57 protein-coding genes (2 of these 57 running past the window's edge) are annotated in these 54,539 nt (G+C 70.4%); 17 read left to right on the top strand and 40 right to left on the bottom strand.

Features of this window, described 5'->3' with window-relative positions; translation table 11 throughout:
- Positions 1-985 carry the 3' portion of an alpha-hydroxy-acid oxidizing protein gene (locus AAME72_RS14140; protein ID WP_348787192.1) on the top strand. 329 nt of this gene lie to the left of the window's left edge, so 985 of the gene's 1,314 nt are visible here — the last part of the coding sequence; the start codon falls outside the window, past its left edge; the stop codon is at positions 983-985.
- Positions 986-992: 7 nt separating this feature from the next.
- On the opposite strand, the gene AAME72_RS14135 is transcribed toward AAME72_RS14140, so the two are convergent.
- The 4 genes from AAME72_RS14135 to AAME72_RS14120 form a co-directional block, all read right to left on the bottom strand.
- A complete protein-coding gene (locus AAME72_RS14135; protein WP_348787191.1) occupies positions 993-1,400 on the bottom strand; it encodes a hypothetical protein in 408 nt (135 codons plus the stop codon).
- A 17-nt stretch (positions 1,401-1,417) separates the two neighbouring features.
- Positions 1,418-2,344, bottom strand: a complete 927-nt coding sequence (locus AAME72_RS14130; protein WP_348787190.1) for an NADP-dependent oxidoreductase — start codon at positions 2,342-2,344, stop codon at positions 1,418-1,420.
- A gap of 338 nt (positions 2,345-2,682) precedes the next feature.
- A complete protein-coding gene (locus AAME72_RS14125; protein ID WP_348787189.1) occupies positions 2,683-3,711 on the bottom strand; it encodes a 6-phosphofructokinase in 1,029 nt (342 codons plus the stop codon).
- Between the two features lie 114 nt (positions 3,712-3,825).
- Entirely contained in the window at positions 3,826-4,452 is a 627-nt protein-coding gene (locus tag AAME72_RS14120; RefSeq protein ID WP_348787188.1) for a CYTH domain-containing protein, read from the bottom strand.
- Between the two features lie 75 nt (positions 4,453-4,527).
- On the opposite strand from AAME72_RS14120, the gene AAME72_RS14115 reads away from it, so the two are divergent.
- Genes AAME72_RS14115 through AAME72_RS14100 form a run of 4 tightly spaced genes read left to right on the top strand, consistent with a single transcriptional unit; the run spans position 4,528 to position 7,027 of the window.
- Positions 4,528-4,923, top strand: a complete 396-nt coding sequence (locus tag AAME72_RS14115; RefSeq protein WP_348787187.1) for a DUF3224 domain-containing protein — start codon at positions 4,528-4,530, stop codon at positions 4,921-4,923.
- A gap of 34 nt (positions 4,924-4,957) precedes the next feature.
- Positions 4,958-6,151 carry a sensor histidine kinase gene (locus tag AAME72_RS14110; protein WP_348787186.1) on the top strand — a complete coding sequence of 398 codons (1,194 nt, stop codon included), beginning with the start codon at positions 4,958-4,960 and terminating at the stop codon, positions 6,149-6,151.
- A complete protein-coding gene (locus tag AAME72_RS14105; protein WP_348787185.1) occupies positions 6,148-6,777 on the top strand; it encodes a response regulator transcription factor in 630 nt (209 codons plus the stop codon). The genes AAME72_RS14110 and AAME72_RS14105 overlap by 4 nt, the downstream gene beginning before the upstream one ends.
- A gap of 58 nt (positions 6,778-6,835) precedes the next feature.
- On the top strand, positions 6,836-7,027 hold the full coding sequence (locus AAME72_RS14100) for a hypothetical protein (RefSeq protein WP_348787184.1): 192 nt from the start codon (positions 6,836-6,838) through the stop codon (positions 7,025-7,027).
- Positions 7,028-7,050: 23 nt separating this feature from the next.
- Here AAME72_RS14100 and AAME72_RS14095 read toward each other — a convergent pair whose 3' ends face one another.
- The 3 genes from AAME72_RS14095 to AAME72_RS14085 all read right to left on the bottom strand — a co-directional run bounded on the left by AAME72_RS14095 (position 7,051) and on the right by AAME72_RS14085 (position 10,226).
- Complete coding sequence (locus tag AAME72_RS14095; protein ID WP_348787183.1) at positions 7,051-9,204, bottom strand: DEAD/DEAH box helicase; 2,154 nt, start codon at positions 9,202-9,204, stop codon at positions 7,051-7,053.
- 183 nt (positions 9,205-9,387) lie between these two features.
- Entirely contained in the window at positions 9,388-9,723 is a 336-nt protein-coding gene (locus AAME72_RS14090; RefSeq protein ID WP_348787182.1) for a DUF6804 family protein, read from the bottom strand.
- Between the two features lie 74 nt (positions 9,724-9,797).
- Positions 9,798-10,226 (bottom strand): RbsD/FucU domain-containing protein, encoded by a 429-nt coding sequence (locus AAME72_RS14085; RefSeq protein WP_348787181.1) that lies wholly within the window; start codon positions 10,224-10,226, stop codon positions 9,798-9,800.
- Positions 10,227-10,473: 247 nt separating this feature from the next.
- Here AAME72_RS14085 and AAME72_RS14080 point away from each other — a divergent pair, with 247 nt between their 5' ends.
- From AAME72_RS14080 to AAME72_RS14070, 3 genes are read left to right on the top strand one after another with little or no spacing between them, the layout of a single operon-like run.
- Positions 10,474-10,752 (top strand): metal-sensitive transcriptional regulator, encoded by a 279-nt coding sequence (locus AAME72_RS14080; protein ID WP_271178103.1) that lies wholly within the window; start codon positions 10,474-10,476, stop codon positions 10,750-10,752.
- Between the two features lie 2 nt (positions 10,753-10,754).
- The gene (locus AAME72_RS14075) at positions 10,755-11,282 is read left to right on the top strand and encodes an O-acetyl-ADP-ribose deacetylase (protein ID WP_348787180.1); all 528 of its coding nucleotides are present in this window, start codon (positions 10,755-10,757) and stop codon (positions 11,280-11,282) included.
- A gap of 59 nt (positions 11,283-11,341) precedes the next feature.
- Entirely contained in the window at positions 11,342-12,616 is a 1,275-nt protein-coding gene (locus AAME72_RS14070; RefSeq protein ID WP_348790138.1) for a M20/M25/M40 family metallo-hydrolase, read from the top strand.
- An 85-nt stretch (positions 12,617-12,701) separates the two neighbouring features.
- On the opposite strand, the gene AAME72_RS14065 is transcribed toward AAME72_RS14070, so the two are convergent.
- The 5 genes from AAME72_RS14065 to AAME72_RS14045 are packed head-to-tail and all read right to left on the bottom strand — an operon-like array spanning position 12,702 to position 17,758.
- Positions 12,702-13,295, bottom strand: a complete 594-nt coding sequence (locus tag AAME72_RS14065) for an SGNH/GDSL hydrolase family protein (protein WP_348787179.1) — start codon at positions 13,293-13,295, stop codon at positions 12,702-12,704.
- 52 nt (positions 13,296-13,347) lie between these two features.
- The gene (locus AAME72_RS14060) at positions 13,348-14,208 is read right to left on the bottom strand and encodes an aldehyde dehydrogenase family protein (RefSeq protein WP_348787178.1); all 861 of its coding nucleotides are present in this window, start codon (positions 14,206-14,208) and stop codon (positions 13,348-13,350) included.
- Positions 14,205-15,746, bottom strand: coding sequence for an aldehyde dehydrogenase family protein (locus AAME72_RS14055; RefSeq protein ID WP_348787177.1), 1,542 nt, complete (start codon positions 15,744-15,746; stop codon positions 14,205-14,207). The genes AAME72_RS14060 and AAME72_RS14055 overlap by 4 nt, the downstream gene beginning before the upstream one ends.
- A 16-nt stretch (positions 15,747-15,762) precedes the next feature.
- Positions 15,763-16,785, bottom strand: coding sequence for a deoxyribose-phosphate aldolase (deoC, locus tag AAME72_RS14050; RefSeq protein WP_348787176.1), 1,023 nt, complete (start codon positions 16,783-16,785; stop codon positions 15,763-15,765).
- Between the two features lie 7 nt (positions 16,786-16,792).
- Positions 16,793-17,758, bottom strand: coding sequence for a sugar-binding domain-containing protein (locus AAME72_RS14045; RefSeq protein ID WP_348787175.1), 966 nt, complete (start codon positions 17,756-17,758; stop codon positions 16,793-16,795).
- A gap of 47 nt (positions 17,759-17,805) precedes the next feature.
- Here AAME72_RS14045 and AAME72_RS14040 point away from each other — a divergent pair, with 47 nt between their 5' ends.
- On the top strand, positions 17,806-18,783 hold the full coding sequence (locus AAME72_RS14040; RefSeq protein WP_348787174.1) for an ROK family protein: 978 nt from the start codon (positions 17,806-17,808) through the stop codon (positions 18,781-18,783).
- 48 nt (positions 18,784-18,831) lie between these two features.
- On the opposite strand, the gene AAME72_RS14035 is transcribed toward AAME72_RS14040, so the two are convergent.
- The 6 genes from AAME72_RS14035 to AAME72_RS14010 are packed head-to-tail and all read right to left on the bottom strand — an operon-like array spanning position 18,832 to position 23,422.
- Positions 18,832-20,049: an MFS transporter gene (locus AAME72_RS14035; protein ID WP_348787173.1), complete on the bottom strand. Its 1,218-nt coding sequence runs from the start codon at positions 20,047-20,049 to the stop codon at positions 18,832-18,834.
- Positions 20,046-20,987, bottom strand: coding sequence for a bifunctional riboflavin kinase/FAD synthetase (locus AAME72_RS14030; RefSeq protein WP_348787172.1), 942 nt, complete (start codon positions 20,985-20,987; stop codon positions 20,046-20,048). The genes AAME72_RS14035 and AAME72_RS14030 overlap by 4 nt, the downstream gene beginning before the upstream one ends.
- Entirely contained in the window at positions 20,984-21,460 is a 477-nt protein-coding gene (locus AAME72_RS14025) for a hypothetical protein (RefSeq protein WP_348787171.1), read from the bottom strand. Before AAME72_RS14025 ends, AAME72_RS14030 begins: the two co-directional genes overlap by 4 nt.
- Positions 21,461-21,513: 53 nt before the next feature.
- On the bottom strand, positions 21,514-21,882 hold the full coding sequence (locus AAME72_RS14020) for a hypothetical protein (RefSeq protein WP_348787170.1): 369 nt from the start codon (positions 21,880-21,882) through the stop codon (positions 21,514-21,516).
- Complete coding sequence (truB, locus tag AAME72_RS14015) at positions 21,879-22,787, bottom strand: tRNA pseudouridine(55) synthase TruB (protein ID WP_348787169.1); 909 nt, start codon at positions 22,785-22,787, stop codon at positions 21,879-21,881. Before truB ends, AAME72_RS14020 begins: the two co-directional genes overlap by 4 nt.
- A complete protein-coding gene (locus AAME72_RS14010) occupies positions 22,784-23,422 on the bottom strand; it encodes a TetR/AcrR family transcriptional regulator (RefSeq protein WP_348787168.1) in 639 nt (212 codons plus the stop codon). The genes truB and AAME72_RS14010 overlap by 4 nt, the downstream gene beginning before the upstream one ends.
- Positions 23,423-23,504: 82 nt before the next feature.
- Between AAME72_RS14010 and AAME72_RS14005 the strand changes: the two genes are divergently transcribed.
- Positions 23,505-24,971, top strand: a complete 1,467-nt coding sequence (locus AAME72_RS14005) for a DHA2 family efflux MFS transporter permease subunit (RefSeq protein WP_348787167.1) — start codon at positions 23,505-23,507, stop codon at positions 24,969-24,971.
- 101 nt (positions 24,972-25,072) lie between these two features.
- A complete protein-coding gene (locus AAME72_RS14000) occupies positions 25,073-26,074 on the top strand; it encodes a 2-dehydropantoate 2-reductase (protein ID WP_348787166.1) in 1,002 nt (333 codons plus the stop codon).
- Between the two features lie 25 nt (positions 26,075-26,099).
- Here AAME72_RS14000 and AAME72_RS13995 read toward each other — a convergent pair whose 3' ends face one another.
- Together AAME72_RS13995 and AAME72_RS13990 are read right to left on the bottom strand one after the other, a co-directional pair.
- A complete protein-coding gene (locus AAME72_RS13995) occupies positions 26,100-26,687 on the bottom strand; it encodes a hypothetical protein (RefSeq protein WP_348787165.1) in 588 nt (195 codons plus the stop codon).
- A 9-nt stretch (positions 26,688-26,696) separates the two neighbouring features.
- The gene (locus AAME72_RS13990) at positions 26,697-27,671 is read right to left on the bottom strand and encodes a DMT family transporter (protein ID WP_348787164.1); all 975 of its coding nucleotides are present in this window, start codon (positions 27,669-27,671) and stop codon (positions 26,697-26,699) included.
- A gap of 52 nt (positions 27,672-27,723) precedes the next feature.
- On the opposite strand from AAME72_RS13990, the gene AAME72_RS13985 reads away from it, so the two are divergent.
- Both AAME72_RS13985 and AAME72_RS13980 read left to right on the top strand, forming a co-directional pair.
- A complete protein-coding gene (locus AAME72_RS13985) occupies positions 27,724-28,278 on the top strand; it encodes an ABATE domain-containing protein (RefSeq protein WP_348787163.1) in 555 nt (184 codons plus the stop codon).
- Complete coding sequence (locus AAME72_RS13980; RefSeq protein ID WP_348787162.1) at positions 28,275-29,138, top strand: A/G-specific adenine glycosylase; 864 nt, start codon at positions 28,275-28,277, stop codon at positions 29,136-29,138. The genes AAME72_RS13985 and AAME72_RS13980 overlap by 4 nt, the downstream gene beginning before the upstream one ends.
- A 19-nt stretch (positions 29,139-29,157) precedes the next feature.
- On the opposite strand, the gene AAME72_RS13975 is transcribed toward AAME72_RS13980, so the two are convergent.
- The 5 genes from AAME72_RS13975 to AAME72_RS13955 all read right to left on the bottom strand — a co-directional run bounded on the left by AAME72_RS13975 (position 29,158) and on the right by AAME72_RS13955 (position 34,956).
- Positions 29,158-30,465 (bottom strand): hypothetical protein, encoded by a 1,308-nt coding sequence (locus tag AAME72_RS13975; RefSeq protein WP_348787161.1) that lies wholly within the window; start codon positions 30,463-30,465, stop codon positions 29,158-29,160.
- Positions 30,466-31,002: 537 nt separating this feature from the next.
- Positions 31,003-31,293 (bottom strand): YciI family protein, encoded by a 291-nt coding sequence (locus AAME72_RS13970; protein ID WP_348787160.1) that lies wholly within the window; start codon positions 31,291-31,293, stop codon positions 31,003-31,005.
- Between the two features lie 9 nt (positions 31,294-31,302).
- Entirely contained in the window at positions 31,303-31,752 is a 450-nt protein-coding gene (rbfA, locus tag AAME72_RS13965; protein WP_348787159.1) for a 30S ribosome-binding factor RbfA, read from the bottom strand.
- A 69-nt stretch (positions 31,753-31,821) separates the two neighbouring features.
- Positions 31,822-34,599 (bottom strand): translation initiation factor IF-2, encoded by a 2,778-nt coding sequence (infB, locus tag AAME72_RS13960; RefSeq protein WP_348787158.1) that lies wholly within the window; start codon positions 34,597-34,599, stop codon positions 31,822-31,824.
- Between the two features lie 105 nt (positions 34,600-34,704).
- The gene (locus AAME72_RS13955; RefSeq protein ID WP_348790137.1) at positions 34,705-34,956 is read right to left on the bottom strand and encodes a YlxR family protein; all 252 of its coding nucleotides are present in this window, start codon (positions 34,954-34,956) and stop codon (positions 34,705-34,707) included.
- A gap of 146 nt (positions 34,957-35,102) precedes the next feature.
- Between AAME72_RS13955 and AAME72_RS13950 the strand changes: the two genes are divergently transcribed.
- The gene (locus AAME72_RS13950; RefSeq protein ID WP_348787157.1) at positions 35,103-37,580 is read left to right on the top strand and encodes a cell wall-binding repeat-containing protein; all 2,478 of its coding nucleotides are present in this window, start codon (positions 35,103-35,105) and stop codon (positions 37,578-37,580) included.
- Between the two features lie 83 nt (positions 37,581-37,663).
- On the opposite strand, the gene nusA is transcribed toward AAME72_RS13950, so the two are convergent.
- Positions 37,664-38,671, bottom strand: a complete 1,008-nt coding sequence (gene nusA, locus AAME72_RS13945) for a transcription termination factor NusA (RefSeq protein ID WP_348787156.1) — start codon at positions 38,669-38,671, stop codon at positions 37,664-37,666.
- Between the two features lie 141 nt (positions 38,672-38,812).
- Between nusA and AAME72_RS13940 the strand changes: the two genes are divergently transcribed.
- Positions 38,813-39,595: a DUF1206 domain-containing protein gene (locus tag AAME72_RS13940; protein ID WP_348787155.1), complete on the top strand. Its 783-nt coding sequence runs from the start codon at positions 38,813-38,815 to the stop codon at positions 39,593-39,595.
- A gap of 21 nt (positions 39,596-39,616) precedes the next feature.
- Here the strand turns inward: AAME72_RS13940 and AAME72_RS13935 are convergent, their stop codons facing one another.
- The 4 genes from AAME72_RS13935 to AAME72_RS13920 all read right to left on the bottom strand — a co-directional run bounded on the left by AAME72_RS13935 (position 39,617) and on the right by AAME72_RS13920 (position 45,070).
- Positions 39,617-41,587, bottom strand: coding sequence for an ABC transporter ATP-binding protein (locus AAME72_RS13935; RefSeq protein ID WP_348787154.1), 1,971 nt, complete (start codon positions 41,585-41,587; stop codon positions 39,617-39,619).
- On the bottom strand, positions 41,584-43,317 hold the full coding sequence (locus AAME72_RS13930; protein ID WP_348787153.1) for an ABC transporter ATP-binding protein: 1,734 nt from the start codon (positions 43,315-43,317) through the stop codon (positions 41,584-41,586). The genes AAME72_RS13935 and AAME72_RS13930 overlap by 4 nt, the downstream gene beginning before the upstream one ends.
- Positions 43,318-43,330: 13 nt before the next feature.
- Complete coding sequence (locus AAME72_RS13925; RefSeq protein WP_348787152.1) at positions 43,331-43,939, bottom strand: TetR/AcrR family transcriptional regulator; 609 nt, start codon at positions 43,937-43,939, stop codon at positions 43,331-43,333.
- A 159-nt stretch (positions 43,940-44,098) separates the two neighbouring features.
- Positions 44,099-45,070, bottom strand: a complete 972-nt coding sequence (locus AAME72_RS13920; RefSeq protein WP_348787151.1) for an aldo/keto reductase — start codon at positions 45,068-45,070, stop codon at positions 44,099-44,101.
- A gap of 120 nt (positions 45,071-45,190) precedes the next feature.
- Here AAME72_RS13920 and AAME72_RS13915 point away from each other — a divergent pair, with 120 nt between their 5' ends.
- Both AAME72_RS13915 and AAME72_RS13910 read left to right on the top strand, forming a co-directional pair.
- Positions 45,191-45,688, top strand: a complete 498-nt coding sequence (locus AAME72_RS13915; RefSeq protein ID WP_348787150.1) for a methylated-DNA--[protein]-cysteine S-methyltransferase — start codon at positions 45,191-45,193, stop codon at positions 45,686-45,688.
- The gene (locus tag AAME72_RS13910; protein ID WP_348787149.1) at positions 45,685-46,317 is read left to right on the top strand and encodes a DNA-3-methyladenine glycosylase I; all 633 of its coding nucleotides are present in this window, start codon (positions 45,685-45,687) and stop codon (positions 46,315-46,317) included. The genes AAME72_RS13915 and AAME72_RS13910 overlap by 4 nt, the downstream gene beginning before the upstream one ends.
- A gap of 496 nt (positions 46,318-46,813) precedes the next feature.
- On the opposite strand, the gene AAME72_RS13905 is transcribed toward AAME72_RS13910, so the two are convergent.
- The 10 genes in view from AAME72_RS13905 to atpB are tightly spaced (at most 51 nt apart) and all read right to left on the bottom strand, a layout consistent with a single transcriptional unit that may run on beyond the window.
- Positions 46,814-47,614 (bottom strand): peroxide stress protein YaaA, encoded by an 801-nt coding sequence (locus AAME72_RS13905; protein WP_348787148.1) that lies wholly within the window; start codon positions 47,612-47,614, stop codon positions 46,814-46,816.
- 1 nt (position 47,615) lies between these two features.
- Positions 47,616-48,173, bottom strand: coding sequence for an ATP-binding protein (locus tag AAME72_RS13900; RefSeq protein ID WP_348787147.1), 558 nt, complete (start codon positions 48,171-48,173; stop codon positions 47,616-47,618).
- A gap of 1 nt (position 48,174) precedes the next feature.
- A complete protein-coding gene (locus AAME72_RS13895; RefSeq protein ID WP_301210689.1) occupies positions 48,175-48,435 on the bottom strand; it encodes a F0F1 ATP synthase subunit epsilon in 261 nt (86 codons plus the stop codon).
- 1 nt (position 48,436) lies between these two features.
- Entirely contained in the window at positions 48,437-49,900 is a 1,464-nt protein-coding gene (gene atpD / locus AAME72_RS13890) for a F0F1 ATP synthase subunit beta (RefSeq protein WP_348787146.1), read from the bottom strand.
- Positions 49,901-49,926: 26 nt separating this feature from the next.
- Complete coding sequence (locus AAME72_RS13885; RefSeq protein ID WP_348787145.1) at positions 49,927-50,826, bottom strand: F0F1 ATP synthase subunit gamma; 900 nt, start codon at positions 50,824-50,826, stop codon at positions 49,927-49,929.
- A gap of 27 nt (positions 50,827-50,853) precedes the next feature.
- Positions 50,854-52,491, bottom strand: a complete 1,638-nt coding sequence (atpA, locus tag AAME72_RS13880) for a F0F1 ATP synthase subunit alpha (protein WP_348787144.1) — start codon at positions 52,489-52,491, stop codon at positions 50,854-50,856.
- Between the two features lie 24 nt (positions 52,492-52,515).
- The gene (locus tag AAME72_RS13875) at positions 52,516-53,307 is read right to left on the bottom strand and encodes a F0F1 ATP synthase subunit delta (protein ID WP_348787143.1); all 792 of its coding nucleotides are present in this window, start codon (positions 53,305-53,307) and stop codon (positions 52,516-52,518) included.
- The gene (locus AAME72_RS13870) at positions 53,307-53,864 is read right to left on the bottom strand and encodes a F0F1 ATP synthase subunit B (protein ID WP_348787142.1); all 558 of its coding nucleotides are present in this window, start codon (positions 53,862-53,864) and stop codon (positions 53,307-53,309) included. Before AAME72_RS13870 ends, AAME72_RS13875 begins: the two co-directional genes overlap by 1 nt.
- A 34-nt stretch (positions 53,865-53,898) precedes the next feature.
- Positions 53,899-54,123, bottom strand: a complete 225-nt coding sequence (gene atpE / locus AAME72_RS13865) for an ATP synthase F0 subunit C (RefSeq protein ID WP_348787141.1) — start codon at positions 54,121-54,123, stop codon at positions 53,899-53,901.
- A gap of 51 nt (positions 54,124-54,174) precedes the next feature.
- A protein-coding gene (atpB, locus tag AAME72_RS13860) for a F0F1 ATP synthase subunit A (RefSeq protein WP_348787140.1) crosses the window boundary here: on the bottom strand, positions 54,175-54,539 show its 3' end. Its footprint extends 436 nt past the window's final position; only the last 365 of its 801 coding nucleotides appear in the window; its start codon lies off the right edge, out of view; the stop codon is at positions 54,175-54,177.

Genomic DNA, 54,539 nt, shown 5'->3' with positions numbered 1-54,539 from the left:
CATCGGCGTCCTGGAGCTCGCCAGGCGCGACGGCGATGTCGCCGCAGCACGCGCCGCGGCGCGGCTCGGCGTGCCGGCCCTGCTCTCGAACCAGGCCTCGGTGCCGATGGAGCAGGTGGCGGTCGCGATGGACGCGGCGGAGCCCGGCGCCGCGCGCTGGTTCCAGCTGTACTGGAGCTCGTCGCGTGACCTCGTCGCGAGCCTGGTCACCCGGGCCGAGGCCAGCGGCTGCGAGGCCGTGGTGGTGACGCTGGACACCCACATCCTCGGCTGGCGTCCCCGCGACCTGTCCCTCGGCTACCTCCCGTTCAGCCGCGGGCTCGGCATCGCCCAGTACACCTCGGACCCCGTCTTCCGGCGGCTCGTCCGCGAGCGCGTGGCCGGGTACGAGCCACGGGAGGCCGCCGCGGTGACGCCCGCCGCGATCGCGGCGTTCGCGAGCATCCTCCGCCACCATCCGGGACCGCTGCGCGAGAAACTCGGCTCCGGCGAGCCGCTGGCCGCGGTCGAGACGTTCCTGGATGTGTTCGCCGACCCCTCCCTCGGCTGGGACGACCTCGCCTTCCTCCGCGAGCTGACCGACCTGCCGATCGTGCTGAAAGGCGTGCTGCATCCCGACGACGCGCGCCGCGCCGTGGATGCGGGCGTCGACGCCGTGTACGTCTCCACTCACGGCGGCCGCCAGATCGACGGGGAGATCGCGGCCCTGGATGCGCTGCCCGGCGTCGTGGACGCGGTGTCCGACCGCCTTCCCGTGCTGTTCGACAGCGGGGTACGCAGCGGCGCGGACGCCCTGATCGCATTGGCCCTCGGCGCCCGCGCGGTCGGGATCGGCCGCCCGTACGCGTACGGCCTCGCCGTCGCCGGCGAGACCGGCGTGCGCGAGGTGCTGCGCAACATCCTCGCCGAGCTCGACATCAGCCTGGGTCTCGCCGGCCTCCGCACGCTCGACGAGCTCAGCCCCGACGTCCTCACCGACGCCTGACGGCGGGTCAGACGACGGCCGCGCCGATCAGCGCGAGCAGCGCCTGCGCGTACGCCGTCGCCGCGTCCGGCTCCTCGAAGTAGCGCTCCTGATCGGCGACGACGATTGTCACGCGGTAGCCGTCCGGCGTCCTCGCGAGGTGCCGGAACGCGCCGCCGAGCAGCTCGCGCAGCTGGTCCTCGCGCGGGATCCACAGCGCGTCCTCCACGGCGAGCGAGTCCAGCGCCCACTCGGTGGTGCCGTTGAAGCCGAGGATGGTGCCGGTGTCGAAGTGGTGCGGCTCGATCGTCATCTCGCTGACGGTGAAGTGCTCGCCTGCCATGTCCGGCCGGTCCACGGCGAAGGTGTCGCCGGAGGCGGGCTGCCAGCGGAGCCCGGCCGCCCGCAGCAGGCGGGCGAGGTTCTCGTCGATCATGATGGCTGCTCCTCCCCTCAGTCGGTGACGACCACGATCTTGCCGCGGACATGGCCGGCCTCCAGCCGGCCGTACGCCTCTCCGACGCGCTCGATCGGATAGATGGAGTCGACCGGGAGCACCAGCTCGTTCTCGGCGAGCAGCTCCGCCACCTCGGCGAGCTCGTCGTTGCCTGCGGCGTACCCGCCGACGGTCTGGGCGCCCTGCGCTTCCGGACCGAAGGTCGCGATGGTGTTGATGCGCTCCACCGGCACCCCGAGCTCGATGCCCGCCTCGATCGTGTCCGGACCGTGGTTGTCGAGCACAGCGGTGACCCGGTCGCCGTCGTCGAGCGCCTCGCGCACCCGGTCGGCCAGCCCGTCGCCGTAGCGAACAGGGATGATGCCGAGCGTCTCGAGGAACTCGTGGTTCTCCTCGCTCGCCGTCCCGATCACGGTCGCGCCCGCGCGCACGGCGAGCTGTGCGGCGAGGATGCCGACACCACCCGCAGCGGCGCTCACGAGCACGATGTCGTGCTCGCCGAGGCCGAGCGAGCGGCTGCTGGCCACCGCGGTGCGGGCGACGACCCCGAGAGCGCCTGCCACCTCGAACGTGAGCGCCTCCGGCTTCTCGATGACCTGACCGTCCGCCGGCACGACGACGAAGTCCGCGATGGCGGCGAACGGCGCGGTGCCGAGCACCGCGTCCCCGCTCCGGAACCGGGTGACGCCGTCGCCGACGTCCTCGACGAATCCGGCGAAGTCCTGGCCGATGCCGCTCGGCAGGGTGACACCCATGCGCGCGGCCGCCTGTTCGCTGCGGTACGCCTTCACGTCCATCGGGTTGAGCCCGGCGGCCATCACCCGCACCAGGATCTGGCCCGGTCCCGGCCACGGCCGTTCACGGTCCACCACCTGCAGGTAGTCGCGGGAGCCGAACTCCTCGAACTGGACGAATCTGGGCATGCAGCGCTCCTTTCCTCCGTAGGAAGGAGCCTACGCCCGCGCGCGGGCCGACATTTGGCACAAAGGTCGATTCCGACCGCAGCGGTGACGGACATTTCGCACAAATGTCTCGTGGGAAAGGGGCCACCTGGGCGCGGGAGCGATCGCGAAGATTTGGCGCAAATGTCGATTCCGACCGCAGCGGTGACGGACATTTGGCACAGATGTCTCGTGGGAAAGGGGCCACCTGGGCGCGGGAGCGATCGCGAAGATTTGGCACAAAGGTCGATTCCGACCGCAGGGATGACGAACATTTGGCACAAATGTCCGGCCCGGGAGGCGGCGGACGGCGTCGCGCGTCAGCCGAAGAGGAGGGCCGCTTCCTCGTACCGTGCGTCGGGCACCGTCTTGAGACCGCCCGTGGCGTCGGCGATGGAGACGTTGACGACGTCGGTGCCGCGCAGCGACACCATCGAGCCCCAGCGTCCCTCGTACGCCGCGTCGACCGCCGCCATGCCGAGGCGGGTGGCGAGTACCCGGTCGTACGCGCTCGGAACGCCGCCGCGCTGCATGTGGCCGAGGACCGTCGCGCGCGACTCGATGCCGGTGCGCTCCTCGATCATCGGCGCGAGCATCTCGCCGATGCCGCCCAGGCGCGGCCGGTTGAACGCGTCGAGGCCCTTGTGCGAGTGCGCCTCCTCCATCGTGTTCAGGTGGAAGCCCTCGGAGACGACGATGACGGGCGCGCGGCCGCGGTCGCGCACCGACTCGACCCACTCGCAGATCTGCTCGATCGACTGCGGCTGCTCCGGGATCAGGATGGCGTGCGCGCCGCCCGCCATGCCCGAGTGCAGCGCGATCCAGCCGACGTGGCGGCCCATGACCTCCACCACCATGCAGCGCTGGTGCGACTCCGCAGTGGTGCGCAGCCGGTCGATCGCCTCGGTCGCGATCTCCACCGCCGTGTCGAAGCCGAACGAGTAGTCGGTCGCGGCCAGGTCGTTGTCGATGGTCTTCGGGACGCCGACGATGCGCAGGCCGGCGTCGGTGAGCCGGCGGGCGGCGGTCAGCGTGCCCTCGCCGCCGATCGCGATGATCGCGTCGATGCCGTTCTCGTCCATCATCCGCTGGATGTTCTCCGGGCCGCCCGCCTCACCCTCGAACGGGTTGGTTCGGCTGGAGCCGAGGATGGTGCCGCCCTGCCGGGAGAGCCCGCGCACGCTGTGCCGGTCGAGCGGCATGATGTCGCCCTCGACGACGCCGCGCCAGCCGTACCGGAAGCCCGCGAACTCGGAGCCGTACACCCGGTCACCCTTGAGGACCGCGCCGCGGATGACCGCGTTCAGTCCCGGGCAGTCGCCGCCACTGGTCAGGATGCCGATCTTCATGCTGCTCCGTTTCTCGTTCGCCCCTACGAATCATGCCGACTCGGTCCGCCGTGCACAAATTCACTCTGGACGACCCCCGCCGTCCGGTGGTATTGGCAGGCGCGCGGTGCCGGATCAGAGGCCGAGCGCGCGCTGGAGCTTCGAGGCGGAGGCGGCGTGGCGGGCGCCCGCCTCCAGCAGGCGCGCTTCGATGCCGTCGAGCAGCGCTGTCCGTCCCTCGCGGGTGTCGGGGGCGCCGCTCAGCAGCTCCACCTCCCACTCGCGCCAGGCGTCCCGGTGGCCGGTGCGCAGGTTCTCGCTGCTCACGTGGTCGTCGCACAGCTCGGCCAGGTCGAAGCCGGCGGCGTCCTGCAGCAGGACGGTGACGCGGGTGTTCCGGACGCGCGCGATCGGCGCCAGCTCCAGCGTGCGCTCCGCGCGCGTGTGCTCGCGGACGGCGTCCAGGAGCTCGGACGGCGGTGTCCGCCCGTCGCCGAGCGGCCAGTGCAGCTCCCGCCGGCCCTCCTGCTCCGGCGGCAGCTTCACGTGCCAGCCCTCGTCGCCGCCGCCGCTGCGGGCCCGAACGGCGATGTGCGCGCGGGCGAGGTCCAGGTCTGCGGTGTCGAAGTACGTGGCGACGAGCTCGTCCGTGGTCGGCTCGCCCTCGACCGCGATCGCGCCGACGCCGACGAGCGCGGGCGGGAGGGTCTCCTCGTCCACGTCGTACTTGCGTTCGATCTCGACCTGGGAGGTGTGCGGCATGTCCCCTGTCTAGTCCACTTCCGCGCTGTCGCGAAATTACAAGCGGACGCGGCGACCGCTCCGTAGGCTGCGGGGATGGACACCGCCACGACGATCATCGCCCGCTTCGAGGTCACCGGCTGGGAGCCGGTCGAGCTGCCGGGCATCAACGGCGACTGGGTCGGCGCCGTCATCATGCGCAAGACCTACACCGACGGCCTCGTCGGCGACTCCGTCGCCCACTTCGTCTCCTCCGGCACAGAGGAGGACGGACGCGGCTACCTGGCGGCGGAGCGGGTCACCGGGCGCCTGGAGGACGGCCGCAGCGGTTCGTTCACCGTCCACCACGGTGCGCTGCAGCACCCGGGCGATTCGTCCGCGTTCGGCCACATCGTGCCGGGCACCGGAACGGGCGACTTCGCCGGTTTCGCGGGCGACGCGCGCATCCACCACGACGAAACCGGACCGTTCTTCGTCTTCACCCTGCGCTGAGCCGGCCCGCAGGAGCGCACCTTAGGCTGGCGGAGTGAATCACTCCGCCCTGACGCCGGTGTTCACCGCGCTGCGGGTCGGCCTGCACGCTCTCGTGATCGGGCTCGCCGGTTACGTCCTCGTGCGATCCTGCGTCTCCGTCGCCGCCACCGGCCGCTGGGCGCCGGAGGGCGTCGTGATCGGCGTCTCCGTGCTCTTCGTGGCGACCTATGCCGTGGCCGGCCCGCTGCGGTCGCGGCTGCGCGGGCCGTTCCGGCTGGTCTGGCTCGCGGCGCTCACCGTGGAGTGGATCGTGCTCGCGGCGCTGACCCCGGACGCCACCTTCCTGGTCTTCCCCCTCTTCTTCCTCGCGCTGCACCTGCTCCCCGTGCCGTGGAGCGTCGTCGCCGTCGGGTGCCTCACGGTCGCTGCCGTGCTGTTCTTCGCCGGGCACTCGGGGTGGACCGCCGGCGGCGTGCTCGGTCCGCTGATCGGCGCGGGCGTCGCCGTCGCGATCGGGCTCGGCTACCGGGCGCTGTTCCGGGAGGCGCAGGAGCGCGAACGACTCATCCGTGACCTGGTGGCGACCAGGGAGCAGCTCGCGGCGAGCGAGCGGCAGGCCGGCACCCTCGGCGAGCGGGAGCGGCTCGCGCGCGAGCTGCACGACACGGTGGCGCAGGGACTGTCGAGCATCCAGCTGCTGCTGCACGCCGCCGAGCGGTCGACGACGGACGCGTCCGCGCTGGACGCCCTCCGGCTCGCCAGGGAGACCGCGGCGACGGACCTGGCGGAGACCCGCCGGTTCATCCGCGAGCTCAGCCCTCCCGCCCTGGATGACCGCTCCCTCCCCGCCGCGCTGGAGCGGCTGGCCGAGCAGACGACCCGGGCGAGCGGCGTCCGGGTGGATGTGCGGGTGAGCGGCGATCCCGCTCCCCTGCCGATGCCGGTCGAGACCGCGCTGCTGCGGGCGGCGCAGGGGTCGCTGGCGAACGTGGTGCAGCACGCCGGGGCCCGCAGCGCCGGGCTCACCCTGAGCTACATGGAGGACGCGGTGACGCTGGACGTGGTGGACGACGGCGGCGGCTTCGACCCGGGGTCCGCCGGGGACGCCGCCCGACATCCCGGCTCCTTCGGCCTGCGCGCCATGCGCGAGCGCGCGGCCGCCCTCGGCGGCGCCGTCGTCGTCGAGTCGGCGCCCGGTCACGGCACAGCGGTCGCCGTCACCCTGCCGATCGGAGGCGGTGCATGATCCGGCTGCTGCTCGCCGACGACCACCCGGTCGTCCGGGCCGGTCTGCGCGCCCTGTTCGCGACGGAGCCGGACATGGAGGTCGCCGGCGAGGCCGCGACCCCGGAGGAGGCCGTCGCGCTGGGGCGGACGCTGCGGCCGGACGTGGTGCTGATGGACCTGCAGTTCGGCGCGGGCGCGGCGGGCGACGGGGCAGCCGCCACCCGGGAGCTCCGCCGCCTCGCGGAGCCGCCGACGGTGCTCGTGCTCACGAACTACGACACCGATGCGGACATCCTCGGTGCCGTCGAGGCCGGCGCCAGCGGCTATCTGTTGAAGGACGCGCCGCCCGCGGAGCTCGTCGCCGGCGTCCGGGCGGCCGCGGCGGGCGAGACCGCGCTGGCTCCCGCGGTCTCCGCACGCCTGGAGGAGCGGCGGGACGAGCAGGGCTCGCGCCCGAGCGCGCGTGAGATCGAGGTGCTCGCACTGGTCGCCGCCGGGCGGACGAACGCGCAGATCGCCAGGGAGCTCTTCCTCAGCGAGGCGACCGTGAAGTCCCACCTGGTGCACATCTTCACCAAGCTCGGGGTCTCGTCTCGGACGGCGGCGGTGGCCGCGGCCACCGAGGCGGGCCTCATCCGGCGCTGACCAGCGACCCGTCCGGATCACCCTTCACGGCCGTTCGGCCGCGCGGTACCCTCGTGCCATGAGCGACACCGAACGCGAACCGGAGGACGACGACTTCCGCGAGGCGCAGGAGGGCGACTACGAGCCGGAGCCGGTCGTCCACGACCCCGACGACCTCCCGGTCGACGAGGACGAGGACGAGGACGACCGCATCCTCCCGGACGACGAACGCCCCGTCCCGCTCGACCCCGACGACGCCGAGATCGCCTAGGCGGTCACTCGGCGCACACCGGCTCAGGCCAGCGCGTCCTCGAGCAGGTGGATGAGCGCGTCCAGCTGCACCGAGTCCGCCGAGCCGACCTCGACGTCGCTGCCGTCGAGGGCGCGCGCCGCGAGTCCCTGCTTGGCGTCGATGAGCTCGGCGATCTTGGAGTCGATCGTCTGCGCGGCGATGATCCGCCACGCGGTGACCGGCTCCTCCTGACCGATGCGGTGCACGCGGTCGATCGCCTGCGTCTGCTCGGCGGCCGTCCACGACAGCTCGGCGAGCACGACGTTCGACGCCGCCTGCAGGTTGAGCCCGACTCCGGCCGCCGTGAGCGAGCAGACCGCGACCGAGACCTCCGGGTCGTTGTTGAAAGCGTCGATCTCCTTCTGCCGCGCGATGGCGGTCTGGTCCCCGCGGATCGAGATCGTCTTGAGGTCGCGGGCGGCGAACGCCTCCTCCGCCGCATCCATCACGTCGATGTGCTTGGCGAAGAAGACCACCTTGCCGACCGAGCGGGCGAGCTGCGCCGTGTAGTCGGACGCCAGCCCCGCCTTCGCCTGACCGATCTTGCGGACCATCGTGAAGACGTTGTCGCCGGTCTTGGCCGACTTCGACTCCTCCAGCTCCGACTGCGCGACCAGCCGGATGAGGTGCCTGCGGTGCGCCTCGTCGTCGCCGTCGAACGAGTCGGGACGCCCGGCCGCAGCGGCGCGGTGGAAGCGGGCCACCAGGCGCGCGGCCAGCTCCTTCTCGGCCTGACGGACGGAGCGACCGAGGTCGTCGTCCAGCTCGACCGGCAGGTCGACGACGCGCCGGCTCGGCAGGTCCGCTGCCACGTCGAGCTTCCGGCGACGGACGATGCCCATGTCGATCACGGACTCGCGCGCCGCGGCGTAGAAGCCGAAGTCGGCCGGGGTGAGGCCGGACTCCTCCAGGCTCTCCATGAGCTCGGCGGTGGGGCGGTCCCCGTCGATCCAGCCGAGGAACTGCCAGATGGCCTTGAAGTCGTCGATGTCGTTGATCAGCGGCGTGCCGGTCAGCGCGATGAGCAGCGGGTCCACGGTCTTCTCGCGGATCGCGTCCGCGAGGCCGAGCACCAGGCGGGAGCGCTGCGAGTGCAGGTTCTTGATGAAGTGCGCCTCGTCGACCACCATGCCCTTGAATCCGAGCGTGCTCAGCCAGGACAGGTGCCGGTCCAGCACCTCGTAGTTGACGACGACGATGTCGGCGAACGCGTCCAGTCCCTCACCGTCGCCGTGGATGACGGTGGCCCGGCGGTGCGGCGTCCAGCGCTCGACCTCGCGCGCCCAGTTCATCTTCACGACGTTGGGGACGACCGCGAGCAGCGGGTACGCGCCGGCGACGGAGGCCGCGAGCACCGACTGCGCGGTCTTGCCGAGCCCCGGCTCGTCGGCGAGCAGGAACGTGCGGTGGCCCTGACGGACGCTCTCCAGGAACCGCGACTGGTGGTGCATGAGCTCGAGACCGGGAGGCGAGTAGCGGTCGATCACGGGAGCGGGCGGAAGCTCCATGCTCGCCGCCTGGCCGCCCGCGCCGTACTCGAACGACTTGAACAGCGGCCCGAGCAGCTCCCACGAGTCCAGCCGCCGGCGCGGCGTCGGCGCCGCAGGGGCCAGCCTGCTGAGGTCGGGGGCAAGGAACGGGTTGGAGAGCTGGCGCGCCTTGACGGACTGCGGCACCACCTGCTTCTGCGCGAGCTCGGGGGGCAGCACGCTCTCCTGGGCGACCGGCCGCTCCACCGTGATGATCAGGTCGTCCGGGCTCAGCTCCGTGCCGGACTCGAGGAGCCAGTCGCGGCGCATCTTCTGCGCCGTCGCGGTGGGCGGCGACTCGCTCTCCAGCAGCGAGATGAGGGAGGTGTCGCGGGCGGCCGTCTTGGCGAGGATGGTCGCGATGCCGTCCAGCCGCTTCAGCTGCTCGGCGCGGGCGGCGTCGGTGAGGTCGGGGTCGGACTTGGCCCGCGCCCGCTCCTCGCGCATGAGGAAGGCGATGACCTGGAACTTCGTCCGGTTGGTCGGGCCGAGCTTCTTGCCGTCGGTCGCCTTCGCCTCCACCTCGCGCACCTTGCGGGCGAGCACGGGGATGAGGCCGTCGTTGTTGGCGTGACGGTTGCGACGCTGCGGTGGGCGGGACGCGCTGCGCTGACCCGAACGAGACATGGTCCTCCAGTGGATGTACCGCGAACTGGCCATCAGGCGCGGCGCCGGTGGGGCGTGAGGGCCGGCGCAGGCGGCGGGAGGGGCACCGAGCGGGCCCGCCCGCGCGTCGTGGAACGCCGGGGACGCGGCACAGGACGGCCGCGCAGCACCCATTTTATCCCACCGCGGGCCGTTCGGGGTGCGTCAGCGACGAGTGTCGGTCGGCACCTTGATGCGGAGCCCCGCGACCACGAAGACGACGGCCGCGGCGAGGCTGATGAGCGGCAGCACGGGAGTCAGTCCCGGGATCGGCCAGATCGGGTTCCAGAGCACCGCGATCGGGATGAGTCCGGCCAGCCACCAGCGCTTCTTCGCCTGCCACGCGAACACGCAGAGGATCAGGGCGAGGATGCTGACGGCGTACAGCACCCAGGTGTACCAGCCGGCGAGAGCGAGTCCGAACAGCAGCACGAGCGCTCCGAGCATCCCGGGCGCCAGTGCGGCGCGGCTGTATGCGGGTTGCTGGGGCGTGTACGGCACCCCTCAACCCTATCCGGCCCCCGGACACGCGTTCGCCGCCGGGGCGGTGCACCCCCGGCGGCGAACGTGTGCTGCTAGAGCGCGCCCCGTCTGAACAGGAATGCGCAGGGCGGAGCGTCCGATCCGACGCTGACGAACACGGCGGATCGGGAGGCGAGCTCGACGAACGGGTCGAGCTCCAGGCGGGTCATCGGGATGCGGCGCAGTTCCGCGTCGGACGCGATGCCGTTGACGGCGAACGCGACATCCGGGACCTCGTACGGCTCGTCGGCGAGGTCCAGGAAGACGATCGGCGACGGGTCGGCGGTGGCGAGCGGGAAGACACTGAGGATCGCTTCGGCTGCGGCCTCCGTGGTGACGTCCTCCCCCAGGTGGACGAGTGGTGCAGTGAGTGCTTCTTCCGGATACCCGCTGCCGACGAGGGTAAGCGTGTCGCCGTCTTTCATGGCGTCCAGGGCGCTCAAGAGCGCACCGGACAGCAGCGGGCTGAGGTTCTTCAGCAAAGTCGGGCCTTTCCTGTAAAACGAATATTTCTCAACCCCTGTTGAGGAGGATAGACCCGACGGTATGTCCTCCCCCACCCCCCGTTAGGGGGAGGGGGATCGACGCGCCGCGGAGAATCCCGCGCGCGGCATACCGATTCTGATAAGCGAGCGTGTCGCTTCCAGAATATGACGATTCGTCATGTATACCAAGGCGAGATGCGGCTACCCCAGAGGGGTATACGCGTATCCGCGGTATCCTGAGGGGGTGATCGCAGACATCAAGAAGCGCGCCATGCACCGCACGCGGATCCTCGAAGGACAGCTGCGCGGGCTCGAGAAGATGATCGAGAACGAGGACTACTGCGTCGACATCATCACCCAGTCGCTGGCCATCCAGAAGTCGCTCGGCTCGCTCAACAAGCTGCTGGTCGAGAACCATCTGAAGACCCACGTCTCGGAGATGTTCGAGGAGGGCGGCAGTCAGCGCGACGACGCGATCCTTGAACTGCTCAAGGTCTACGAGCTCTCGAACAACCGGGGCTGAGGATGTCGGACCCGATCGAGATCGTCCGTGGCGACATCACCGACCAGAGCGTCGACGCGATCGTCAACGCGGCCAACAGCTCGCTGCTGGGCGGCGGCGGGGTCGACGGTGCGATCCACCGCCGCGGCGGGCCGGCCATCCTGGAGGCCTGCCGCGAGCTGCGGGCGACGACGCTGCCCGACGGGCTGCCGACGGGCCAGGCGGTCGCGACGACCGCCGGCGACCTCGACGCGCAATGGGTCATCCACACCGTCGGGCCGGTGTACGCCGAGCGGGAGGACCGCACACCGCTGCTGCAGAACGCGTACCGGTCGTCCCTCCGTGTCGCGCGCGAGCTCGGCGCCGTCACGGTCGCCTTCCCCGCCATCTCCGCCGGGATCTACGGCTGGCCGATGGACGACGCCGCACGCGTCGCGGTGAGCACCGTGCGCGCGGTGCTCTCCTCCGGCGTCGGCTCGGTGGAGCTGGTGCGGTTCGTGCTGTTCAACGAGGACGCGCTCCGCGCCTTCCGCACGGCGGCTGGCGAGTGAGCGACGCGCGGGACGAGGCCGCGCTCGAGCGCTTCCGCACGCTGCTGCGCATCCCGACCATGTCCCGCAACGACGTGGACGAGACGGACTGGGCCGCGTTCGACCGGTTCATCGAGACTCTGCCTGCGCTCTACCCCGCCCTGCACGGTGCACTCGAGCGCGAGCAGCACGGGCACTCCCTGCTGTACCGCTGGCCGGGCAGCGGCGACGGCGCGCCGACCGTGCTGATGGCGCACTACGACGTCGTTCCCGCCACCGACGACGGCTGGACGCATCCCCCGTTCGCCGCGGAGCTGACCGGCTCCGGCGCCGAACGGCTGCTGTGGGCACGAGGCACGCTCGACGACAAGGGCGCGGTCGTCGCGATCCTGGAGGCGGTGGAGGCGCTCGTCGCCGACAGCTTCGTCCCTGCGAACGACGTCTACCTCAGCTTCGGGCACGACGAGGAGACCGTCGGCTCGGGCGCTCAGGCCCTCGTCGCCGCCCTCCGCGACCGCGGGGTGCGGCCCGGGTTCGTTCTTGACGAGGGCGGCGCCGTCGTCGAGCGAATCTTCCCCGGCGTGGCCGCGCCGATCGCGGTCGCCGGGGTGAGCGAAAAGGGCATCACGAGCGTGCGGCTCACCGTCGAGCAGCGCGGCGGGCACGCCTCCACTCCCCCGAGGATGACCGCGACCGTGCGACTCGCGCGCGCCATCACCCGTATGAACGCCAAGCCGTTCCCCGCGCGCCTGAGCGAGACGAACCTCCGCATGGTCGAGACGCTCGGTGCGCACGCGACCGGGCCGCTCCGCGCCGTCTTCGTGCGCGCGCGGAGGCTGCAGCCGCTGCTGCGCGCCGTCTTCGCGCGGCTCGGCGACGAGACACGGGCGATCGTGCGCACGACCACGGCTGTGACGCAGCTGAGCGGCAGCCTCGCCGCGAACGCCCTGCCGGAGACCGCGGAGGCGGTCGTGAACGTGCGCATCGCCGTCGGCTCGTCTGTCGCAGAGACGCTCGAGCACTTGCGGAAGGCGATCCGCGACCCGCAGGTGCGCATCCAGGCCGTCGACCCGAGCGAGCCCTCGCCGGTCTCCCCCAGCTCCGGGCCGGAGTGGGACCGGCTGGCCGGCGCGATCGCAGCGGTGCATCCCCGGGCGATCGTGACGCCATACATCATGCTCGGCGCGAGCGACGGCCGGCACTACACGGCGATCGCCGACGCGGTGTACCGGTTCACCCCGTTCGAGATGAGCGCCGAGGAGCGCGGGACGCTGCACGCGCGCGACGAGCGCATCCACGTCGCCACGTGGCTGCTCGGCATCCGCTTCTACGAGCGTCTGCTCCGCGCGTCCTGACGCGCGCTGCCACGATCGAGGGGCACGTTGTTGTCGGCTTCGGCCCTCGAAAGTGACAACAACGTGCCCCTCGACGGATGGCGGACTACGCGGCGCCGCCGAGGTCGGGCAGCTGGATGGCGCGGCTGGAGGGCGGCAGCTGGCGCACGCGCTCGATCGCGGGAGCGAGCTCGGCCGCCCAGGCCCGGTAGCCCGCCTCGTTCAGGTGCAGACGGTCCTCGGTGAATGCGGGGTTCAGCTCGCCGTCCGGGAGCGCCATCGCCGGCCAGAGGTCCAGCCAGCCGGCGTGCACCGTGGGCGCGAACTGCCACAGGTGCCGGTTGATGTCGCGGATCTGATCGGCGAACTCGTGGCCGCGCGGCAGCACCGACTGGGCGAGGATCCGGCCCTCCGGCAGCTCCTTCCGCAGCGTCACGAGCATCGTCTCGACGTTGCGCACCACGTGCTCGACGGAGCGCCGCCAGGCGAGGTCGTTGGTCCCCACGAGCAGAGCGACCGTCGCGGGTCGCGCCTCGATGACCTCCCACAGCCGGGCGATGACATCGTCGGTCGTGTCACCGGCGACGCCGAAGTTGCGGATGTCCTCCCCCGGCAGCAGCGTCGCCCAGTCGCCGCCCTGGGTCAGACTGTCCCCGACCAGTGCGAGCGCTCCCCGTCCCGAACCGCCGTCATCAGTCATGGCTCCATCCTCCCCCGAATCGGGGGTTCGGGGAAGGACGGCACAGCGGACTCTAAAGGAGCGACTTGGTGTGCCAGACCGTCTTCGTCTCGGTGAAAAAGGCGATCCGGTCGAGCGACGGCGCCGCCGCGTCAGGGCCGTTCTCCGGCGGCAGGACGCGCTTCAGCGTGTCCGCCGCCGCGATCTGCAGGTCGATCCACTCCAGCGCGCCGGCACCGACGAGGTCCAGCGCGTTGACGTCGGCGTGCGAGGCGAGCCACGGCGCGACCTCGGCCGACGAACCGGTGAGGATGTTGACGACACCTCCCGGCACGTCGCTCGTCGCGAGCACCTCGCTCAGGCTGATCGCCGAGAGCGGGAAGCGCTCGCTGGCGACGACGACGACGGTGTTCCCCGCCACGAGCGCCGGGGCGACAGCACTCACGAAGCCGAGCAGGCTGGAGTCCTGCGGGGCGACGATCGCCACGACGCCGGTGGGCTCGGGCACCGAGATGTTGAAGTACGGTCCCGCGACGGGGTTGGCGTTGCCCGCGACCTGCGCGAACTTGTCCGCCCAGCCCGCGTACCAGACCCAGCGGTCGATCGCCTCGTCCACCTGGGCACCGGCAACAGCCGCGGAGACGCCCTCGGCGTTCTGGATCTCGTCGACGAACTGGGCCCGGCGGCCCTCCATCAGCTCCGCGATGCGGTAGAGCACCTGGCCGCGGTTGTAGGCGGTGGCGCCTGCCCAGCCGGACAGCGCGCCGCGCGCGGCGACGACCGCATCCCTGGCGTCCTTGCGCGAGGCCTTGGCGGCATTGGCGAGGAACGCGCCCTTCGCCGAGACCACCTCGTAGCTGCGGCCGGACTCGCTGCGCGGGAACTTCCCGCCGATGTAGAGCTTGTAGGTCTTGGGCACGGCCAGGCGGCTCATTTCGTGGCTCCCTTGCGGGTGGAGGTGCGGGTGGAGGAGGTGCGCGCGGAGGTGGATGCGGTGACCGCCGTGCGCGCCGCAGGCCGCGCGGCCGGAACGGAGCGACCCGGCACCAGGTACGCGCCGAGACCGTGGCGGCCGCCCTCGCGTCCGTAGCCGGACTCCTTGTAGCCGCCGAACGGGCTGGCCGGGTCGAACCGGTTGAAGGTGTTCGCCCAGACGACGCCCGCACGGAGCTTGTCGGCGACGGCGAGGATGCGGCTGCCCTTGTCGGTCCAGATGCCGGCGGAGAGACCGTACGGCGTGTTGTTCGCCTTGGCGATCGCCTCGGCCGGCGTGCGGAAGGTGAGCACCGAGAGCACCGGGCCGAAGATCTCCTCGCGGGCGATCCGGTGGCTGGTGGAGACGTTGTCGAAGATCGTCGGCGCGAACCAGAAGCCGTTCTCCGGGATGGCGCAGTCGGGACTCCAGCGCTCCGCGCCCTCCGCCTCGCCGATGTCGGACAGCTCGCGGATGCGCTGCAGCTGCTCCGCCGAATTGATGGCGCCGATATCGGTGTTCTTGTCGAGCGGGTCGCCCAGGCGCAGCGTGGAGAGCCGGCGCTTGAGGCGCTCGACGACCTCGTCGTGGACGCTCTCCTGCACCAGCAGGCGGCTGCCCGCGCAGCAGACGTGACCCTGGTTGAAGAAGATGCCGTTGACGATGCCCTCGATGGCCTGGTCGATCGGGGCGTCGTCGAACACGATGTTCGCCGCCTTGCCGCCGAGCTCCAGGGTGAGCTTCTTGTCGGTGCCCGCGACCGAGCGCGCGATCTCGCGGCCCACCGCGGTCGATCCGGTGAAGGCGACCTTGTTGACGTCCGGGTGCGAGACGAGGTCGCGGCCGGTCTCGCCCGCACCGGTCACGATGTTGACGACACCGGCAGGCAGGTCGGCCTGCTGCACGATCTCGGCGAACAGCAGCGCGGTCAGCGGCGTGGTCTCGGCCGGCTTCAGCACGACGGTGTTGCCCGCCGCGAGCGCCGGGGCGATCTTCCACGCGAGCATCAGCAGCGGGAAGTTCCACGGGATGACCTGCGCGGCGACGCCGAGAGCGCGCGGAGCAGGTCCGAGGCCCGCGTGCTCGAGCTTGTCTGCCCATCCCGCGTAGTAGAAGAACCAGGCGGCGACGAGCGGGACGTCCACGTCCCTGCTCTCCTTGATCGGCTTGCCGTTGTCGAGGCTCTCGGCCACGGCGAGCTCGCGGGCGCGCTCCTGGATGAGGCGCGCGATGCGGAACAGGTACTTGCCGCGGTCGCTGCCGCTCATCCGCGACCAGACGCGGTCGTAGGCGCGGCGGGCGGCGGCGACGGCCGCATCCACGTCGGCGGAGTCGGCCGTCGAGATCGTGGCGATCCGCTCCTCCGTCGCGGGCGAGATGGTCTGGAACGGTGTGCCACGGCCGGCGACGAACTCGCCGTCGATGAACAGGCCGTACTCGTCGCGCAGGTTCAGGATCGACCGCGACTCGGGGGCCGGGGCGTATTCGAGGAAACTCATTGTCGTCTGCTTTCGCTCAGTCGATCGTCACGTAGTCGGCGCCGGAGTAGTGCCCGGTGCGCAGCTTCTGCCGCTGCAGCAGCACGTCGTTCAGCAGGCTGGAGGCACCGAACCGGAACAGGTGCGGCTGCAGCCAGTGCTCGCCGACCGTCTCGGCGACGGTGACGAGGTACTTGATCGCGTCCTTGGAGGAGCGGATGCCGCCCGCGGGCTTCACACCGATCTCCTCGCCGGTGAGGCGGTGCCAGTCGCGGACGACCTCCAGCATCAGCAGCGTCACGGGCAGCGTCGCGGCGGGCGACACCTTGCCGGTGGACGTCTTGATGAAGTCGGCGCCGGCCAGGATGCTCAGCCAGGACGCGCGGCGGACGTTGTCGTAGGTGTTCAGCTCGCCGGTCTCCAGGATCACCTTGAGGTGGGCGTAGCTGCCGTCGTCGCGGCGGCAGGCCTCCTTGACGGCGACGATCTCGTCGAAGACGAGGCCGAACCGGCCGGAGAGGAAGGCGCCGCGGTCGATGACCATGTCGATCTCGTCCGCGCCGGCCGCGACCGCGTCCGCGGTGTCCGCCAGCTTGACGGGGAGGGAGGCGCGGCCGCTCGGGAACGCCGTCGCGACGGCCGCGACGTTGACGCCGCCGGGTGTCCGCGCCGCGTGGGATGCGCCGAGCGCCTCCACCGCGTACGGCACCATGTCGCCGTAGACGCAGACCGCTGCGGGCCGCGGCGTCGCCGGGTCGCTGGGGTCGGGTGTGAGCGCCTTGGCGACGAGCGAGCGCACCTTGCCGGGGGTGTCCGCACCCTCCAGGGTGGTCAGGTCGATCAGCTCGATCACCTTGTCGAGCGCCCAGGCCTTGCTGGAGGTCTTGATGGAGCGGGTGCCGAGGCCGGCGGCGCGCTGCTCGAGGCCGACCGCATCCACACCGGGGATGCCGTTCAGGTAGCGGCGGAGCGAGCCCTCGGTGAGGTCGCCGCCGAGCACCTCCACGGCGCGGGCGGCCGGTGCGAGCTGGCGCACCGGCGGCGTTGTCTCGATGGTCATCTTCGGTCTACTTTCTGTCGTTCGGCGCGGTGCGGCCGAGCAGGTCGTTCGCGGTCGACTCGTCGGTGATGAGGATGGTGCACAGCCCGCTCGCGACGACGGCGTGCGCGACCTGGTGCTTCGCGTCGCCGGCGATCACGGCGATGCTCGTGCGTGCGGAGCGGAGCTCGTCGAGGCTGAGGCCGAGCGTGCGGCTGTCGAGCTCCGGGTCGGCGACCTGGCCCTCGTCGGTGATGAAACGTCCGACGACGTCGCCGACGGCGCCCTTGTCGGCGAGCGCCTGGACGTCGTCCGGCGACAGGTAGCCGGAGTCGACGTGCACCGAGCTGGTGTCGACGACGCCGGCGCTGAAGAGGTACGCGCTCGCGTCGCGCGCGAGTTCGAGCACGGACTGCACCGACCGGTCGGCCTCGATCGCGCGTCGGGTGGCGGCGTGCTCGAAGATGGCGGGGCTCGGCAGCAGGGTCGCGGTGCCCTGCGCCTTGCGGGCGATGACGACCGCCGTGTCGGCCGCGGCGGTGGCCTGCCGGGTGCTGGAGACGCTGCCGTTGATCTGGACCGGGTTGACGCCGACCGCCCATCCCGGGCGCAGCCGCGCGGCGACGGCGTGCAGGGTGCGGCCCCAGCTCACGCCGAGCGTGCGCGGCACCGGCCGCAGGGTGGTCAGGTAGTCGGCAGCGGCCTGCGCGACCCGCGCCTGCGCGTCGGAGTCGGACTCGGCGGCGGGCACGACGACGGCGTCGGCGAGACCGTAGAACCCGCAGAGCTCGCGCTCCAGGGAGAACCGCCGCGCGCTCGGGTGCACGATCTCGATGCGCACGAATCCCTGCTCCCGCGCCGCCACCAGCAGCCGGCCGACCTTCCACCGCGACACGTTGAGCGCGACGCCGATCTCGTCCTGGGTCTTGCCCGCCTCGTAGTACAGCTCTGCGGCTTTGACGGCGAGGATCTCGTCGGTATCGTTCAGGGCCACCCGTCCAGGATAGAGCGCGTCGCAACGGTTGCGCGGAGTCTGCTCAAATGAGCGGACCCGCTTTCGTTTATCGTTGGGACGTGCCAACTCCCCTCGCTCTCGCCGTCGATTTCGGCGGAACCAAGGTCGAAGCCGCGCTCGTCGACGCCGACGGCCGACTCGTCCCCGACTCCCGCTTCCGCCGGCCGACCGGCCGCACCGCCACGGTCGCGGACCTCGAGGCCTCCGTCGGCGGCGTCGTCCGCGACGCGCACGCCGCACTTCCGCCGGGAGCCGAGATCGTCGGCGTCGGCATCGGCTGCGCCGGACCGATCGACCGCAGGCTCGGGCTCGTCTCGCCGCTGAACGTACCGGACTGGCGGGACTACCCGCTCCGCGACTTCATCGGTTCCGTCGTCGCTTCGCTCGGGCTCGAGGTGCCCGTGACGCTGGAGATGGACGGCGTCGCGATCACGATGGCCGAGCACTGGGTGGGAGCTGCGCAGGGCGTGGACAATGTCATGGGGATGGTCGTCTCCACCGGCATCGGCGGCGGCCTCATCGTCGGCGGGCGCGTGATCACCGGCCCGACCGGCAACGCCGGCCACATCGGCCACGTCGAGGTGGGCGAGATCGTCGGCGAGAACACGTTCGGCAACCCGTCGGCGCTGGAGGCGATCGCCTCCGGCCCGCACACGGTCGCCTGGGCGCGCAGCCAGGGCTTCACCGGCAGCACCGGCGAAGAGCTCGCGGCCGCGTACGCCGCTGGCGACGAGGTGGCCGTGGCCGCGATCGCGCGAACCGGCGAGGCCGTCGGCCGCGCCATCGCCTCGGCCACCGCCCTGCTCGACCTGGAACTCGTCGCGATCGGCGGCGGGTTCTCGCACTCGACGCCCGACCTCTTCACGCACATGCGCGAGGTGATCGAGCACCACTACTTCCCGTTCGTGCGCAAGGTGCGCATCGTCCCCTCCGGCCTCTCCTCAGAGGGGCCGCTCATCGGCGCAGCCGCCCTCATCCACCGCGCGCACCTCCTCCCCGCCTGACGCGCAGGCCTGCCTGCCGGCGCGGCCCCGCAGCGGGGTTCGGAGGCGTCAGCGGTCCTCGAGGGGGACGGGGCGGGCGACGACCGCACCCGCGGCCGCGGCGGCGAGGGCGGTCGCGGTGAGGACGATCAGGGCGGGCGTCCACTCGCCCGTCAGCTGGTGCAGCAGGCCGACCACGAGAGGGCCGAGCGCGCCGAGCGTGTATCCGATGCCCTGCGTGAACCCGCTGAGCGCGACCGACCCGGCGTGCGTCCGGGTCCGGACGTTGATGAGCACGAGGCTCAGCGGGAACAGCAGCGGGCCGAGTCCCGCGAAGGACACCCAGAGCCAGGTCGCCGTCTCCGGCACCAGGATCAGGCCGAGGTAGCCGACCACGAAGAACGCGACCCCGGCGTAGATGAGCACGGCGACGTTGCGCATCCGGGCGGCAAGCAGCGGCACGAGCAGCCCGGCCGGGATACCCATCCCCGCGTACACCGACAGCAGCGCGCCCGCCTCCGCGGGAGGGGTGCCCGCGACATCGTGCAGGATCTGCGGCAGCCACGCGAACAGCGCGTACGCGTTCAGGCTGGACACCGCGAACACGACCGCCATCGCCCAGGCCAGCCCCGAGTGCCAGATCCGGCCGACCGTCGCGCGGTCCGCCTCCTCCACCTCCACGTCGTGCGCGGGATGCGCCGGCCGATGGGTGATCAGGATGCGCAGCCACGGCAGGATCGCCAGCACGCTGACCAGCGCCCACATCCCCACCGACACGTGCCAGTTCGCGGCGTCGGCGACCGGGACGGCGATCAGCGGGGGCAGCAGCGTACTCACCGACATGACCGTCGCGTAGAGCGAGGTGACCAGCCCGATGCGGTCCGGGAAGTAGCGCTTCACGAGCGGCGGCAGCAGCACGTTGCCGACGCCCATCCCGGCGAAGGTGATCGCCGAGCCGATGGCGAGCACCGCGAACGAGCCTGCGGCGGCGCGCACGATGTGGCCGAGCAGCATCACCCCGAGCGCGGCGAGGAGCACGGACTCCAGGCTGAGCCGGCGCGTGAAGGTCGGGGCGAGCAGGCCGAACAGCGCGAAGCAGACCGGCGGCAGCATCCCGAGCAAGCCGACGCCGATGCTGGAGACGGGGAACTCCGCACGGATCTCGGCGAAGATCGGCGAGAGCGCCGCGACGGCGGTGCGCAGGTTCGCCGCCACCAGCAGGATGCCGACGAGCGCGATGGCACGTCCGTGCCAGAGCGGGCGCGCGGCCGCGCCGCCGGCCGTCACGCGGTCTCGGCCGTCAGGATGGCGCGCGCACGGTCGACGTCGGCCGCGATCTGCGCGATCAGCGGGTCGACGCCCGCGTACGCGACCATGCCGCGGATCCGCTCGACGAACGCGACCTCCACCGTGTGCCCGTAGAGGTCGAGGTCCTCGTCGAGCACGTACGCCTCCACCTGCTTCTGCGGCACGCCCTCGAACGTCGGGTTGTTGCCCACCGAGATGGCCGCCGGATACCGGGTGCCGCCGTCGGTCAGCCAGCCGGCGTAGACGCCGTCCGCGGGGATGAGCCCCTCCGACTCCGGCGACAGGTTCGCGGTCGGGAAGCCGAGCTCGCGGCCGCGCTTCGCGCCGTGCACGACGACGCCGGCGACGGTCGGCACGTGACCGAGCAGCTGCGTCGCGTGCGCGACGTCGCCCTCGGCGAGCAGCTCCCGGATCCAGGTCGAGGAGACGCGGCGGCCGTGCTCGGGGCGCACGTCGTCGATCAGCTCGACGGTGAATCCGTACTTCTCGCCGAGCGTTCGCAGCATGGCAACGTCGCCCGCGCCGCGCGCCCCGAACCGGAAGTCGCTTCCGACGAGCACGGCGCCGGCGTGCAGCCGGTCGACCAGGATGCGGTGCACGAAGTCCTCGGGAGAGAGGTCGGCGAGCGTGCGGTCGAAGGTCACCATCAGGGTCGCGTCGATGCCGGTCTCGGCGAGCAGGCTCAGCTTCTGCCGGTTGCTCACCAGCGCGGCCGGGCACTTCTCCGGTGCGAGCACCTCGAGCGGGTTGCGGTCGAAGGTGATGACGGTGGCGGCGAGACCGCGCTCGGCAGCGACCTCGCGCAGGCGCCCGATCACGGCACGGTGCCCGCTGTGGACGCCGTCGAACTTGCCGATCGTGACCGCGCTCGGCCCGTAGCCGTCCGGCACGTCGACGACCGAGGTGAAGACCTTCACGAGGCGTCCTCGCGCGGGTGGTGCCTGCTCAGGTAGAACAGCCCGAGGATCGGGAGGGCAAGCGGGATGAACAGGTAGCCCATCCCGTAGACGGACCAGACGGTCGCGTCCCTTCCGAAGGGGTCGATGTCGTGAAGTCCGAGCGCCGCCGGGGCGAGCAGGCTCAGGGTGCCGATGACGAGCACACCGGCCAGCTCGAAGCTGATGGTGATCCACGCCACCCGGTACCAGACGCGTCCCGGCGCGATCAGCGCGACCGTGGCGACGATGTAGACAACGGCGGCGACGGCGGAAAGCGTGAACGCCACGGGCGCCTCGTGGAACCGGTCGATGATCTGGAAGACGCTGCGCCCGGTCGCGGCGAGCGCGAGCACGCCGTACACGAAGACGAGCACCCGGCCGACGCCGGAGATGCGGCGCTTCGCGGCGGGTTCCCCGGAGTGCTCGCGAGCGGACATGGTGTGGTGGGACATCCCTACGATTCTATTCGCGTCGCACCGGCGGCCCGCACGCTCCGGCTCACCGCTCAGGCGCCCTGGACGAACCAGATCTGGCCCATCCGGTAGACCATCACCGCGATGGCGAGGCAGACGCCGCCGAGGATGACCGTGCTCCACCTGTTGCGCTCGATCAGCGCCCAGAACCCGCCCGCCAGCGGCAGGATCAGCGCCGAGATCAGGTAGATGTAGAACTCGGCGAGGCTGCCGCTCGGCTCGTTCCCCGCAAGCGGACCGACGATCGCCATCACCAGCTGGACGATGAGGAGCAGCTCCACCAGCGCGACGGCACCCATGGTCGTGTCGCCCGGCGCGCGGCCGATGAGCCCCATGACGATGCAGAGCAGGCCGGCGAGGACCGCGACGGCCACCTGGACCGTGACGAACCAGTCGATCATGCGGTGGCGATCTCGTCGGTCGGGAAGTTCACGAGGGTCCTTGCTTCCTTTCCGCGGAACTCGATCAGTCCCACCAGATGCCCGGACGGCGCGATGGCCGCGACCGGCTCACCACCGGGCACCTCCCGGTCGGCGACGTGGATGCGCCTGCCGTGGGTCAGGTCGATCGCCTGCTGCTCCGTGAGCTCGAACCGTTCGAAGAGCCGGGAGGCGGCGTCGGCCGCCGGGATGAGCGCCGTTCCGGGATCGAGCGTATCGAGGTCGGCCGCGTCGCGCACGTCGTACGCGCCGACGCGGGTCCGGCGGAGCGCGGTGAGGTGACCGCCGACGCCGAGCGCCGCGCCGAGGTCGCGCGCGAGCGAGCGGATGTAGGTGCCGGACGAGCAGACGACGCGCACCTCCAGATCGACGGCCTCGGCCAGGCGGTGCGTCCCGAGCAGTTCGAAGGCGCTGATCGTGACCGCGCGCGGCTGCAGCACCACCTCCTCCCCGGCGCGGACGCGCGCGTAGGCGCGCTTGCCGTCCACCTTGATGGCGCTGACGGCGCTGGGGACCTGCTCGATCTCGCCGGTGAGCGCGGCGATGCCGTCGCGGATCCCGTCGTCCGCGACCGCGGCGAGCGCCGCCGGGTCGGCGCGCTGGAGGATCTCGCCCTCCGCGTCGTCCGTCGTCGTGGTCGCACCCAGCCGGATGGTGGCCAGGTACTCCTTGTCGGCGCCGACGATGTAGGTCAGGAGCCGCGTCGACGAGTTGATCCCGAGGATGAGCAGCCCGGTCGCCATCGGGTCGAGCGTGCCGGCGTGCCCGACCTTCCTGGTGCCGGCGAGCCGGCGCACGCGGGCGACGACGTCGTGGCTCGTCCACCCGCCCGGCTTGTCGACGAGGATGAGCCCGCTCGCGATCATGCCCGCTCGCCCGTGACGTCGAGCACCAGCTGCAGCTTGGTGCGGAAGGTGGACTCGAGGATCTCCGTCGCGCAGGCGTCGTGGCCGTACTCGTCCGGGAGGCGCAGGCCCAGCAGGGTGTTCAGCAGCATCCCCTCGGCGAGGAAGGTGCGCGCCTCGTCCGGCGAGAAGCCGACCTGGTCGCGGATCATCTTGTAGATCGCGATGAACCCCTGCCGCGCGCGTTCGCCGATCACGGCGTCGTTGCCCATCCCGAACGCCTGCATCAGCGAGAGCAGGATGCCGCGGTCCTCGATCAGGTTCACGTACGCGAGCCCGAGTCTGCGGCCGATCTCGTGGTGCTCACCGACCGAGCCCTGCTCGCCGGCGGGCGAGCCATCGGCCTTCCAGGCGTCGATGGTCTCCTGGAAGCTCGCGAGCAGCTTGTCGAGCGCCCGCTGCAGGACCTCGACGAACAGGTTCTCCTTGCTGCCGAACATCCGGACGACGTAGGGCTGGCTGATCCCCGCCGCCTTCGCGATCTGGTCGGTGGTCGCGCCGAAGTAGCCGCGCTCCCCGAACACCAGGCTCGCGGCGCCGAGGATCTGCTCGCGCCGCTCGGCCGAGGGGATCCGTTCGCTGATCGCCGAAGTCATGCTTGACAGGTTATCAGTCGATTACTAAAGTGCGATGTAATCATTCGATTACTAACAAAACGATCAGGAAGCGGTGCGCCCCATGACCACAGTCCGCCCCGCAGGCACCGCGCGACGCGTGCCCGTCTGGCTCGCCATCGTGGCGGCCTCCCTGCCGATGTTCATGGCCACCCTGGACAACCTCGTCGTGACCAGCGCCCTCCCCGTCATCGCCCGCGACCTCAGCGCCTCCATCGAGGAGCTGCAGTGGGTCGTCAACGCGTACACGCTGAGCTTCGCCACGCTCATGCTGATGGCGGTCGGCCTCGGCGACCGGTTCGGCCGTCGCTCGGTGTTCCTCGGCGGGATCGCCGTCTTCACGCTCGCGAGCGCGGCCAGCGCACTCGCGACGGAGCCGTGGATGCTCATCGCGGCCCGCGCGATCCAGGGCGCGGGAGCAGCGGCCCTGCTGCCGCTCTCGCTCACCCTGCTGGCGGGCAGCGTGAGCGAGCGCCTGCGCCCGGCGGCGATCGGCATCTGGGGAGGCATCTCCGGACTGGGCGTCGCGCTCGGCCCGCTCATCGGCGGAGCGGTGGTCGAGGGCTGGAACTGGCAGGCGATCTTCTGGCTGAACGTGCCGCTCGGTGTGATCGCGGTGCCGCTGGTGCTCCTCGCCCTTCCCAACAGCTTCGGTGCGCGGGTGCGCGCCGACATCGTCGGCCTGCTGCTCGCTGCCCCCGGTGTGCTCGGCGTCGTCTTCGGAATCGTGCGCGGCAACGACGCGGGCTGGGACAGCCCCGAGGTGCTCATCCCGCTCGTCGCCGGTGCGCTGCTGCTGGTGGCGTTCGTCCTGTGGGAGTCCCGGACCAGCGCTCCCCTGCTGCCGCTGCGGCTGTTCCGCGACCGCAGCTTCACGGTCGCGAACCTGGTGGGCGCCACCTTCAGCTTCGGCATCTTCGGGGCGATCTTCATCCTCATCCAGTTCCTGCAGGTGGTGCAGGGCCACACCCCGCTGGAGGCCGGCGTGATGACCATGCCGTGGACGCTCGCCCCGATGGTGGTCGCGCCGCTCACGGGCCTGTTCTCCTCGCGCACCGGCACGCGGCTCCCGATCGTCGCCGGCCTGGTCCTGCTGACCGTGGCGATGGGCTGGATCGCGCTCACGCTCTCGGCGACGCTCGCCTACTCGGCGATGTGGCCGCCGTTCCTGCTCGCGGGAATCGGGATGGGCCTGGTGTTCGCGCCCTCGTCCACCGCTGTCCTCGCGAACATGCGGGCAGCCGACCACGCCAAGGCGTCGGGGGCCAACTCGACGCTGCGGGAGATCGGAGTCGCCCTGGGCGTCGCGGTGCTGACCGCGGTGTTCACCGGCGCCGGCGGCACCCTGACCCCGACCGGCTACGTCAGCGCAGCCATCCCGGCCGTCTGGGTCGGCGCCGCCGCCCTCGCGGTCGCCGCGCTCATCGCCCTCGCCCTGCCGCGCGGCCGGAGCGCCGGCGCACCGTCCGCCCCCGACGCGGTCGCGGAGGCGGCCGCCACCGCCGAGCCCGCCCCGATCCTCGCCGACTGACCACAACGCACGCTCACGATTCGTCACGAGTCCACGGGGTTCCTCACGACCGGCACGCACTCGTGACGAATCGTGAGCGGTGCGCCGCCTAGGCTGGGGGCGTGCGAATCGGCGTGATCGGAGCGGGGGCCATCGGCGGAGCGATCGCCGCCCTGCTCGAGAAGGCCGGGCACGAGGTCGCGGTCACCGCTCGTGGCGAGCAGCTCGCCGCGATCCGCGCCGGAGGCCTCCGCCTCGACGGCGGCTGGGGTGAGCACACCGCGCACGTGAGCGCGGCGACGACCCTCCTCGAGACACCCGAGCTCGCCTTCCTGTGCACCAAGGCGCAGGATGCGGAGGCGGCGATCCGCGAGAACGCCGCCCACCTGGCCGGCATCACCGTCGTCGTGGTGCAGAACGGGCTCGCGGGGCTCCGCCAGGCCACCGAGCTGCTCCCCGGCTCGACGTGCGTCGGGGCCCTTGCGCTCTACGCGTCGAGCTTCCTCTCCCCCGGCCGCATCACCGTCACGACCACCGCGAACACATACATCGGCGCGGGAAGCGGCCCCGCTCCCGCCGAGGCGGTCGCGGCGGCGCGCATCCTCGACGCGGCGATGCCGAGCAGCGCCGTCGCGAACTTCACCGGCTGCCAGTGGACGAAGCTGATCGTCAACCAGGTCAACGCCATGCCCGCGATCACCGGGCTCAGCGTGCAGCAGACCATCGCCGATCCCCGGCTGCGCCGCATCATCACCGCGAGCATGCGCGAGGCGGTCAGGATCGGCTACGCGCGCGGCATCCGCTACGGGAGCATCCAGGGGCTCAGCGACGGCATCCTCCGGTTCGTCGCCTCCGCTCCGCTGTGGGCGGCGCAGGTCGTCCCGCTGCTGATGAAGCGCAGGATGGGCGCGCGGCCGAACCCGGGGTCGACGCTGCAGAGCATCCGCCGCGGCCAGCGCAGCGAGATCGACTTCCTGAACGGCGCCGTCGTCGCCGAGGCGGAGGCCGCCGGCCGCACCGCGCCGGTCAACGCCGGCCTCACCGCGCTCGTGCACGAGGTGGAGCGCACCGGCGTGTTCCTCCCCGTGGATGCGGTGATCGCGCGGATGAGCACGGCCGCCTGAGCGCCGCCTCGCGGGCGCCGCGGACTCAGGTCGTCTGCCGCGCCGCGAAGACGGGGCGCTCGGGCTCCGCATCGTCGACGAGGATGTCCGCGACCTCCCGCGGGCGCGCATCCTCCTCGTACACCGGCCGCGCCGGCGCGTTGACGAGCAGCACCGAGGCATCCCACTCCCGGCGCAGCTCCGGGCGCAGCAGGAACTCGCCGTCGAGCACGAGGACGGCGTCGGGGCCGGCCGTCTGCCAGCGGCTCTCGACCGGGACGTCCCGCACCTCGTCGAACGCCGCCGTCTGGAAGCCGGCGCTCCCGGCCAGCCGGAACGGATCGAGCAGGACGCGTCGCAGCGTCACGTAGTCGAACGCGTCGCGGTAGTAGCCCTCCGGCGTCTCGGCGCCGTGCCGGGTCCGGTACGCGCGGGAGGTGTGGAAGTCCCCGATCGACGCGCGGAAGGTGTCGGAACCGGCCTCCCGGAACACTTCGGCGAGGTCGTCGGCGAACGCGCGCGTGCCCCCGCCGCCGTCGATCGCGACGACGACCCTGCCGAGCGGCGCGATCGCGTGGATGCGCCCCACGATGCTGCGCATCAGCAGCACGCGCCGGGTCGGAGGCAGCCTCATGCCACGAGCCTAAGCCTCCGGGCGGCTGGCCGCAGAGGCGGCCACCAGCTCCTCACGACTCCCGTGCGCCGGCGGAGCCGCATCGCGCGACCGGCGACGCGGCGCAGGAAGCACCACGAGGGCGGTTCCGGCCAGCGTCACCACGACCCCCACCACGAGCGTCAGGCTGAGCGGCTGGCCGAGGAACGGCACGGCGAGCACCACCGTGAACGGCGGGATGAGGTTGCTCCAGGCGCTCAGCGTTGCCGCGGGATGATGACGCAGCATCTGCCCGAGCAGCCACATCCCGAGTACCGAGTTGGCGAGGACCAGCCAGGCGAGCGGCGCAAGCGATTCGGCGGTGAGCGGGATGCCGACCCCGCCGGTGAACTGGGCCAAGACGAACGTGATCGGAGCCGCGACGAGGAACTGGATGCCGACGCTGACCCAACTGTCCACGTCGCGCAGACGCCGACGCTGCAGAAGCGATCCGCCCGCGTAGCCGAGAGCAGCGCTGAACGCCGCGAACACCCCGACCGGCCCGCTCGGGATGCCGAGATGGTCCGCCAGCGCGACGGCCACCCCGACGAAGCCGATGATCACACCGGCGAGCCGCCACCCGGTGAGCCTCTCGTGCAGAATCGGCACGGCCCCGATCGCGATCATCAGTGAGGAGCTTCCCGCGATCAGCGAGGTCAGACCCGCGGGCATCCCGAGCCCCATCGCCGTGTAGTTGCCGCCGAACTGCACCACCTGGATCAGCAGCCCCACCACCAGGATCGGCCACCACTGCCGCCAGCCGCGCGGCCAGCGCGCCCGCCGCACGAGGACGATGACGAGCACCACGATCCCCGCGAGCGCGAACCGCCAGAAGGTCATGGCGAAGGGCCGCATGGTGTGCAGACCGAGGCCGCCGGCGATGTACCCGGAGCCGTACACGGGCAGGAACACGAAGGGCAGGATGCGCGTCCACACGGTGGAAAGCGGGATCTCGTAACGGTTCACGTCGTTACACTCCCATGCCTCGCGTAACGTGTCAAACCGTTACACTTGGTCCATGGCCGAACTCGACTTCGTGTACAACACGGGTGCCGTGTGGAGCGACCTGCTCGGCACGCTCCGCTACCCGCACACCGAGGACCCGCTCGAGCGGCTGGACACACCGGACCGCCTGGCCGAATGGCTGGACGCGGTCGGCCTCGCCCCCGCCCAGAGACCCCTCGAAGCGGATCTGAGGCTGGCCCGGTCCGTCCGCGACGCGCTCCGCGTGCTCTCCGCGAGCCTTCTCGGCATCCCCGCTCCCCCGGGCGCCCCCAGCGCCGAGGAGGCCGCGCGCGTCCTCGGTGCGCTCGGCCCTGCCGATCCCGCCTTCGACGGCTCGACGGCGTCCGTTCGTCTGCAGGCTCCCGCAGACACCCGCAGCGCGCTCGCGCGGATCGTCGTGACGGCCGTCACCGACCTGGGACATCACGCTCACGACTTCGGCCAGTGCTCCGACCCCGGCTGCCGCAAGATCTATCTGGACCCGAGCCATGTGCGCAAGGCGTGCTGCGACACCTGCTCGACCCGCCTTCGGGTGCGCGCCTACCGCGAGCGGACGAAGAAGGCGTGACCCTCGCAGAGACCGTCGTCGACTGGTACCACGCCAACCGTCGCGACCTCCCCTGGCGTCGGAACGGCTTCACGGCGTGGGGGACGCTGGTCAGCGAGTTCATGCTGCAGCAGACGCCGGTGAGCCGGGTCATCCCACGGCTCGAGGAGTGGTTGACGCGCTGGCCGACGCCCGCAGACCTCGCGGCGGTGCCGCCCGGCGAGGCGGTGCGCGCGTGGCAGTCCCTCGGCTACCCGCGGCGGGCGCTCTGGCTGCACGCGGCCGCCGTCGCCATCACCGAACGGCACGGCGGCGAGGTGCCGGACGACGTGGATGCGCTGCTCGCGCTCCCCGGCGTCGGGGACTACACCGCCCGCGCCGTCGCCGTGTTCGCGTACGGCCACCGGCATCCCGTCGTCGACACCAACATCCGGCGGGTGATCGCGCGTGCCGTCGACGGGCAGGGCGAGCCGGGACCACCGAGCGCCCGCCGTGACCTCGCGGCGATGGAGGCGTTGCTCCCGGACGACCGCCCGGCCGCCGCCGCCTTCAACGCCGGGATGATGGAGCTCGGCGCGATCGTGTGCGTCGCGCGGTCGCCGCGCTGCGACGACTGCCCGCTCGCGAGCCGGTGCGCCTGGCGGGCCGCCGGCTACCCGGCCTACGCCGGGCCGCGGAAGGCGGTGCAGAAGAAGTACGAGGGCAGCGACCGGCAGGTGCGCGGCCGCATCCTCGCCGAGCTGCGCTCGTCGCACATCCCGGTCACCGCCGCCGAGCTCGAACAGGTGTGGCCGGACGCGCCCCAGCGCGAGCGCGCGCTCGCCGGCCTGCTCGTCGACGGCCTCGCCGTCGCCGCCGAGGGCGGCTACACCCTCCCCTGACGCACCGAGGGCGGGACGATCAATGGGCCAAACTCACGCGCGCCCGCGCGTCCGGCAATGCGAGTTGTTGCGTTGCAACGAGGGCATCGGAGACGAATAGATCCACGTGCGCTTGCGACGTGTCGGCAGGAATATCGACCTCGAACCACCATGGAATGCGAGCATCCGTTCGCTCTAAGTCGGTCGCGAGGGGGCCGTCTACAAGCGAATGAGCAGTGAGAACAATCCGGGAGGCGTCAGACACAATTCGAAGTGCAAACCTGTCGGGGTATCGTCGCGCCTCGAGGACGTGCGCGATGGCTGGCTTAGGATCCATGAAATTCGGGTAGCGATTGAGTTGCCACGCATAGAGACGTTGGACCGCGTCGATGAACGCCAAGTCTCCGTTATGAGGTGCTACGGCGCGCCAGATGGCAGCATCGGCTACATTCCAACCCCATTCCGAACGTGCCACGCCGGATTGGCCTGCAATCTGAGCAGCAGAGAGTTCGAGCGACTCTAAGTCGCTAAGAGGCTTTGGTGAGCGCTGCTGGGTGACGCCATACGTTCCCTCTCTCAGAACTGCACCTGCCGCACGTTCCAGTCGTCGCACCCACTTCGGCCGCTGGAGTACTTCTGCATACATCAAGGAGCGCAGCAGCAACGGGTCTGCGCCAGCCTGAGTTGCAATCGAGAATGAAGCGTCAATTAGGTCTATGCCGACGTCCCGCTCTGCGCGCCAAACGTAGTACTCCTCCTGGCTGGCCGGGCTCCGCTCGTCGCGCTTGCGGACGAACGAATACAGGACACCCCCCGCGACGGCTATGAATAGGGCGACCCAGAGGTTCTCGAGAAGCACTCTTGGCTGCGGTACGACCTGAGAAAGAAAGCGTCCGCTCAGCAGGACGCCGACGCCGGTTATGCCTAGTAGGGCAATAGCGGAAAAATGATAGGTTGCGTGGTTGATCTGGAACGTTCGACCGCCGTTCCTATGCAAGAGAGACTCCGTGAGCGCACGCCCGTTGGTTGCTACGGCGTGCACCGCAAGGGCGACCCAAAGGGCCAGAACACCATCGAGACTGAGACGATTCGTCGTCACGAGCGTCGCCAATCCAATTACGAACACGGGAACTACTCGATACGCCAATAGACGCCACCAGTGTTGAGCAACAGAAAGGCCAAATGTGTCGTTCAGCGAGGAATACGCATCGGGCCACCTAACCTCGAGCGCGCGATAGACGCCCCAGAGAGCGGTTGCCCCAACAAGCCCGGCGAGCGCCGACCACGCCGAAACTAACCAGCCCAATTTGCACTGCCTTTCACGCGCCAATCGAGAATCGGTGCCCAAATCAAATCCTCGGGCGCTTCGGCGTATGGGCGCACGTAGCTTTGGCGCGTTCGATCTACCATCTCGGGGGCGTCGTCCGCCTGTCCTTCGACCCGAGGCCCAGGACCTTCGCCTTTCGCCCAATCCGCGAGCAGGTGCGCGCGAACCGGCACAAAGGTCAGAGCGCTGCCTTCGCCGATTGGGACGTCGCCAGCAACTAGCCGGCGGCTTGCGTCCATAAACGCGCCGTACAGTTCCACCTGAACCCACCAAGCCACGCCCTCTTCGCCGGGCTGCAAGAGTTTGAGCGCGCCTTCCGCAGTTTCCGAGTATGTCCGATGTACGTCTGGTAAGGCCGACTTGCCTCTTCGGACGTCCTGGTTCCACACGCGAGCCAACTTGAGGTTGGCTTCTTCGAGTCGGACTACGAGCTCGCGACGGCGCGCCAAGTTCTCCGAATTAGTCACACGTACATACTGGCGCAACTCGCGCCGCGAGCACGGCCGCCCCGTATTACTCGCGAACACGCTATCGCCAGCGTTAGCACCGGCGACGCGCTTAGGGCCCGGCGAACACCAGCGGGTCCCAGTCCTGAATGCGGTGCCGGAACACCAGCCCCTCGGTCACGAACGGGTCCGCCGCGACGAAGCGCTCCGCCGCCGCCCGTGACCGGAAGATCGCCATGGAGCCTTGCGTCGCCGGGTCGCCGAACGTGCCGATCATCAGCACCTCGCCACCGCGGGCGAAGTCGTCGAGGTACGCGCGGTGTCGCGGGTAGGCTTCGACGATCCTCCGGAAGTCCTCCGGAACCGCGTCGGGGTCGGCATCGTAGAAGCAGACGGCGTACATGCCGTCAGGCTAGTCCTCGCGGGCGTCCTCGTCGTCCAGCTCGCGCGGCTTGACGTAGGGGTCCTCGTCGCCCGCGTAGGCCGCGCCGGCGGCCAGGCCTGCCACCTCGGTGTCGCGCTCGTGCGCCTGGCGCAGCAGGTCCTCGATGTGCGCGGCGTTCTCCGGGATCGCGTCGAGCTGGAACTCGAGCGTCGGCGTCAGCCGGGCGGTGATGTTCTTGCCGACCTCGCTGCGCAGCATACCGGTCGCCGCCTTCAGCGCCGCCGCAGTGTCCGCGCGCTCCTGGTCGGTGCCGTACACCGTGTAGAAGACGGTGGCGTGCTGGAGGTCACCGGTCACCTGGACGTCCGTGATCGTCACGAAACCCAGGCGCGGGTCGCGCAGGCCGCGGTCGAGCCGCTTGGCGATGATGACCTTGATTCTGTCCGCGAGCTTCCGCGCGCGTGCCGGATCCGCCATTACTGGTCCTCCTCCTTCGTGAAGCCGCGAGGCCCGGCGGGAAACCGCCGGGCCTCGCGAGCATCTGACTCAGACGCGGGGCTTCTCCCGCAGCTCGGTCGTCTCGATCTCGTCGCCGATCTGGATGTCGTTGTACTTACCGAGGCCGATACCGGCCTCGAAGTCCGTACGGACCTCCGTGACGTCGTCCTTGAACCGGCGCAGCGACTCGATGGCGAGGTTGTCCCCCACCACGACGCCGTCGCGGATGACGCGCGCCTTGGCGTTGCGCGTGATCGTGCCGGAGCGGACGATGACACCGGCGATGTTGCCGAACTTCGAGGAGCGGAACACCTCGCGGATCTCGGCGACACCCGACTGGACCTCTTCGAACTCGGGCTTGAGCATGCCCTTGAGCGAGTTCTCGATGTCCTCGATGGCGTTGTAGATGACCGAGTAGAAGCGGACGTCCACACCCTCGCGGGCCGCACGCTCGCGCGCCTTCACATCCGGGCGGACGTTGAAGCCGATCACGATCGCGTTGTCGATGGTCGCCAGGTCGATGTCCGACTCGGTGATCGCGCCGACACCGCGGTGCAGGATGCGGAGGCTGACCGACTCGTCCACCTCGATCTTCATGAGCGACTCCTCCAGCGCCTCCACGGCACCGGACACGTCGCCCTTGATGATGAGGTTGAGCGCCTCGACCTTGCCCTCTTCCAGAGCGCGGGTGAAGTCCTCGAGCGAGATGCGCTTGCGGGCCTTGGCCAGCTGCGCGTTCCGCTCCGCGGCCTCGCGCTTCTCGGCGATCTGGCGGGCGGTGCGGTCCTCCTCGGTGACGATGAAGGTGTCGCCGGCGCGCGGGACGCTGGAGAGACCCTGCACCTGGACCGGACGCGACGGAGCCGCCTCCAGCACCGGGTCGCCGTTCTCGTCCGCCATGGCGCGCACGCGGCCGTAGGCGGTGCCCGCCACGATCGCGTCGCCCACCCGGAGCGTTCCGGACTGGATGAGCACGGTCGCCACGGCGCCGCGGCCCTTGTCGAGCTTCGCCTCGATCGCCACACCGCGCGCGTCCTTGTTGGGGTTCGCACGCAGGTCGAGACCCGCGTCCGCGGTCAGCAGCACGGCGTCGAGCAGGTCGTCGATGCCGATGTTGTTCCGCGCGGACACGTCGACGAACATCACGTCGCCGCCGTACTCCTCGGCAACCAGGCCGAACTCGGTGAGCTGCTGACGCACCTTGGCGGGGTTCGCCTCCGGCTTGTCGATCTTGTTCACCGCGACCACGATCGGCACATTGGCCGCCTGTGCGTGGTTCAGCGCCTCGATCGTCTGCGGCATGATGCCGTCGTCGGCGGCGACCACGAGGATCGCGATGTCGGTCACCTGCGCACCACGGGCACGCATGGCGGTGAACGCCTCGTGACCAGGGGTGTCGATGAAGGTGATCGCGCGCTCGATGCCGTCGTGCTCTGTCCACACCTGGTAGGCACCGATGTGCTGGGTGATGCCGCCGGCCTCGCCCGCGACGACGTTCGCGTTGCGGATCGCGTCCAGCAGTCGCGTCTTACCGTGGTCGACGTGACCCATGACGGTGACCACCGGCGGCCGGATCTCGAGGTCCTCGTCGGACTCGCCCTCCAGCTCGGCGTCGAGGTCGATGTCGAAGCCCTCGAGCAGCTCGCGGTCCTCGTCCTCCGGGGAGACGACCTGGATCTTGTAACCCAGCTCCTCACCGAGGATCTGGAACGTCGCCTCGTCGAGGGACTCTGTCGCTGTCGCCATCTCGCCCAGGTGGAAGAGCACGGTGACCAGCGACGCGGGGTTCGCGTCGATCTTGTCGGCGAAGTCCGAGATGGACGAGCCGCGGCGGAGCCGGACGGTGGTCTCGCCGTTGCCGCGGGGAACCGTCACGCCGCCCAGCGACGGGGCCTCCCGCATCTCGAATTCCTGGCGCTTCGCGCGCTTCGACTTGCGAGCCTTGGACTTGCCGCCACCGCGGCCGAACGCGCCGGCCGTGCCGCCGCCCGGTCCACGACCGCGGCCACCGCCGCCACCGGGACGCGGACCGCTGAAGCCGCCGCCGGTCCCTGCGCCGCCGGGACGCTGGAAACCGCCGCCGCCACCGGCGCCGCCGGGGCGCTGCTGGAAGCCGGGACGACCGCCGCCGCCACCCTGACGCTGACCGGGGCGGTTGCCGCCCTGGCCGGGGGCGCCGATGCGCGGCGAACCCGGGCGCGGCGGGGCCGGACGCGGGATGTTGCCGGGCGACGGGCGCTGGCCCATGCCCTGCGAGCTCGAGAACGGGTTGTTGCCCGGACGCGGGGTGCTGGGCCGCTGGCCCATGCCCTGGTTGCTCGAGTACGGGTTGTTGCCCGGACGCGGCGCGCCGGGACGCGGGATGCTCCCGCCGCCGGGACGCGGGGCGGCCGGCTTGGTCGCGTCGCCCTTCGCGCTCTCCGCGGGCTTGGCCGCGGACGCGGCCGTCTCTGCTGCGGCCTTTTCAGCCGCGGCCTTCTCCGCCGCCGCCTTCTCGGCAGCGGCTTGACGCTCGGCCACCGACATCGGCGCCTGCGGCTTCGGCGATGCCGAGCCGCTCTGAGCGGCCGGGGCGCCCGGGGCAGCTGGACGCGGCGAGCCGGGACGCGGGGCGTCGCTCTTCGGCGCCTCCGCCTTCGCACCCGCCTTGTCGGCGGTGAATCCTTCGGCCTCGAGGGCGGCGCGGAGCTTCCGCACCACCGGGGGCTCGATGCTCGAGGACGGTCCCTTGACGAACTCGCCCATCTCCTTGAGCTTCGCGAGCGCGACCTTGGTGTCGACGCCGAGCTCGCTCGCGACCTCGTGTACGCGTGGTTTTGCAGCCACAATTCTCCTGTCTGGGGCCCACCCCGGACAGGGCAGGCGTTAGTTGCGGACGGCACTCATTTCGAGCCGCTCATCGGTTGTCACTCATGTGAAGTCACTGCTTCTTCAGCCTGTTCTCGTAAGTAGGCCCTTCAGGGCCGTCGGGTCGGGCGTTCCCTCCACCCGCAGCGCGCGCCCGAAGGCACGGCGTTTGAGGGCGATGTCGAGACACCCGTCGACCGGATGCAGCCACGCGCCCCGCCCGGGGAGTGTGGCGGAGGGATCCGCCACGAGTTCCGAATTCCGGACGACGACCCTCAGAAGTGAGGACCGGGGAGCGCGAGAACGGCATCCGACGCACGTTCTGACAGCTTCCATCTTACCCCTCCGGCGCGCGAGCGCCGAACCGGCGGCGCGGCGCTCCATCCAGGCTAGCGGGTGACGGCGGCCCCTCGCGGTCGTTCGATCGGTCCTGGGGGCTAGGCAGGAGTGCCCGTCGGACGCACACTGTCCGGGGAGGTCTCATGTCTGCATCGGATCGGGATCCGTCCGGGGGCCACGCGGCGGGATCACGCCGCACGCACTCCCGGCTCGCCGTGCTCGCGATCGGCGCCATCGCCGCCGTCGCGCTCGTGCCGCTCGGTGAGGCTCCTCCCCCCGCGTCCGCCGCCACGATCGCGTGGACGCAGTTCGGCAACGGGCCCTCCCACACGGGCGTCAACGACGCCGAGACGCAACTGGTCCCGTCGACGGTCGGCTCGCTCTCGGCGCTCTTCACGGCGACGCTCCCCGGGGTGTCCGACGGGCAGGCCGTGCTGCAACCGGCCGTGGCCACCGCGGGCGGCACCAGGGATCTGCTCTTCGTCACCACCAAGGACGGCTGGATCGTCGCCCTGGACGCCGCGACGGGTGCGAGCGTCTGGTCCCACCAGAACGGACCGGGGTCCTGCAGGATCAACAACGGATCCAGCACCTGCTTCACGACATCCTCCCCCGCGATCGACCCGAGCGGCGCCTGGGTCTACAGCTACGGGCTCGACGGCAAGGTGCACAAGTACGCGATCGGCACCGGGACCGAGGTGCGCTCTGGCGGCTGGCCGGAGACGACGACGGCCAAGCCGTGGGACGAGAAGATGTCGCCTGCCCTGACGATCGCCACGGTCGGCGGCCACAGCTACCTCTACGCGTCGAACGGCGGCTACCCCGGCGACCGCGGCGACTACCAGGGCCACGTGACCACGATCGACCTGGGGACGGGCGCGCAGCGCGTGTTCAATACGCTGTGCAGCAACCTGACCGTGCACTTCGCCCCCGCCCCGGCCACGGACTGCGCCACGGTGCAGTCGGCGGTGTGGGCGCGCCCGAGCGTCGTCTACGACGCCGGCACGAACCGCGTGCTGTTCTCGACCGGGAACGCGACCTTCGATGGGACGCACAACTGGGGCGACAGCGTCCTGGCGATCAACCCGGACGGCACGGGCGCCGGAGGCGGCCCCGTCGACAGCTACACGCCGACGAACCAGCAGCAGCTCGACCAACAGGACCTCGACCTCGGAAGCACGGCGCCGCAGGTGGTGACCGCCCCGTCCGGCTCGTCCGTTCCGCACCTGGCGGTGCAGTCCGGCAAGGACGCGAAGATCCGGCTGCTGAACACCGCGAACCTCAGCGGAACGGGCCACGCGGGTGCGCTCGGAGGGGAGCTGCAGTCCATCGCCGTCCCGCAGGGCGGCCAGGTCCTCACGCAGCCGGCGAACTGGGTGGATCGGGCGACCGGCACCTCCTGGGTCCTGGTCGCCAACGGCAACGGGATCGCCGGTCTCAAGCTGCAGGCGGGAACGGGCGGGAAGCCCGCGCTCGTCCCGGTCTGGACCTCCGCGACGGGCGGCACCACGCCGATCGTCGCGGGCGGGGTGCTGTACTACCTGTCGAAGTCCGGCGTCCGCGCCCTCGACCCGACCACGGGGAAGCAGCTCTGGACCGACCCGGCCGGCGCGTCCGGACTGCACTGGCAGAGCCCGATCGTGGCGAACGGCCGCCTCTACTTCCCCGATGGAGGCGGCAAGCTCCGCGCCTTCGCCCTCCCGGCCGGCGCCCAGACGGTGACGCGCCTCGCCGGGTCGGACCGGCACGCCACCAGCGCCGCGGTCTCCGCGGCGTCCTTCCCGCCCGGCGCTCCGGTGGCCTATGTGGCGTCCGGACTGCAGTTCGCCGACGCCGTGTCCGGCTCCCCGGCAGCCGCCCGCGCGGGCGGCCCGATGCTCCTCGTCACCCCGACCTCCGTTCCGGCGAGCATCCAGACCGAACTGACACGGCTGCATCCCGGCCGCATCGTCGTCCTCGGCGGCACCGGCGCGGTCTCGGACGGCGTGCTCTCCGCTCTGCGCGGCTTCACGACGGGCACCGTGACGCGGATCTCCGGGACGGACAGGTACGCGACCAGTGCGGCGATCTCCCGCGCGACGTCGGCGACGGGCACGGTCGCGTACATCGCATCGGGCGATCTGTTCCCCGACGCGCTCTCGGCCGGAGCCCTGGCCGCACGGACGGCGGGAGCGCCGGTCCTGCTGGTGACGGCGTCCGGCATCCCCGCCGTCGTCGGGACCGAGCTCGCGCGGCTGAAGCCGGCCTCGATCGTGGTCGTCGGCGGCGCGGGCGCGGTGTCGGACGCGGTGCTCGCGTCGTTGAAGGGATACACGGCGGGCACCGTCACGCGGCTCGGCGGCGGGGACCGCTACGCGACCAGCGCCGCGGTGGCCACGCGGTTCGGGGCCGGGCCCGCGAACGCGTTCGTCGCCTCCGGCGCCACCTTCGCGGATGCGCTGTCCTCTGCCGCAGCGGCGGGAGCGCAGGGCGCCCCCCTCCTGCTGACGACGCCGACCGCCGTGCCGTCGACGATCGGATCCGCGCTGCAGCGCCTGGCCCCGCGCCACATCACCCTCGTCGGCGGCACCGGCTCGGTCAGCGACGCGGTGCAGAGCGCCCTCGCCGCCTACGTGCGCTAGGCCGCCGGGCACAGGAAGAACGCTCCGAATCGCGAGGATTCGGAGCGTTTTTCCTGTGCTCGTCGGCCTGCCGACGCGCGGCCCTAGTCGCGGTCGAGGATGGAGTCCGGCTGGATGTCGATCTTCGCGCCGGTGAGCTTCGCGGCGAGGCGGGCGTTCTGGCCCTCCTTGCCGATCGCCAGCGACAGCTGGTAGTCGGGGACGAGCGCGCGCACGGCCTTGAGATTCTCGTCGATGATGAAGGCGCTCGTCACCTTGGCGGGCGAGAGGGCGCTGGAGACGAACGTCGCAAGATCCGGCGAGTAGTCGACGATGTCGATCTTCTCGTTGTTGAGCTCCGCCGTGACCGCGCGGACACGCTGGCCGAGCTCTCCGATGCAGGCGCCCTTCGCGTTCACGCCCGGCTCCGTCGCGCGCACCGCGATCTTGGTGCGGTGACCGGCCTCACGGGCGAGCGACACGATCTCGACGACACCGCTCGCGATCTCCGGCACCTCGAGGGCGAACAGCTTGCGCACGAGCGCCGGGTGGGTGCGGGACACGGTGATCGACGGACCCTTCGGCCCCTTCGCGACGCTGGTGACGTACACGCGGATGCGCGACCCGTGCGTGTACTCCTCGCCCGGCACCTGCTCCTCGGGGGGCAGGATGGCCTCCACGCTGCCGAGATCGATGTGGATCATCCGCGGGTTCGGCCCCTGCTGGATGACACCGGCGACGATGTCGCCCTCGCGGCCGCGGAACTCGCCGAGCACCGCGTCGTCCGCGATGTCGCGCAACCGCTGGTTGATCACCTGCTTGGCCGCGAACGCCGCGATGCGGCCGAAGTCGCTCGGGCTGTCCTCGGCCTCGCCGATGACGTTGCCCTCCTCGTCCCGCTCGGGGACGTAGACGGTGACATGCCCCGTCTTGCGGTCCAGGTGCACGCGTGCGGCGGGCGGCGTGTCGCCGTGCCCGTGCCGGTGGTCGGCCTGGTTGGTGTGCTTCAGATAGGCGGTCAGGATGGCCTGTTCGATGATCTGCACCAGCTCGTCGAACGGGATCTCCTTCTCGCGCTCCATCAGACGCAAGACGCTGAGGTCGATGTCCATGCCGGCCTCCTCTATTCAGATCTCGCCGCCGCGCGATGGCGCAGCGGACTCGACTATCTACGGTACCCGAGTTTCGGATGGGGTGGGAGCCGCGGCCGACCCGGGGGCGCGATTCCGCCCGCTGAAGCGTACGGTGCAGGCATGACCTCCCCGTCCCGGGCAGCCGCCCGCGTCGAGAACAGCACGACTGTCCGCGTCCTCGCGCGGGTCGGGCTCGCCTCCATCGGCATCCTGCACATCCTGATCGGCGGCCTCGCCCTCGCCGTCGCGTTCGGCTCCGGCGGCAACGCCGACCAGTCCGGCGCGCTGCAGGCGCTCGTCGCCGTGCCCGGCGGCCTGTTCGCCGTCTGGCTGATCATCGTCGGGCTGATCGCCCTTTCCCTGTGGCAGATCCTCGTGGCTGTCACCGCGCACGGCGCGGGGACCAGGGCACTGGAGGTCATCAAGTGCGTCGTCTACGCCGCGCTCGCGGTCGTCGCCGTCTCCATCGCCTCCGGCGGCGGGCACGATGCGTCGTCGTCGGAACGCTCACTGAGCGGCCGGCTGCTCGGCATGCCGGGAGGCGTCTTCGTGCTGGCGATCATCGGCCTCGCCATCGTCGGCACCGGCGTCGGCTTCATCCGCAACGGCGTTACCCACCGCTTCGAGCGGGACCTGCGGCTGCCGCCCAACCAGCTGGCGGGCGTCATCACGGTGCTCGGGCGCGTCGGCTACATCGCGAAGGGAATCGCGCTGCTCCTCGTCGGCGGGCTGGTCGTGACGGGGGCGATCACCTACGACCCGTCGAAGGCCGGCGGCCTCGACGGCAGCCTGAAGGCGCTCACGCAGGTGCCGTACGGCGTTGTCCTGCTGGTGCTCATCGCCCTCGGGCTGATCGCGTACGGCGCGTTCTGGTGCATCCGGGCCGTCGGCGCCCGCCTCTGACGGCCACTCGCGCCTCCCCGCTCACGCCTCCTCTTCGGCGGGCGCCGCGAACTGCGCGTTGTAGAGCGAATAGTAGGCGCCACCGCGCGCGAGCAGCTCCGCGTGCGTCCCCTGCTCGACGATCTGCCCGGACTCCATCACCAGGATGAGGTCGGCGTCGCGGATCGTGGAGAGCCGGTGCGCGATCACGAACGACGTCCGGTCCGCGCGCAGCGCGCTCATCGCCTTCTGCACCAGCAGCTCCGTCCTGGTGTCCACCGAGGACGTCGCCTCGTCGAGGATGAGGACGCTCGGCCGGGCGAGGAACGCGCGGGCGATCGTCAGCAGCTGCTTCTCGCCCGCCGAGACGTTCGACCCCTCGTCGTCGAGCACCGTGTCGTAGCCGTCGGGGAGGGAGTGCACGAAGCGGTCGACGTAGGTCGCGCGCGCCGCGTCCAGGATCTCCTCCTCGCTCGCGTCCGGCCGCCCGTAGGCGATGTTGTCCCGGATGGTGCCCTTGAACAGCCAGGTATCCTGCAGCACCATGCCCATCCGGCTGCGCAGGTCGTCGCGCGTCATGGCTGCGATGTCCACGCCGTCGAGGGTGATCCGGCCGCCGTCGAGTTCGTAGAAGCGCATCATGAGATTGACGAGGGTCGTCTTGCCCGCGCCGGTCGGGCCGACGATGGCGACGGTCTGGCCGGGCTGCGCGACGAGCGACAGGTGCTCGATGAGGGGCGTGTCCTCCACGTAGCGGAACGACACGTCCTCGAAGGCGAGCCGGCCCTTCGTGCCCTCCGGGCTCTCCGGTTCGGCCGGGTCCTTCCGCTGCTCCTCCGCATCGAGCAGCTCGAAGACGCGCTCGGAGCTGGCGACGCCGGATTGAAGCAGGTTGGCCATCGAGCCGAGCTGGGTCAGCGGCTGCGTGAACTGGCGCGAGTACTGGATGAACGCCGTCACATCTCCGAGCTGCATGGCGCCCGTCGCCACCTGCAGGCCGCCGACCACCGCGATGGCGACGTACATCAGGTTCCCGACGAACATCATCGACGGCATGATCAGCCCCGAGATGAACTGCGCGCCGAAGCTCGCCCGGTACATCTCCTGGTTCTTCTCGCGGAACCGCTCCTCCACCTCGCGGTGGCGGCCGAACACCTTGACCAGGGAGTGGCCGGTGAAGGCCTCCTCGATCTGGCCGTTCAGCTCGCCCGTGTTGCGCCACTGCGCGACGAACAGCTTCTGCGAGCGCTTGGCGATCACGGTCGTCACGAGCAGGGTGAGCGGGATCGTGACCAGCGCGATCACCGCGAGCAGCGGCGAGATCACGAACATCAGCACCACCACGCCGATCACGGTGAGCAGCGAGGTGAGCAGCTGGCTCATCGTCTGCTGCAGGGTCTGCGAGATGTTGTCGATGTCGTTCGTCACGCGGCTGAGCAGCTCGCCGCGCTGCATCCCGTCGAAGTACTTGAGCGGCAGACGGTGGATCTTGTCCTCGACGTCCGCGCGCAGCCGGTAGACGGTGCGCTGGGTCACTCCGTTGAGCACGTACGCCTGCAGGTAGCTGAACAGCGATGACGCGACGTAGAGGGCGAGGACCCACAGCAGGATGGTGCCGACGGCGGTGAAGTCGATGCCGGCTCCCGGTGTGAACGTCATCCCGGAGAGCAGGTCGGCGAACTGATTGTTGCCGGACGCCTTGACCTCCGCGATGACCCGCGCCTGCGTCATCCCCTTCGGGAACTGCGAGGAGATCGCGCCAGCGAAGACGAGGTTGATGGCGTTGCCGAGCAGCTTCGGGCCGAGCACGGCGAACACGACGCTCACGACCGCGAGCAGCGTGACGACGACGATCGGGAGCGCCTCGGGACGGAGGCGCGCGGCGAGCCGCTTCGCCGACGGGCCGAAGTTCATCGACTTCTCCCCCGGCATCGCCATGCCGCCGAACGGACCGCCTCCGCCGGGGCCGCGCCTCACGGGCGGACGGGCGGGCGCTGACGTGTTCCGGCTCATGCCGCCTCCTCCGCGGTCAGCTGCGACGAGACGATCTCCGCGTAGGTCGCGTTCGTCTCCACGAGTTCCTCGTGCGTTCCGCGCCCGACGACTCTGCCGTCCTCGAGCACGATGATCTGGTCGGCGTCCACGATCGTGGACACCCGCTGCGCGACGACGATCATGGTCGCACCCGCCGCGTTCCTGGCGAGCGCGGCCCGGAGCCGCGCATCCGTCGCCGTGTCGAGAGCCGAGAACGAGTCGTCGAAGATGTAGATCTCCGGCCGTCTCACCAGGGCCCGCGCGATCGCGAGGCGCTGGCGCTGGCCGCCGGAGACGTTCGTCCCGCCCTGCGCGATGGGACCGTCGAGCCCCTCCGGCATCGCCGCCACGAAGTCCTTCGCCTGGGCGATCTCGAGGGCGTGCCAGAGCTCGTCGTCTGTTGCGTCGGGGTTGCCGTAGCGGAGGTTGCTCGCCACCGTGCCGGAGAACAGGTACGGCTTCTGCGGGATCAGGCCGATCCGCGACCAGAGCAGTTCCGGCTCCAGTTCGGCCACGTCGACGCCGTCGACGAGCACGAGCCCGCTCGTCGCGTCGAACAGCCGCGGGATGAGGTTGATGAGTGTGGTCTTGCCCGCTCCCGTCGACCCGATGATCGCCGTCGTCTTGCCGCTCTCGGCGTAGAAGGTGACGTCGCTGAGCACCGGCTGCTCCGCGCCGGGGTAGGAGAAGCTGACATCGACGAACTCCACCGTGCCGTGCGCGTCGACCTCGGTCACCGGGTTCTCGGCCGCGCGCACGGACGGCTCCGTGCCGAGCACCTCGCCGATGCGGTCGGCGCACACGGCGGCCCGTGGCACGAGCACCGCCATCATCGTGGACATCATCACGCCCATCAGGATCTGCATCAGGTACTGGAGGAACGCGGTCAGCGTGCCGATCTGCATCGATCCGTCGGCGATCCGGAAGCCGCCGAACCAGATCACGGCGACGCTCGAGACGTTCAGCACCAGCATCACGATCGGGAACATCAGCGCGAAGAGCCGGCCGGCACGGAGGGCTGTGTCCGTCACCTCGTCGTTCGCGGTGCGGAACCGGTCCGTCTCGACCTTCTCGCGGACGAACGCCCGCACCACCCGGATACCGGTCAGCTGCTCGCGCAGCACCCGGTTCACCCGGTCGATCCGCTCCTGCATCATCCGGAACAGCGGGACCATCCGGACGATGATCAGGCTCACGGCGATCAGCAGGACGGGGACGCTGACCGCGATCAGCCAGGACAGCTGCAGGTCCTGCTGCATCGCGAGCACGATGCCACCGATCGCGAGGATGGGCGCGGACACCAGCAGTGTGCAGGTCATCAGCACGAGCATCTGCACCTGCTGCACATCGTTCGTGTTCCTGGTGATCAGCGAGGGCGCGCCGAACCGGGCCACCTCCCGCTCGGAGAACTCGCCGACCTTGTGGAAGATCGCGCCGCGCAGATCGCGACCGACGAGCATGGCGACCTTCGCCCCGAAGTACACCGCCGTGATGGAGCAGGCGATCTGCACCAGCGTCACGCCGAGCATCTCCGCGCCGACGGCGAGGATGTAGCCGGTGTCGCCCTTGGCGATGCCGTTGTCGGTGATCTCCGCGTTCAGCGTCGGCAGCCAGAGCGAGAGCAGCGACTGAGCCAGCTGGAAGACGACCACCCCGATCAGGAGCGGCCAGTGCGGCCGCAGCGAGCGGCCGAGCAGTTTCAGGAGCATGGTTCCTCCGGTCTCAGAGGGTGCGGGTGGGGATGGGCGCGTCCTCCGACCGGCCGGCGAGACCGGTGAGGACGACGCGGGAGAGCTCGTCGACGCTGAACTCCACGCCCTCGTTGAGCGCGGGGAACGAGGACGCGAACGAGATGAGGCGGAGGATGTACGCGGCCCGGCGCGGCGGCCAGTTCAGCCGCTCGGCCTCCGGGGCGAGGATCCGCTCGATGATGGATGCGAACTCGGCGCGCTCCTGGGGAACCGGCGGCCGCTCCGCGCCGACGACGGCGAGCATCCGGAACACGCTGCGGAACCGCTCCTGCATGAGGACGATGATCGCCCTCACCTTGTTCTCGAGCGGCAGTGCGGGGTCGATGCAGCGCAGCGCCTCGCGCAGCGGCTCGGGGTCGAGGTGCTTCTCGATCGCCGCCTTCACGAGCGTGTCCTTGTCGGAGAAGACCCGGAAGATGGTGCCCTCGGCGATGCCGGCCGCCTCGGCGATCTGCCGGGTCGTCACGTCCCGTCCGTTCGCCACGAGGAGCGGGATGACGGCGTCGATGATCATCGCGCGGCGGTCCTCCGGAGAGAGCGGCTGGGCGCGGGTCTTCGTCGTCGGTGCGGCGTCGGTCACGGTGGCGAGCCTACGCGGAGTGAGCGCTCACTCACAACGCCCCGCCCGTTCGCTCTGAGCGAACACTCGCGTGCGCTCACGGCGCGAGTACGCAGACAATCGCACGAAAACCGCCGAGTACGCAGACTTTCTCCGTACTCGGCGGTTAGCCGCCCACGCTTAGGACTCGCGCGCGAAGATCTCGGAGATGGCGGCGACATCCTCCGCGGTCGGTGCCCACGCCGTCGCCGCCTCGGCGTTGGCGACGATCTGCTCCGGCTTGGTGGCGCCGGCGATCACACTGGTCAGTCCGGGCTGGGCGAGCAGCCAGGCGAACGTCGCCGTGAGCATGCTTACGCCGCGCTCGTCGCAGAACGCCTGGTAGCGCTCGATGCGGTCCCAGGGCGCGTTGTCGAGCAGGTGCTTGCGGATCATCATGATGCGGCTGTCCGCCGGACCGCCCTGCCGGCTGAACTTGCCGGTGAACAGCCCGTTGTAGAGCGGGAAGAAGGGCAGGAAACCGAGGCCGTACGCGTTCACCGCCGGCAGCACCTCGTCCTCCGCTCCGCGCACGAGCAGGCTGTACTCGTTCTGCGCCGAGATGAACTTCGGGTGGTTGTGGATGCGCGCGGTGAACTCCGCCTCCGCCACCTGCCAGCCGGCGAGGTTCGAATGCCCGATGTAGCGGATCTTGCCCTCGGCGATCAGGTCGTCGAGCGTCTCCAGCGTCTCCTCGATCGGCGTCTTCGGGTCGGGGTGGTGCAGCTGGTAGAGGTCGATCCAGTCGGTGCGGAGCCGACGCAGCGAGGCCTCGACCGCCAGGCGGATGTACCGCCGGGATGCTCGCGCGCCCCAGTCGGGTCCGTTGGTGCCCGCCATGTCCATGCCGAACTTCGTGGCGAGCACGATGCGGTCGCGCTTGCCCTCGAGCGCCGCGCCCATCAGCGTCTCCGACAGCCCGCGCTCCTTGCCGTAGATGTCGGCGGTGTCGAAGAAGGTGACCCCGGCGTCGATGGCGGCGTCGATGACGGCGTCCGTTCCCTCCTGGGTCTCCGTCGCCGTGCCGGCGCGGCCGAAGTTGTTGCAGCCGAGGCCGATGGTGGAGACGACAAGGCCGGAGTCGCCGAGGGTGCGGTATTCGATGTTCGCCATGTCTCGAGTCTAGGCACCGCGGCGCGGGCGAAGTCCTCCACCGCCGGGCGCCCGAAGGGAGTTGTCCCCAATGTCCGATTTCCGCGAGTAGGTGTCGGGGGCCGCCCGTAGAGTCGACCCATGAGCAGTTCCATCGCCTACCTTCTCCGGACGCCGAGCCCCATCGGCCGTATCGAGCTGACGAGCGACGGCGAAGCCGTCACGTCGCTCGCCATCGCACGCGGCGGCGTGCTCCCGAACGACGAGCACCCCGAGACGAGCACCGCCGTCCTCGACGACGCCGCGGCTCAGCTCGCCGAGTACTTCTCCGGCGAACGGCGCTCGTTCGACATCCCCGTGCACCTGCAGGGCACCCCCTTCCGCACGGCGGTCTGGGAGCGGCTCGCCTCGCTCGAGTACGGCAGCCTCACCACCTACGGCGAACTCGGCCTCTCACTCGGTCACCCGGGTTACGGCCGCGCGATCGGAGGGGCCGTCGGAGCGAACCCGGTCCCGATCATCATCGGCTGCCACCGGGTGCTCTCCTCCAGCGGCAAGATCACCGGCTACAGCGGCGGCGACGGCATCCCGACCAAGCTGTGGCTGCTCGAGCACGAGGGGATCACGCTGGCCGCATGAGCACGACCGACACCGACGCCGCTTCCCCGGCGTCCGCCTCCCCCACCGCCGAATCGCGCACCCGCGACGCCCTCGTCGTCGGCGAGGACGGTCTCGCCCGGTGCTCGTGGTCCGCGAGCGACGCCGAGTACCGCCGCTACCACGACGAGGAGTGGGGCCGGCCGCAGCACGACCCACGCGCGCTCTACGAGAAGATGTGCCTCGAGGGCTTCCAGGCGGGGCTCTCCTGGATCACCATCCTCCGGCGGCGCCCGGCGTTCCGGGAGGTCTTCCACGGCTTCGATCCCGAGTCCGTGGCTCGCATGACGGAGCGGGATGTCGAGCGCCTGCTGCAGGACGAGCGGGTCATCCGGCACCGGGGCAAGATCGAGGCGACGATCTCGAACGCGCGCGCGGTGCTCGCGCTCGACGTACCGCTGGAGGAGTTGATGTGGGGCTTCGCGCCGGCCGCCACCCCGACGCGTCCACGGGCCTGGTCCGAGGTCCCGGCGGTGACGCCCGAATCCACCGCGATGAGCAAGGAGCTGCGCAAGCGGGGCTTCCGTTTCGTCGGCCCGACGACCATGTACGCGCTCATGCAGTCCACCGGAATGGTCGACGACCACTTCGAGGGCTGCTTCCGCGCCTGAGCGCACAGCCCGGGGCGCATCCGCCTGCCGCCGAGGTGCACGTCGCTGTCGCTTCCGGAATCCGAAAACGTCACCGACGTGCCCCTCGACGGAGGAAGAACCGAGAGAGCCGGGCCGACGTCGCTGCAGCTCGTCCTGGACCGTTCTCGCTGGTGACGACGCGTTCCGCTCGTGCCCGACCGCAGGCGGATTCGCTGTGTGCCGTCACACCGGTCCCGACTGCGGCGCATGGGGATGACGCGCCGGCTATCACGGCGTCGGCCCGACTGGTGCGGCGAGAGATCCCGGGCGTATGGCGCTCGGCCCCCTCGCAGAACATCCTCGCTCTCTCTTGGGGTGAGCTTACCTCACTTTTGCCTCACCCCGCTACACCATCAGCGGATTCTCGGACTTCGCCTGCCCCGGAGCGTGGGATGGCTCCCCCTTGGTCGGGCGGTCGGCCGCACCCAGCCCAGGCCGCTGGCCCAGCCGGTCCCGTTGACCGGACGAGGACGCCTCAGCGGGCGGAGCGCAGCACCGCCATCAGCTTGCCAGGGGCGCCGGCGACCTCCGGCACGATGAGCTCGAGGTCGCGTCCGCCGTCGGCGGCCGGCCCCAGCTCGTAGCCCTCGGCCTCCGCCCAGGCGAGCAGAGCATCCGTCGACGGCAGCGCCGTTCCCGCCTCGATGAGTGCCCGGGCGAGCAGGCCCTTCGCCTGCTTGTTGAAGTGGTTCAGCGCACGGACATGGCCGCTCTCGTCGCGAGCCAGGACGCGCACGTAGTGGGCGCCGGCCCGATCGGGCAGCGGCGCAAGCGCCGCGTATCCCTCCGAGCGGAGGTCGAGGATCAGCCCGTCATGCTCGGACAGCGCGGCCGCGCCGGCGGCGCGCCAGCGCCTCTTCAGCGAGGGAGTCAATCGCGAGTCGAACGAGAGCCGATAGGCGGGGATGGGATCGGCCGCCCCGACCAGTCCGAACAGCGCGGACTGCACGGCGACGGTCTCGCCGGCGAACCGCCACTGCTCGTCCGTGAGGGACTCGGCGTCCAGCGCGTCGTACAGCACGCCGGTGTACCGCAGCAGCGCGGGCATCGTCGGCGCGGTGTGCAGCTCGCGGTTGCGGTCGACCTCGGCCGCCTGCTTCGGGCCGAGCTTCAGGGCGCGCACCGCGGCGTCGTGGTCCGCCGACAGGGCGACCGCATCGGCGAGCACGGCCGAGCGGACCTCGGCGAGCGACCCGAAACGGAGGCTGTCCAGGGCGAGCGGGGATCCCGCTCCCCCGGTCCGCTTGGTCTCGGAGGGCGGGAGGAGGATGAGCACGCTAGTGCTCCAGGAAGGCGAGGGCCGTGTCGACGTTCTCGCCGAGGGGACGCGCGGTGTCGAGAGTGACGCGGGGAAGGGCCGCGCACGCGCCCTTCCACTCGGCGTAGTCCTCGATGCTCTGCTCGACCGCGTACTCGGCGACGATGCCGGTCCGCTTAGCGAGCCGCTCGGCGTGCAGTTCCTCATCCGAGCAGACGGTCTCGATCACGCGCAGCTTCACACCGCAGCGCTCCGCCAGCTCCCGCCACTGCAGGCGGGCCGGCTCGACGGCGTTCACCGCGTCCACGACAACGGAGTGCCCGCCGAGCAGTGCCTGCTCCGCCATCTTCTCCGCCACCAGGTACGCGGCGAGGCCGGTCGGCTGGTCGGCGTCGATGCCGGCGCGGAGGATGGCCGCCTCGATCGGGTCCACCGAGATCGCCGTCGCGCCGAGGCGACCGGCGACGATCTCGGCGATGGTGGACTTGCCGGAGCCGGGCAGCCCCGCTGTCACGACGAGCATCGGGACGCGGACGTCACCGAACTGCCGGTCCAACGGGGCTGCCTTGTCCGCCATATCAGACGAGTTCCGCCTGACGGGCCACGATGGTGACCGTGTTGTTCTCGACGGAGAGGAAGCCGTCGTCGGCCTGCGCCGCGATCGACTCCCCGCCGTTCAGGGTCACGCGAACCTCGCCCTCGGCGAGGATGGCGAGCAGCGGCTCGTGGCCGGGCAGGATACCGATCTGCCCCTCCACGGTCCGTGCCACGACCATGCTCGCCTCGCCCGACCACACTTCGTGGTCGGCGGCGACGACGCTGACGTTGAGGACAGCCATTTCAGCCGTTCTCCTTCTGGATCTGCGCCCACTTCTCCTCGACGTCGGTGATCGCACCGACGTTGAAGAACGCCTGCTCGGCGACGTGGTCGAACTCGCCCTTGGCGATCGCGTCGAACGACGCGATCGTGTCCTTCAGCGGAACGGTCGAACCCTCGACACCGGTGAACTTCTTCGCCATGTAGGTGTTCTGCGAGAGGAACTGCTGAATGCGGCGCGCACGCGACACCGTGATCTTGTCCTCTTCGGAGAGCTCGTCGACACCGAGGATGGCGATGATCTCCTGCAGCTCCTTGTTCTTCTGGAGGATCTGCTTGACCGTGGTGGCGACGCGGTAGTGGTCGGCGCCCAGGTAGCGGGGGTCGAGGATGCGCGACGTCGAGGTCAGCGGGTCGACGGCCGGGTACAGACCCTTCGACGCGATCTCACGGGAGAGCTCGGTCGTGGCGTCGAGGTGCGCGAACGTGGTCGCGGGCGCCGGGTCGGTGTAGTCGTCGGCGGGCACGTAGATCGCCTGCAGCGAGGTGATCGAGTGACCGCGGGTCGAGGTGATGCGCTCCTGGAGGAGGCCCATCTCGTCGGCGAGGTTCGGCTGGTAGCCCACCGCGGACGGCATGCGGCCGAGCAGCGTGGAGACCTCGGAGCCGGCCTGCGTGAAGCGGAAGATGTTGTCGATGAACAGCAGCACGTCCTGCTTCTGCACGTCGCGGAAGTACTCCGCCATCGTCAGCGCGGAGAGAGCGACGCGCAGACGCGTCCCCGGCGGCTCGTCCATCTGGCCGAAGACGAGGGCGGTCTTGTCGAAGACGCCCGCCTCCTCCATCTCGTGGATGAGGTCATTGCCCTCACGGGTGCGCTCGCCGACGCCGGCGAACACCGACACACCACCGTGGTCCTGCGCGACACGCTGGATCATCTCCTGGATGAGGACCGTCTTGCCCACGCCCGCGCCACCGAAGAGGCCGATCTTGCCACCCTGCACGTACGGGGTGAGCAGGTCGATGACCTTGATGCCGGTCTCGAACAGCTGGGTCTTGGACTCGAGCTGGTCGAACGACGGCGGCTGACGGTGGATCGGCCAGCGCTCGGTGATCTCGATCTTCTCGCCCGGCTCGGCGTTGAGCACGTCGCCGGTCACGTTGAAGACCTTGCCCTTGGTCACGTCGCCGACGGGCACCGAGATCGGAGCGCCGGTGTCACGGACCTCGCCGCCGCGGACCAGGCCGTCGGTCGGCTTGAGGGCGATGGCGCGGACCAGATCGTCACCGAGGTGCTGTGCGACCTCGAGCGTGATCTCGGTCGACTGCTCGCCGATGGTGATCGTGGTCTTGAGGGCGTTGTAGATGCCCGGGATCGAGTCGTGCGGGAACTCGATGTCGACGACCGGACCGGTGACGCGGGCGATGCGTCCCACGCCGGCCGGCTGCGCGGTCGAAGCCTGGGCTTCGGCGGTAGCGGTAGTCATGATTCTTATCTCTCTCGTTAGGACGTCTATTTGGCCGAGCTCAGCGCGTCCGCGCCGCCGACGATCTCGGAGATCTGCTGGGTGATCTCCGCCTGTCGTGCGTTGTTCGCCAGTCGCGTGTAGTCGGTGATGAGCTTGTCGGCGTTGTCGCTCGCCGCCTTCATCGCCTTCTGCGTCGCGGCGTGCTTGGAGGCGGCCGACTGCAGCATGGCGTTGAAGATGCGGCTCTCGATGTAGACCGGGAGCAGCGAGTCGAGCACCGTGCCGACGTCCGGCTCGAACTCGTACAGCGGCAGGACCTGCGTGCGGTCCGGCTCCTCGACGCCCTCGACGACCTCCAGCGGCAGCAGGCGGATGACCTGCGGCTCCTGGGTCAGCATGCTCACGAAGCGGTTGTAGATGACGTGGATCTCGTCCACACCGCCGTCGGACGCGTCACGCAGGAACGACTCGAGGATCGCGTCTGCGATCTCCTTCGCCTGCTCGAACTCGGGGTTGTCCGTGTTGCCCGTCCACACCCGCTCGAACGCCCGGCGCCGGAAGCTGAAGTAGCCCTGCGCCTTCCGTCCGACCAGGAAGTAGACGACCTCCTTGCCCTGGCTGCGCAGCAGCTCCGCGAGCTTCTCCGACTCCTTCAGCACGTTCGAGTTGAACGCGCCCGCGAGACCGCGGTCCGACGAGAAGATGACGATCGCTGCGCGCTCGATCTTCTCCGGCTCCGTGGTGAGGACGTGGTCGACGTTCGAGTAGGTCGCCACCGCCGACACCGCGCGCGTGATCGCGCGGGCGTACGGCGAGGAGGCGGCCACTCGAGCCTGCGCCTTCTGGATGCGTGAGGCGGAGATCAGCTCCATGGCACGGGTGATCTTCTTGGTCGTCTGGGCAGACCTGATCTTCTGCCGGTAGACCCGAAGCTGTGCTCCCATGTGTCTTCCTCAGTACCTATCTGCGCTTCAGCGCTTCGCCTTGACGATGCGCTCCTGGTTGACGTCCTCTTCGGCGATGGCCTCGAACTCCTCGCGTCCGACCGAGGCGAGCGGCTTGCCCTCACCGGTCTGGAACTCGAGCTTGAACTTGTCCACCTCGGCGGAGAGCTTCTCCACCGTGTCGTCGTCGAGCACGTTCGTGTCGCGCAGCGTGTCAAGGATGTCGGTGTTGCGGCGCAGGTGGTCCAGCAGCTCCGACTCGAAGCGCAGGATGTCCTCGACGGCGACCTCGTCCAGCTTGCCGTTGGTGCCGGCCCAGATCGAGACGACCTGCTCCTCCACCGGGAACGGCGAGTACTGCGGCTGCTTGAGCAGCTCGGTCAGGCGCGCGCCACGGGCGAGCTGGCGGCGGCTCGCCGCGTCCAGGTCGGACGCGAACATCGCGAACGCCTCGAGCGAGCGGTACTGCGCCAGCTCCAGCTTCAGCGTGCCGGAGACCTTCTTGATCGACTTCACCTGCGCGTCGCCACCGACTCGGGAGACCGAGATGCCCACGTCGACGGCGGGACGCTGGTTGGCGTTGAACAGGTCCGACTGCAGGAAGATCTGGCCGTCGGTGATCGAGATCACGTTGGTCGGGATGTACGCGGAGACGTCGTTCGCCTTCGTCTCGATGATCGGCAGACCGGTCATCGAGCCGGCGCCCAGCTCGTCGGAGAGCTTGGCGCAACGCTCCAGCAGGCGGGAGTGCAGGTAGAAGACGTCACCCGGGTAGGCCTCACGTCCCGGCGGACGACGCAGCAGCAGGGACACGGCTCGGTACGCCTCGGCCTGCTTCGACAGGTCGTCGAAGATGATCAGGACGTGCTTGCCGCCGTACATCCAGTGCTGGCCGATGGCCGAACCGGTGTAGGGGGCCAGGTACTTGAAGCCGGCCGGGTCGGAGGCGGGGGCGGCGACGATGGTGGTGTACTCCATCGCGCCGGCGTCCTCGAGCGCGCCCTTCACCGAGGCGATGGTCGAGCCCTTCTGGCCGACGGCGACGTAGATGCAGCGGACCTGCTTGTTGACGTCGCCGGACTCCCAGTTGGCCTTCTGATTGATGATCGTGTCGATCGCGATGGCCGTCTTACCGGTCTGGCGATCGCCGATGATGAGCTGGCGCTGGCCGCGGCCGACCGGGATCATGGCGTCGATCGCCTTGATGCCCGTCTGGAGCGGCTCGTGCACCGATTTGCGCTGCATGACGCCCGGCGCCTGCAGCTCGAGCTCGCGGCGGCCCTCGGAAGCGATCTCGCCGAGACCGTCGATCGGGTTGCCGAGCGGGTCGACGACGCGACCTAGGTAGCCGTCGCCGACCGGGACGGAGAGGACCTCGCCGGTGCGGGTCACCTCCATGCCCTCGACGATCTCGTCGAACTCGCCGAGGACGACGACGCCGACCTCGTTCTCGTCGAGGTTCTGCGCCAGGCCGAGGGTGCCGTCCGCGAAGCGGATGAGCTCGTTCGCCATCACGCCGGGGAGGCCCTCGACGTGCGCGATGCCGTCGGAGGCGTCGAGCACGTGTCCGACCTCGGTGGTCGAGGCCTGAGCCGGCTCGTACTTCGAGACGAAGTCCTTGAGCGCGTCCCGGATCTCATCGGGGCTGATCGAAATGTCTGCCATCGTTTGTTCCCTAAGTTGGGGCGGTCAGCCCGCCAGCTGAAGTCGGAGTTCGGTGAGGCGCGTGGAGACGCTGCCGTCGATGACGTCGTCGCCGATCTGCACGCGCAGTCCACCGAGGATCGCCGGGTCGACGACCTGATTGAGCTTGAGGTCGCCGTACTTCGCGGCGAGGCTCGCGCGCAGGCGCTCCGCCTGCGCCTCGGGCAGCGGCGTCGCCGTCACGACCGTGGCGATCGTCTGCCCGTACTGGGCGGCCACGATGCGGGCGGCGTCGCGCAGCGCCTCGCGGATGCTGCGGCCGCGCGGCTGCAGCACGAGCTGACGCGCGATCGCGACCGTCTGCTCCGACGCCTTCCCGGCCAGCAGACGCTCGACCAGGGCCGCCTTCGCGGCCGGGTCGGCGAGCTTGCTGCGCAGGGCGAGCTCGAGCTGCGAGTCGGAGGTCACGGCGCCTCCGAATGCGAACAGCTCCGCCGGGATGTCGACGTTCCGCGGCGCGGAGGCTGCGATGGAGCGGATGCCGAGCTCCTCGATCGCGGCCAGGACGTCGTCCTGGCCCGACCAGCGCTCGCCGGCGACGACGCCGAGGAGCTCGACCGCGGGTGCCGACAGGGAGCCGAAGACGCGCTGCACGAGCGCGGCCTTGCCCGCCTGGTCGGCCGAGGGGTCGCTGAGGACCGCTCGGAGCTGGGCGGAGTCTGCGACGACTCGTCCTGCGGCGAACAGGTCTTCAGCCGTCGCCAGATCTGCCTTGGCTCCGAGGCCGGCCAGAGCCGAGACGGACCGGGCCAGTGCTTCTCTGGTGGCGCTTCCCATTAGTTGGTCGTCCCTGCCTTCTCGCTGGCTTCCAGGTCGGCCAGGAACCGGTCCACGATCGCCTGGGCCTTCTTGTCCTCGGTGAGGACCTCGCCGACCACGCCGGAGGCGAGGTCGATCGCGAGCGAGCCGACCTCGCTGCGCAGCGAGACGAGTGCCGTCTGGCGCTCGGCCTCGATCTGGGCCTGGGCGTTCGCGGTCACGCGAGCGGCCTCGACCGCCGCGTTGTCCTTCGCCTCGGCGACGATCTTCGCGCCGTCGGTGCGGGCCTGCTCGCGGATGCGGCCGGCCTCGGCACGCGCGTCGGCGAGCTGAGCCGTGTACTCCTCCAGCAGCGCCTCGGCCTTGTTCTGGGCCTCGTCCGCCTTCGCGATGTTGCCCTCGATCGCCTCCGCACGCGCGTCCAGCATCTTCTTCATGCGCGGGAGCGCGTAGATCCAGAAGAAGATCAGGATGACGACGAAGCAGATCAGCGACCCGACGATGTCATACCACTGCGGGACGAGCGGGTTGATCGTCTCGCCCTCCGTAGCGGCGCGGATCACACCGTTGATCATCGTTCCTCCTTACAGAGTGATAAAGAGGTGGGAATCAGGCGGTGAAGATGAAGTAGGTCGCGATACCGATGAAGGCGAGCGCCTCGGTGAACGCGATACCGATCCACATCAGGACCTGCAGACGGCCGGCCAGCTCAGGCTGGCGGGCGACGCCCTCGATGGTCTTGCCGACGACGATGCCCACGCCGATGGCCGGGCCGATAGCGGCGAGGCCGTAACCGACAGTGGCGATGTTGCCGGAGATAGCAGCGATGTCCACGTTATGTGTTTCCTTCCGTGATGGCGATCCGTGCGGTTGCGCGGACCGTTCTTAGTGTTCCTCGGCGACTGCGAGCTGGATGTAGACAGCGGTGAGCAGTGCGAAGACGTAGGCCTGGAGGACAGCCACCAGGATCTCGAACAGGGTGAAGACGAAGCCGAACCCGAGCGCACCGATGCCGAGGACGATCCAGCCCTGGCCGAGCGCGAAGGTGAAGAAGACCGAGGCGCTGAAGAAGAGCACCAGCAGCATGTGGCCGACGATCATGTTCATCATGAGTCGGAGGGTCAGCGTGACCGGACGCAGGATGAAGGTCGAGATGAACTCGATCGGCGTCACGATGATGTAGATCGCCTTCGGCACACCCGACGGGAACAGCGCGTTCTTGAAGAAGCCCTTCGGGCTCTTCTTGACGC

This window comes from Leifsonia sp. NPDC080035 (assembly GCF_040050925.1).
Classification (GTDB): domain Bacteria; phylum Actinomycetota; class Actinomycetes; order Actinomycetales; family Microbacteriaceae; genus Leifsonia.
The sequence above is the reverse complement of the archived record's forward strand: the minus strand, read 5'-3'. Positions and strand labels throughout refer to the sequence as shown.

Excerpts from the sequence above, each read along its gene's own strand:
- AAME72_RS14135 (WP_348787191.1), bottom strand. The coding sequence starts at position 1,400 with ATGATCGACGAGAACCTCGCCCGCCTGCTGCGGGCGGCCGGGCTCCGC.
- AAME72_RS14130 (WP_348787190.1), bottom strand. The coding sequence starts at position 2,344 with ATGCCCAGATTCGTCCAGTTCGAGGAGTTCGGCTCCCGCGACTACCTG.
- AAME72_RS14125 (WP_348787189.1), bottom strand. The coding sequence starts at position 3,711 with ATGAAGATCGGCATCCTGACCAGTGGCGGCGACTGCCCGGGACTGAAC.
- AAME72_RS14120 (WP_348787188.1), bottom strand. The coding sequence starts at position 4,452 with ATGCCGCACACCTCCCAGGTCGAGATCGAACGCAAGTACGACGTGGAC.
- AAME72_RS14115 (WP_348787187.1), top strand. The coding sequence starts at position 4,528 with ATGGACACCGCCACGACGATCATCGCCCGCTTCGAGGTCACCGGCTGG.
- AAME72_RS14105 (WP_348787185.1), top strand. The coding sequence starts at position 6,148 with ATGATCCGGCTGCTGCTCGCCGACGACCACCCGGTCGTCCGGGCCGGT.
- AAME72_RS14100 (WP_348787184.1), top strand. The coding sequence starts at position 6,836 with ATGAGCGACACCGAACGCGAACCGGAGGACGACGACTTCCGCGAGGCG.
- AAME72_RS14095 (WP_348787183.1), bottom strand. The coding sequence starts at position 9,204 with ATGTCTCGTTCGGGTCAGCGCAGCGCGTCCCGCCCACCGCAGCGTCGC.
- AAME72_RS14075 (WP_348787180.1), top strand. The coding sequence starts at position 10,755 with ATGTCGGACCCGATCGAGATCGTCCGTGGCGACATCACCGACCAGAGC.
- AAME72_RS14070 (WP_348790138.1), top strand. The coding sequence starts at position 11,342 with ATGTCCCGCAACGACGTGGACGAGACGGACTGGGCCGCGTTCGACCGG.
- AAME72_RS14065 (WP_348787179.1), bottom strand. The coding sequence starts at position 13,295 with ATGACTGATGACGGCGGTTCGGGACGGGGAGCGCTCGCACTGGTCGGG.
- AAME72_RS14060 (WP_348787178.1), bottom strand. The coding sequence starts at position 14,208 with ATGAGCCGCCTGGCCGTGCCCAAGACCTACAAGCTCTACATCGGCGGG.
- AAME72_RS14055 (WP_348787177.1), bottom strand. The coding sequence starts at position 15,746 with ATGAGTTTCCTCGAATACGCCCCGGCCCCCGAGTCGCGGTCGATCCTG.
- deoC (WP_348787176.1), bottom strand. The coding sequence starts at position 16,785 with ATGACCATCGAGACAACGCCGCCGGTGCGCCAGCTCGCACCGGCCGCC.
- AAME72_RS14040 (WP_348787174.1), top strand. The coding sequence starts at position 17,806 with ATGAGCGGACCCGCTTTCGTTTATCGTTGGGACGTGCCAACTCCCCTC.
- AAME72_RS14025 (WP_348787171.1), bottom strand. The coding sequence starts at position 21,460 with ATGTCCCACCACACCATGTCCGCTCGCGAGCACTCCGGGGAACCCGCC.
- AAME72_RS14020 (WP_348787170.1), bottom strand. The coding sequence starts at position 21,882 with ATGATCGACTGGTTCGTCACGGTCCAGGTGGCCGTCGCGGTCCTCGCC.
- truB (WP_348787169.1), bottom strand. The coding sequence starts at position 22,787 with ATGATCGCGAGCGGGCTCATCCTCGTCGACAAGCCGGGCGGGTGGACG.
- AAME72_RS14010 (WP_348787168.1), bottom strand. The coding sequence starts at position 23,422 with ATGACTTCGGCGATCAGCGAACGGATCCCCTCGGCCGAGCGGCGCGAG.
- AAME72_RS14005 (WP_348787167.1), top strand. The coding sequence starts at position 23,505 with ATGACCACAGTCCGCCCCGCAGGCACCGCGCGACGCGTGCCCGTCTGG.
- AAME72_RS13995 (WP_348787165.1), bottom strand. The coding sequence starts at position 26,687 with ATGAGGCTGCCTCCGACCCGGCGCGTGCTGCTGATGCGCAGCATCGTG.
- AAME72_RS13985 (WP_348787163.1), top strand. The coding sequence starts at position 27,724 with ATGGCCGAACTCGACTTCGTGTACAACACGGGTGCCGTGTGGAGCGAC.
- AAME72_RS13970 (WP_348787160.1), bottom strand. The coding sequence starts at position 31,293 with ATGTACGCCGTCTGCTTCTACGATGCCGACCCCGACGCGGTTCCGGAG.
- rbfA (WP_348787159.1), bottom strand. The coding sequence starts at position 31,752 with ATGGCGGATCCGGCACGCGCGCGGAAGCTCGCGGACAGAATCAAGGTC.
- AAME72_RS13955 (WP_348790137.1), bottom strand. The coding sequence starts at position 34,956 with ATGGAAGCTGTCAGAACGTGCGTCGGATGCCGTTCTCGCGCTCCCCGG.
- AAME72_RS13950 (WP_348787157.1), top strand. The coding sequence starts at position 35,103 with ATGTCTGCATCGGATCGGGATCCGTCCGGGGGCCACGCGGCGGGATCA.
- nusA (WP_348787156.1), bottom strand. The coding sequence starts at position 38,671 with ATGGACATCGACCTCAGCGTCTTGCGTCTGATGGAGCGCGAGAAGGAG.
- AAME72_RS13940 (WP_348787155.1), top strand. The coding sequence starts at position 38,813 with ATGACCTCCCCGTCCCGGGCAGCCGCCCGCGTCGAGAACAGCACGACT.
- AAME72_RS13935 (WP_348787154.1), bottom strand. The coding sequence starts at position 41,587 with ATGAGCCGGAACACGTCAGCGCCCGCCCGTCCGCCCGTGAGGCGCGGC.
- AAME72_RS13930 (WP_348787153.1), bottom strand. The coding sequence starts at position 43,317 with ATGCTCCTGAAACTGCTCGGCCGCTCGCTGCGGCCGCACTGGCCGCTC.
- AAME72_RS13920 (WP_348787151.1), bottom strand. The coding sequence starts at position 45,070 with ATGGCGAACATCGAATACCGCACCCTCGGCGACTCCGGCCTTGTCGTC.
- AAME72_RS13915 (WP_348787150.1), top strand. The coding sequence starts at position 45,191 with ATGAGCAGTTCCATCGCCTACCTTCTCCGGACGCCGAGCCCCATCGGC.
- AAME72_RS13910 (WP_348787149.1), top strand. The coding sequence starts at position 45,685 with ATGAGCACGACCGACACCGACGCCGCTTCCCCGGCGTCCGCCTCCCCC.
- AAME72_RS13900 (WP_348787147.1), bottom strand. The coding sequence starts at position 48,173 with ATGGCGGACAAGGCAGCCCCGTTGGACCGGCAGTTCGGTGACGTCCGC.
- AAME72_RS13895 (WP_301210689.1), bottom strand. The coding sequence starts at position 48,435 with ATGGCTGTCCTCAACGTCAGCGTCGTCGCCGCCGACCACGAAGTGTGG.
- atpD (WP_348787146.1), bottom strand. The coding sequence starts at position 49,900 with ATGACTACCGCTACCGCCGAAGCCCAGGCTTCGACCGCGCAGCCGGCC.
- AAME72_RS13885 (WP_348787145.1), bottom strand. The coding sequence starts at position 50,826 with ATGGGAGCACAGCTTCGGGTCTACCGGCAGAAGATCAGGTCTGCCCAG.
- atpA (WP_348787144.1), bottom strand. The coding sequence starts at position 52,491 with ATGGCAGACATTTCGATCAGCCCCGATGAGATCCGGGACGCGCTCAAG.
- AAME72_RS13875 (WP_348787143.1), bottom strand. The coding sequence starts at position 53,307 with ATGGGAAGCGCCACCAGAGAAGCACTGGCCCGGTCCGTCTCGGCTCTG.
- AAME72_RS13870 (WP_348787142.1), bottom strand. The coding sequence starts at position 53,864 with ATGATCAACGGTGTGATCCGCGCCGCTACGGAGGGCGAGACGATCAAC.